At 63.3% G+C, this 55781-nt stretch carries 50 protein-coding genes and 1 pseudogene (1 of these 51 running past the window's edge); 27 read left to right on the top strand and 24 right to left on the bottom strand.

Annotated elements, in window-relative coordinates; all coding sequences use genetic code 11:
• Positions 1-74 precede the first annotated feature (74 nt).
• Positions 75-296 carry a YgdI/YgdR family lipoprotein gene (locus KUO17_RS10150; RefSeq protein WP_217975435.1) on the bottom strand — a complete coding sequence of 74 codons (222 nt, stop codon included), beginning with the start codon at positions 294-296 and terminating at the stop codon, positions 75-77.
• A 201-nt stretch (positions 297-497) separates the two neighbouring features.
• Here KUO17_RS10150 and moaB point away from each other — a divergent pair, with 201 nt between their 5' ends.
• Together moaB and KUO17_RS10160 are read left to right on the top strand one after the other, a co-directional pair.
• On the top strand, positions 498-1037 hold the full coding sequence (moaB, locus tag KUO17_RS10155; RefSeq protein ID WP_217975436.1) for a molybdenum cofactor biosynthesis protein B: 540 nt from the start codon (positions 498-500) through the stop codon (positions 1035-1037).
• Positions 1021-2247 carry a molybdopterin molybdotransferase MoeA gene (locus tag KUO17_RS10160; RefSeq protein WP_341869605.1) on the top strand — a complete coding sequence of 409 codons (1227 nt, stop codon included), beginning with the start codon at positions 1021-1023 and terminating at the stop codon, positions 2245-2247. Before moaB ends, KUO17_RS10160 begins: the two co-directional genes overlap by 17 nt.
• Here KUO17_RS10160 and KUO17_RS10165 read toward each other — a convergent pair.
• On the bottom strand, positions 2236-3480 hold the full coding sequence (locus KUO17_RS10165; protein ID WP_217975438.1) for a glycosyltransferase family 4 protein: 1245 nt from the start codon (positions 3478-3480) through the stop codon (positions 2236-2238). The genes KUO17_RS10160 and KUO17_RS10165 overlap by 12 nt on opposite strands.
• 66 nt (positions 3481-3546) lie before the next feature.
• The gene (locus KUO17_RS10170; protein ID WP_217975439.1) at positions 3547-5001 is read right to left on the bottom strand and encodes a mannose-1-phosphate guanylyltransferase/mannose-6-phosphate isomerase; all 1455 of its coding nucleotides are present in this window, start codon (positions 4999-5001) and stop codon (positions 3547-3549) included.
• A gap of 252 nt (positions 5002-5253) precedes the next feature.
• Between KUO17_RS10170 and yegS the strand changes: the two genes are divergently transcribed.
• Entirely contained in the window at positions 5254-6153 is a 900-nt protein-coding gene (gene yegS, locus KUO17_RS10175; protein ID WP_217975440.1) for a lipid kinase YegS, read from the top strand.
• Here the strand turns inward: yegS and KUO17_RS10180 are convergent.
• The 3 genes from KUO17_RS10180 to KUO17_RS10190 form a co-directional block, all read right to left on the bottom strand.
• Complete coding sequence (locus KUO17_RS10180) at positions 6137-6793, bottom strand: response regulator (protein WP_217975441.1); 657 nt, start codon at positions 6791-6793, stop codon at positions 6137-6139. The genes yegS and KUO17_RS10180 overlap by 17 nt on opposite strands.
• Complete coding sequence (locus KUO17_RS10185) at positions 6783-7679, bottom strand: sensor histidine kinase (protein ID WP_217975540.1); 897 nt, start codon at positions 7677-7679, stop codon at positions 6783-6785. Before KUO17_RS10185 ends, KUO17_RS10180 begins: the two co-directional genes overlap by 11 nt.
• A gap of 453 nt (positions 7680-8132) precedes the next feature.
• On the bottom strand, positions 8133-8588 hold the full coding sequence (locus KUO17_RS10190) for a histidine kinase (RefSeq protein WP_217975442.1): 456 nt from the start codon (positions 8586-8588) through the stop codon (positions 8133-8135).
• Between the two features lie 398 nt (positions 8589-8986).
• Here KUO17_RS10190 and KUO17_RS10195 point away from each other — a divergent pair, with 398 nt between their 5' ends.
• Together KUO17_RS10195 and KUO17_RS10200 are read left to right on the top strand one after the other, a co-directional pair.
• Entirely contained in the window at positions 8987-9922 is a 936-nt protein-coding gene (locus tag KUO17_RS10195; RefSeq protein WP_217975443.1) for a chemotaxis protein CheV, read from the top strand.
• Positions 9923-9998: 76 nt separating this feature from the next.
• Positions 9999-10798: pseudogene (locus tag KUO17_RS10200) on the top strand (MOSC domain-containing protein).
• A gap of 75 nt (positions 10799-10873) precedes the next feature.
• Here KUO17_RS10200 and KUO17_RS10205 read toward each other — a convergent pair.
• Positions 10874-12802 carry a transglycosylase SLT domain-containing protein gene (locus tag KUO17_RS10205; RefSeq protein ID WP_217975444.1) on the bottom strand — a complete coding sequence of 643 codons (1929 nt, stop codon included), beginning with the start codon at positions 12800-12802 and terminating at the stop codon, positions 10874-10876.
• 210 nt (positions 12803-13012) lie between these two features.
• On the opposite strand from KUO17_RS10205, the gene KUO17_RS10210 reads away from it, so the two are divergent.
• The gene (locus KUO17_RS10210; RefSeq protein WP_217975445.1) at positions 13013-14929 is read left to right on the top strand and encodes an ATP-binding cassette domain-containing protein; all 1917 of its coding nucleotides are present in this window, start codon (positions 13013-13015) and stop codon (positions 14927-14929) included.
• 42 nt (positions 14930-14971) lie between these two features.
• Here KUO17_RS10210 and KUO17_RS10215 read toward each other — a convergent pair whose 3' ends face one another.
• Positions 14972-15415 (bottom strand): universal stress protein, encoded by a 444-nt coding sequence (locus KUO17_RS10215; protein WP_217975446.1) that lies wholly within the window; start codon positions 15413-15415, stop codon positions 14972-14974.
• Positions 15416-15523: 108 nt separating this feature from the next.
• Between KUO17_RS10215 and KUO17_RS10220 the strand changes: the two genes are divergently transcribed.
• From KUO17_RS10220 to KUO17_RS10250, 7 genes are all read left to right on the top strand, one after another.
• Positions 15524-15961, top strand: coding sequence for a hypothetical protein (locus tag KUO17_RS10220; RefSeq protein ID WP_217975447.1), 438 nt, complete (start codon positions 15524-15526; stop codon positions 15959-15961).
• 441 nt (positions 15962-16402) lie between these two features.
• Entirely contained in the window at positions 16403-18550 is a 2148-nt protein-coding gene (fadB, locus tag KUO17_RS10225) for a fatty acid oxidation complex subunit alpha FadB (RefSeq protein WP_217975448.1), read from the top strand.
• A gap of 29 nt (positions 18551-18579) precedes the next feature.
• A complete protein-coding gene (gene fadA / locus KUO17_RS10230) occupies positions 18580-19755 on the top strand; it encodes an acetyl-CoA C-acyltransferase FadA (RefSeq protein WP_217975449.1) in 1176 nt (391 codons plus the stop codon).
• A 76-nt stretch (positions 19756-19831) separates the two neighbouring features.
• On the top strand, positions 19832-20083 hold the full coding sequence (locus KUO17_RS10235; RefSeq protein WP_217975450.1) for a DUF1653 domain-containing protein: 252 nt from the start codon (positions 19832-19834) through the stop codon (positions 20081-20083).
• A gap of 100 nt (positions 20084-20183) precedes the next feature.
• The gene (topA, locus tag KUO17_RS10240; RefSeq protein ID WP_217975451.1) at positions 20184-22790 is read left to right on the top strand and encodes a type I DNA topoisomerase; all 2607 of its coding nucleotides are present in this window, start codon (positions 20184-20186) and stop codon (positions 22788-22790) included.
• Positions 22791-22955: 165 nt separating this feature from the next.
• Positions 22956-23477, top strand: coding sequence for a DUF6586 family protein (locus KUO17_RS10245; RefSeq protein ID WP_217975452.1), 522 nt, complete (start codon positions 22956-22958; stop codon positions 23475-23477).
• Between the two features lie 49 nt (positions 23478-23526).
• The gene (locus KUO17_RS10250; protein WP_217975453.1) at positions 23527-23763 is read left to right on the top strand and encodes a hypothetical protein; all 237 of its coding nucleotides are present in this window, start codon (positions 23527-23529) and stop codon (positions 23761-23763) included.
• Between the two features lie 66 nt (positions 23764-23829).
• Here the strand turns inward: KUO17_RS10250 and sulA are convergent, their stop codons facing one another.
• On the bottom strand, positions 23830-24312 hold the full coding sequence (gene sulA / locus KUO17_RS10255; RefSeq protein ID WP_217975454.1) for an SOS-induced cell division inhibitor SulA: 483 nt from the start codon (positions 24310-24312) through the stop codon (positions 23830-23832).
• Between the two features lie 12 nt (positions 24313-24324).
• Entirely contained in the window at positions 24325-24933 is a 609-nt protein-coding gene (gene lexA, locus KUO17_RS10260) for a transcriptional repressor LexA (protein ID WP_217975455.1), read from the bottom strand.
• A gap of 227 nt (positions 24934-25160) precedes the next feature.
• On the opposite strand from lexA, the gene KUO17_RS10265 reads away from it, so the two are divergent.
• The 3 genes from KUO17_RS10265 to nagZ are packed head-to-tail and all read left to right on the top strand — an operon-like array spanning position 25161 to position 27466.
• The gene (locus KUO17_RS10265) at positions 25161-25874 is read left to right on the top strand and encodes a TetR/AcrR family transcriptional regulator (RefSeq protein WP_217975456.1); all 714 of its coding nucleotides are present in this window, start codon (positions 25161-25163) and stop codon (positions 25872-25874) included.
• Between the two features lie 45 nt (positions 25875-25919).
• A complete protein-coding gene (locus KUO17_RS10270) occupies positions 25920-26459 on the top strand; it encodes a L,D-transpeptidase (RefSeq protein ID WP_217975457.1) in 540 nt (179 codons plus the stop codon).
• Positions 26460-26467: 8 nt separating this feature from the next.
• Complete coding sequence (gene nagZ, locus KUO17_RS10275; protein ID WP_217975541.1) at positions 26468-27466, top strand: beta-N-acetylhexosaminidase; 999 nt, start codon at positions 26468-26470, stop codon at positions 27464-27466.
• Between the two features lie 109 nt (positions 27467-27575).
• Here the strand turns inward: nagZ and KUO17_RS10280 are convergent, their stop codons facing one another.
• The 3 genes from KUO17_RS10280 to mfd are packed head-to-tail and all read right to left on the bottom strand — an operon-like array spanning position 27576 to position 34282.
• A complete protein-coding gene (locus tag KUO17_RS10280) occupies positions 27576-30245 on the bottom strand; it encodes a DEAD/DEAH box helicase (RefSeq protein WP_217975458.1) in 2670 nt (889 codons plus the stop codon).
• Positions 30246-30249: 4 nt separating this feature from the next.
• On the bottom strand, positions 30250-30822 hold the full coding sequence (locus KUO17_RS10285; protein WP_217975459.1) for a CsiV family protein: 573 nt from the start codon (positions 30820-30822) through the stop codon (positions 30250-30252).
• A 10-nt stretch (positions 30823-30832) separates the two neighbouring features.
• Positions 30833-34282, bottom strand: coding sequence for a transcription-repair coupling factor (gene mfd / locus KUO17_RS10290; RefSeq protein WP_217975460.1), 3450 nt, complete (start codon positions 34280-34282; stop codon positions 30833-30835).
• Positions 34283-34462: 180 nt separating this feature from the next.
• On the opposite strand from mfd, the gene KUO17_RS10295 reads away from it, so the two are divergent.
• The 3 genes from KUO17_RS10295 to sthA all read left to right on the top strand — a co-directional run bounded on the left by KUO17_RS10295 (position 34463) and on the right by sthA (position 38591).
• Positions 34463-35926: a glyceraldehyde-3-phosphate dehydrogenase gene (locus KUO17_RS10295; protein ID WP_217975461.1), complete on the top strand. Its 1464-nt coding sequence runs from the start codon at positions 34463-34465 to the stop codon at positions 35924-35926.
• An 89-nt stretch (positions 35927-36015) separates the two neighbouring features.
• The gene (locus KUO17_RS10300) at positions 36016-36999 is read left to right on the top strand and encodes an FAD:protein FMN transferase (RefSeq protein ID WP_217975542.1); all 984 of its coding nucleotides are present in this window, start codon (positions 36016-36018) and stop codon (positions 36997-36999) included.
• Between the two features lie 197 nt (positions 37000-37196).
• Positions 37197-38591 carry a Si-specific NAD(P)(+) transhydrogenase gene (gene sthA, locus KUO17_RS10305; RefSeq protein WP_217975462.1) on the top strand — a complete coding sequence of 465 codons (1395 nt, stop codon included), beginning with the start codon at positions 37197-37199 and terminating at the stop codon, positions 38589-38591.
• A 42-nt stretch (positions 38592-38633) separates the two neighbouring features.
• Here the strand turns inward: sthA and KUO17_RS10310 are convergent, their stop codons facing one another.
• On the bottom strand, positions 38634-39356 hold the full coding sequence (locus KUO17_RS10310; RefSeq protein WP_217975463.1) for a glycerophosphodiester phosphodiesterase: 723 nt from the start codon (positions 39354-39356) through the stop codon (positions 38634-38636).
• Between the two features lie 27 nt (positions 39357-39383).
• Positions 39384-39971 carry a PilZ domain-containing protein gene (locus tag KUO17_RS10315; RefSeq protein WP_217975464.1) on the bottom strand — a complete coding sequence of 196 codons (588 nt, stop codon included), beginning with the start codon at positions 39969-39971 and terminating at the stop codon, positions 39384-39386.
• A 94-nt stretch (positions 39972-40065) separates the two neighbouring features.
• Between KUO17_RS10315 and KUO17_RS10320 the strand changes: the two genes are divergently transcribed.
• The 3 genes from KUO17_RS10320 (at position 40066) to KUO17_RS10330 (ending at position 43324) form a co-directional block, all read left to right on the top strand.
• The gene (locus KUO17_RS10320) at positions 40066-41316 is read left to right on the top strand and encodes a lipoprotein-releasing ABC transporter permease subunit (protein ID WP_217975465.1); all 1251 of its coding nucleotides are present in this window, start codon (positions 40066-40068) and stop codon (positions 41314-41316) included.
• Positions 41317-41323: 7 nt separating this feature from the next.
• Positions 41324-42007 (top strand): lipoprotein-releasing ABC transporter ATP-binding protein LolD, encoded by a 684-nt coding sequence (gene lolD / locus KUO17_RS10325; RefSeq protein ID WP_217975466.1) that lies wholly within the window; start codon positions 41324-41326, stop codon positions 42005-42007.
• Between the two features lie 72 nt (positions 42008-42079).
• A complete protein-coding gene (locus KUO17_RS10330; RefSeq protein ID WP_217975467.1) occupies positions 42080-43324 on the top strand; it encodes a lipoprotein-releasing ABC transporter permease subunit in 1245 nt (414 codons plus the stop codon).
• Positions 43325-43418: 94 nt separating this feature from the next.
• Here the strand turns inward: KUO17_RS10330 and KUO17_RS10335 are convergent, their stop codons facing one another.
• Together KUO17_RS10335 and KUO17_RS10340 are read right to left on the bottom strand one after the other, a co-directional pair.
• The gene (locus tag KUO17_RS10335; protein ID WP_217975468.1) at positions 43419-44765 is read right to left on the bottom strand and encodes a heavy metal sensor histidine kinase; all 1347 of its coding nucleotides are present in this window, start codon (positions 44763-44765) and stop codon (positions 43419-43421) included.
• Complete coding sequence (locus tag KUO17_RS10340; RefSeq protein WP_217975469.1) at positions 44762-45442, bottom strand: heavy metal response regulator transcription factor; 681 nt, start codon at positions 45440-45442, stop codon at positions 44762-44764. The genes KUO17_RS10335 and KUO17_RS10340 overlap by 4 nt, the downstream gene beginning before the upstream one ends.
• Positions 45443-45594: 152 nt before the next feature.
• On the opposite strand from KUO17_RS10340, the gene KUO17_RS10345 reads away from it, so the two are divergent.
• Both KUO17_RS10345 and queF read left to right on the top strand, forming a co-directional pair.
• Complete coding sequence (locus KUO17_RS10345; protein ID WP_217975470.1) at positions 45595-46101, top strand: cupredoxin domain-containing protein; 507 nt, start codon at positions 45595-45597, stop codon at positions 46099-46101.
• Positions 46102-46158: 57 nt separating this feature from the next.
• The gene (queF, locus tag KUO17_RS10350; protein WP_217975471.1) at positions 46159-46989 is read left to right on the top strand and encodes an NADPH-dependent 7-cyano-7-deazaguanine reductase QueF; all 831 of its coding nucleotides are present in this window, start codon (positions 46159-46161) and stop codon (positions 46987-46989) included.
• 49 nt (positions 46990-47038) lie between these two features.
• Here queF and KUO17_RS10355 read toward each other — a convergent pair whose 3' ends face one another.
• Entirely contained in the window at positions 47039-47302 is a 264-nt protein-coding gene (locus KUO17_RS10355) for a DUF4404 family protein (protein ID WP_217975472.1), read from the bottom strand.
• 124 nt (positions 47303-47426) lie between these two features.
• Complete coding sequence (gene pcrP, locus KUO17_RS10360) at positions 47427-48017, bottom strand: HAD superfamily inactivated hydrolase PcrP (RefSeq protein ID WP_217975473.1); 591 nt, start codon at positions 48015-48017, stop codon at positions 47427-47429.
• A 208-nt stretch (positions 48018-48225) separates the two neighbouring features.
• On the opposite strand from pcrP, the gene KUO17_RS10365 reads away from it, so the two are divergent.
• Complete coding sequence (locus KUO17_RS10365; protein ID WP_217975474.1) at positions 48226-48930, top strand: MlaA family lipoprotein; 705 nt, start codon at positions 48226-48228, stop codon at positions 48928-48930.
• A gap of 54 nt (positions 48931-48984) precedes the next feature.
• On the opposite strand, the gene KUO17_RS10370 is transcribed toward KUO17_RS10365, so the two are convergent.
• On the bottom strand, positions 48985-49284 hold the full coding sequence (locus KUO17_RS10370) for a PilZ domain-containing protein (RefSeq protein ID WP_217975475.1): 300 nt from the start codon (positions 49282-49284) through the stop codon (positions 48985-48987).
• Between the two features lie 266 nt (positions 49285-49550).
• Here KUO17_RS10370 and rssB point away from each other — a divergent pair, with 266 nt between their 5' ends.
• Both rssB and rssC read left to right on the top strand, forming a co-directional pair.
• Entirely contained in the window at positions 49551-50735 is a 1185-nt protein-coding gene (gene rssB / locus KUO17_RS10375) for a two-component system response regulator RssB (protein WP_217975476.1), read from the top strand.
• Entirely contained in the window at positions 50732-51214 is a 483-nt protein-coding gene (gene rssC / locus KUO17_RS10380; protein WP_043864541.1) for an anti-sigma factor antagonist RssC, read from the top strand. The genes rssB and rssC overlap by 4 nt, the downstream gene beginning before the upstream one ends.
• Positions 51215-51259: 45 nt before the next feature.
• Here the strand turns inward: rssC and KUO17_RS10385 are convergent, their stop codons facing one another.
• The 4 genes from KUO17_RS10385 to KUO17_RS10400 all read right to left on the bottom strand — a co-directional run.
• On the bottom strand, positions 51260-53149 hold the full coding sequence (locus tag KUO17_RS10385; RefSeq protein ID WP_217975477.1) for an alkaline phosphatase D family protein: 1890 nt from the start codon (positions 53147-53149) through the stop codon (positions 51260-51262).
• Between the two features lie 190 nt (positions 53150-53339).
• Entirely contained in the window at positions 53340-54266 is a 927-nt protein-coding gene (gene tal, locus KUO17_RS10390; RefSeq protein ID WP_217975478.1) for a transaldolase, read from the bottom strand.
• 120 nt (positions 54267-54386) lie between these two features.
• Positions 54387-55397 carry a tRNA dihydrouridine(20/20a) synthase DusA gene (gene dusA / locus KUO17_RS10395; protein WP_217975479.1) on the bottom strand — a complete coding sequence of 337 codons (1011 nt, stop codon included), beginning with the start codon at positions 55395-55397 and terminating at the stop codon, positions 54387-54389.
• Between the two features lie 262 nt (positions 55398-55659).
• A protein-coding gene (locus KUO17_RS10400; RefSeq protein WP_217975480.1) for a hypothetical protein crosses the window boundary here: on the bottom strand, positions 55660-55781 show its 3' portion. It continues 64 nt past the right edge of the window; the window shows 122 of its 186 coding nt (coding positions 65-186); its start codon lies off the right edge, out of view; the stop codon is at positions 55660-55662.

Below are 55781 nucleotides of genomic sequence, written 5' to 3' on the forward strand. Positions count from 1 at the left end.
GGCTTTGTGGTTTTTGTCGATCTGGTCGCAGAGACAGGATTGGAACCTGCGGCCTTCTGGTCTCGCAGGGTTGCCTACAGCTCCTTGACCGTGCGGATCTGGTCCTTGTTGATCCGGGTGTGCTTGCCGTCGAGCTGTTCGAATTCATAGAAGCCCGAGTCATCATCGTACTTCGGAGTGTCGACCGCCTGGATCTCACGCCCGTCATTCAGCGTGATCACGGTAGGCGAGGCACACCCGGCGAGGGTGCCCAGGCCCAGGGCGAGCAGGAAAGCGGGGAGGGTCCGTTGAATCATGTTCTTTCTCCGATCAGGGGGAAGTTTGCGGTTAATGTCTGTGAGACGCACCACGTCGCAGCAAGTTCCTTGCAACTTGAGCATAGCGGCAGAACACTGACATTGACCGCAGGCAATACAAGGTGCTGCACGCGGGCGGGGCGGCGAAATCCTGTGATATAACACCGTCCATTCCTTCCCCGTTATGGATTCAAGGCCCCCATGAAAGCCAAGGCTGATGTACCGTTCGTGCCGCTCAACATTGCCGTGCTGACCGTCAGCGATACCCGCACTCTGGAGACCGACACCTCCGGCCAGGTCTTCGTCGATCGCCTGAGCGAGGCCGGCCATGCGCTGGCCGCCCGCGTGCTGCTCAAGGACGACCTCTACAAGATCCGTGCGCAGGTCGCCACCTGGATCGCCGACGAGCAGGTGCAGGTGGTGCTGATCACTGGCGGTACCGGCTTCACCGGCCGCGACAGCACACCTGAGGCGGTCGCCTGCCTGCTGGACAAGCAGGTCGATGGTTTCGGTGAGCTGTTCCGTCATATTTCCCTGGCCGATATCGGCACCTCCACCGTGCAGTCGCGGGCCCTGGCGGGCCTGGCCAACGGCACCCTGGTGTGCTGCCTGCCCGGTTCGACCAACGCGGTGCGCACCGGCTGGGACGGGATTCTTGCCGAGCAACTGGATGCGCGCCATCGTCCCTGCAATTTTGTCGCCCACCTCAAGCAGGCCGCGCCGTGTGAAAGCCGTGGCTGAGCCCGTCGTGACGCAGCCGCTGCTGCCTGTCGAGCAGGCCCTGGAGCGCCTGCTGGCGCTGGCCGACGCTGCCCGCATCGGCGAATCCGAAACGCTGCCGCTGGCCGAGGCCGAGGGCCGCGTGCTGGCCACGGCGCTGGTCGCGAGCCTGGACCTGCCACCCTGGCCCAACAGCGCCATGGACGGTTATGCCTTGCGCCTGTCCGACTGGCAGGGTGAGCCGCTGGTGGTCAGCCAGCGGATCTTTGCCGGGCATGCGCCGGCACCGCTGCAGCCAGGCACCTGTGCGCGCATCTTCACCGGTGCACCATTGCCGGCCGGGGCTGATTGCGTCGAGATGCAAGAGAACGCACAGGTGCTGGAAGACCAGCGCGTGCGCTTCACCGCGCCGCTGCGGCTCGACCAGAACGTGCGCCCGCAAGGCCAGGAAACACGCGCCGGCGAAACGGTGCTGGACGCCGGCACCCGGCTTGGGCCGATCGAGCTGGGCCTGGCAGCCTCGCTTGGCTGCGGCGTGCTGACGGTGGTGCGCAAGGTGCGTGTTGCGGTGTTGTCGACTGGCGACGAACTGGTCGAGCCGGGCCTGGCGCTGGGGCCGGGGCAGATCTACAACAGCAACCGGCGCTTGCTGGTGAGCTGGTTGCAGCGCCTAGGCTGCGAGGTGCTGGACGCCGGCATTCTGCCGGACGACCTGGCGCTGACCCGTGAACGCCTGGGTCAGCTCAAGGATGTCGACCTGATCCTGTCTACGGGCGGGGTGTCGGTGGGCGAAGCCGATTACCTGGGTGTCGCCCTGCGCGAGGAAGGTGAGCTGGCGCTGTGGAAGCTGGCGATCAAGCCGGGCAAGCCACTGACCTTCGGGCATTTTCGCGGCGTGCCGGTGATCGGCCTGCCGGGTAACCCGGCCTCGACCCTGGTGACCTTCGGCCTGCTGACGCGCCCGTATCTGCTGCGTCGCCAGGGCGTGCAGGACGTCGCGCCGCTGCAGTTCAGCGTACCCGCCGGGTTCGACTGGCCCAGGCCCGGCAACCGTCGCGAGTACCTGCGCGGGCGCATGGAACATGGTCAGGCACTGATCTACAAGAACCAGAGTTCAGGTGTGTTGCGCAGCGCCGCCTGGGCTGACGGCCTGGTCGAGGTGCGTGAAGGCACGGCACCGGGCAAGGGTGACAGCGTGCAGTTCATTCCGCTCAGCGAGCTACTCGGCTGAGGGTAGCAGGCCCCGCGCGGCGCGGTTGTCGCCCAGCGGTACCTGTGCCGCCAGGCGTGCATGCACGCTCTCCAGCTGCGCAGCGGCCAGGCTCCAGTCGTGCTGTTCACGCACGAACTGGCGGGCGGCGTCCGACAGTTGCTGCATGCGCAGGGGATGGCTCAACAGGCGCGTGATGATCATGGCCAGTTCGTCGGCATCGTTGCCGGCCAGGTAGTGCTCGCCGTTGCGCACGGCCAGCCCGGACACGCCCTGCGCGGTGGTCACCACCGGCAGGCCGGCGGCCATGGCCTCCAGCAGTTTGATCTTGCAGCCACCGGCGTGGCGCAGCGGTGCAAAGAACAGCGCTGAATGGCGCTGCAGTTCGCGCAGGTCGGGCAGGTAGCCGACCCATTCGATGCGCGGGTCGTTCCAGCGCAGCTTCCAGTGGGCCGGCAGCGCATGCCCGACCACGGCCAGGCGTACGGCTGGATTGTGTGACCAGACGTGCGGAAGAATGTCCTCCAGTGCCCACTCCAGCGCCTCCAGGTTGGCGCCGTACTCGAAATTGCCGACAAACAGCAGGCGCTGGCTGTGGGGGCACGGGGTGATGTGCTGATAGTGTTCGGCGTCTACGCCATTGATCACCACGGTGGCTGTGCGCCCGGTGAGCTGGCCGATTTGCTCGGCATCGCACGGGCTCACGGCAATCACTTCACTGGCCTGGCGCAGTACCCGCGATTCCCAGCGCCGGTAGCGCCAGCGGTCGAAGCTGTTGAAGGGGCGCAGCCACAGTGGCAGGCGGTCCTGGCAGGCTGCACCACCCACCGACTCCACATGATGCTCGCTGACCATGAAGGGCAGGCCGCTGGCCTGCAGGGCTTTTTCGAAGGGCTGGAAGCTGTAGCTGTGCTCGATCTGGATCACGTCCCAGTGCTCGCTCAGCAGGCCCTCGAAGCAGTGGCGCAGCTGCGGCGCCAGGCCGTTGATGCTGGCCCGCATCGGGTAGCCCACGTACAGCGCGGCCAGCAGGTTGAGCGGGCTGTGCAAGGGCCGTCGCGGCAGCACGATGAGGCGCTCGACCCACGGCTCCAGCGCCTCTCGGGCGGCGTCGCCGAGAGGGATCTTCGATTGCGTCAGCAGCGTGATCCGATGCCCTCGCTGGGCCAGGCCGCGCAACAGGTGATAGTGCCGGGTCTTGCTGCCGCTGGTGGTGGGCCAGGGCAGGTAAGGCAGTGTCCAGAGTACGCGCATGACCCTATTCCTCTCTTGCCGCTGGGGCATCGACAGGCTGAGACGAAAAACGCGCCCTGACAGGCCTCAGCTGATCGCTGGGGCCGGGGCGCGTCCATAGTTATCAGTAAAGCGCACGATATCGTCCTCGCCCAGGTATTCGCCGCTTTGCACTTCGATCATCACCAGGTCGATCACCCCCGGGTTGCTCAGGCGGTGCTCGCGACCGGGCTTGATGAAGGTCGACTCGTTGGTATGCAGCAGGAATTCTTCATCGCCGTTGGTCACGCAGGCCGTTCCGCTGACCACGATCCAGTGCTCGCTGCGGTGATGGTGCATCTGCAGTGACAAGCTCGCGTGGGGTCGCACCTCGATGCGCTTGATCTTGAAGCGCGGGCCTTCCTCCAGCACGGTGTAGGTGCCCCAGGGGCGTGTCACGCTGTGGTGCAGGCGATACGCGCGGTGGCCCTGGCGTTTGAGCTGCTGGGCGATCAGCTTGACCTCCTGGCTGCGGCTGGCGTCGGCGATCAGCAGGGCGTCGGGGGTGTCGATGACGATCAGGTTGTCCAGGCCGATGCCGCCGACAAGGCGCCGTGGCGAGTCGATGTAGCAGTTGCTGACGTCGAGCAGTACGGTTTCGCCGGTGCACTGGTTGCTCTGGGCATCGCCCGGTACCAGGCTGCGCACCGCGCGCCAGCAGCCGATGTCGCTCCAGCCCAGCTGGCTGGGCAGTACCGCGACCTGGCGGGAGGGCTCCATCACGGCGTAGTCGATGGAAATGTCGCGCACCGCTTCGAAGGTGTGCGGGTCCAGTTCGAGCTGCAGGCTGCCGCCGCCGCGTTTGCTCGGGCTGTGCTGCAGGCAGTGGTTGACCGCCTCCATCACGTCCGGGGCGTGGGCGTGCAGTTCACGCAGGATGGCATCGACGCGCAGGCAGAACATGCCCGCATTCCACAGGTGCCGGCCGCCGTCGACATAGCGCTGGGCCGTGTCGGCGTCCGGTTTCTCGACGAAGCGTGCAACCCGAAAGCCGTGCTCGTTCAGGGGTGTACCTTTCTCGATGTAGCCGAAGCCGGTTTCCGGTTGGGTCGGCAGCAGGCCGAAGGTGGTCAGCCAGCCCTGTTCGGCCAGCACCCGGGCGCGCGCCACGGCCTGCTCGAATGCCGCAAGGTCGGTGATCAGGTGGTCGGCCGGCAGCACCAGCAGGTGCGCATTTTCGCCGTATTCACGGGCACAGTGCAGTGCGGCGGCAGCGATCGCCGGCGCAGTGTTGCGGCCGAATGGCTCCAGAATGAAGTCCAGTGGCATGCCGGTGTGGTTCAGCGGGCGGTACTCGTCCTGGGTGCGGAAGAACACCTCCCGGTTGGTGACGGTAATGACGCGGGCGACATCCTTGAGTGCGCAGGCCCTGGCAAAGGTCTTTTGCAGCAGGCTCATGCCGTCGGGCATGCGCATGAAGGGCTTGGGCATGGCTTCGCGCGATACGGGCCACAATCGAGTGCCGGCACCGCCGGCAATGATGCAGGGGATCAGTGTGCTCATGTCACACGGCCTCGTGTGTAGGGTATTGCTCTCGGATGGTCAATAAAATGACTTTCTCTTATGAGATTTTTGTAATGGCCAATTACTTGTCGAATGATGCGCGTCGCTTCAAGGTCTTTCAATGTTATTTCCATGAATGGGTGGTTTTCCCGTACCCGGCATGCAGCATAACCGTGTTGTCATCGGTCGATATGGACGTGCGCCATCGGGCGCGGGCTGCCGCAGGCAGTGGGCGATAGGAGGGGAGGTGGTATGAGCGAGCGCAAGGCGTTGTTGATTCTGCATGGCAAGCAAGCCATGAACGAGGCGGTGCGTGAGGCCGTGAAGGGCCTGCGTGAGCGCGGCTGGCAGCTCGACGTGCGCCTCACCTGGGAGGGCGGTGATGCCCGGCGCCTGGTGCACGAAGCGCTGGCGGCCGGCTATGTGCACCTGGTGGCCGGCGGCGGCGACGGTACGTTGCGCGATGTGGCCGAGGCCATGGCGCAGGCTGCTACCCAGGCGAGCCTGGCGCTGATGCCGCTGGGCACCGCCAACGATTTTGCCAAGGCCGCGGGTGTGCCGCTGGAGCCCGACCAGGCGCTGGCATTGCTGGAGGTGCCGGCGCGGGCGATCGATTTGGGCGAGGTCGGCGAACAGATCTTCCTCAACATGGCCACAGGCGGGTTTGGCAGCCAGGTCACCGCCAACACCTCCGAAGACCTGAAGAAGGTGCTGGGGGCTGCGGCTTACCTGTTTACCGGGTTGTCGCGCTTCAGCGAGCTGCGCGCTGCCTCGGTCGAGTTGCAAGGGCCGGACTTTCACTGGCAGGGCGAGCTGCTGGCTCTGGGGATAGGCAACGGTCGACAGGCCGGTGGTGGGCATCTGCTGTGCCCGCAGGCACAGGTGGATGACGGCTTGCTCGACATCAGCATCCTGCCGGCCCCGCAGGAAGTGGTCGGTACCCTGCGTGATCTGCTCAGCGACGGGCTGGGGCTGGACAACCTGTTCGTGCGGGCGCGCCTGCCGTGGGTCGAGATCAAGAGCGCCGAAGGCCTGGACATCAACCTCGATGGCGAGCCGCTGCAGGGCGACGACCTGCGCTTCAAGGCGCTGCCGGGTGCGCTGTGGGTGCATTTGCCACCTGGTTCGGCCTTGCTCAGTCGTCCAGACTGATGATCTGCTCGCGCACGGCAAACAGCACCAGGCCGGCCACGTCGTAGATCTGCAGGCGTTTCATGATCTGTGAGCGGTGGGTTTCGACCGTCTTGATGCTCAGGCCCAGGCCGTGGGCGATTTCGCGGGTGGACTTGCCGCGTACGATCAGGCGCAGGATTTCCAGCTGGCGCGCGGTGAGGTTGTGGTTCTCGGCGGCATCAGGCTTGTTGCCGGCGCGCAGCAGTGCCTGGTTGATCACGGTATGCGCGATGGCCGGGCTGAGGTAGCGCTCATCGCTGCGCAAGGCTGCCAGTGCCTGTTCCAGCTCGGCGGCGGTGGTGTCCTTGAGCAGATAGCCATGCGCACCCATTTCCAGGGCCCGCATGATCAGTTCGGGGTCGGTGTGCATCGACAGGATCAGCACCTTGCTGCGACAGGCCGCAGCCTGCAGTCGGCCCAGAGCCTCCAGGCCACCGGTCGAACGCATGGAGATGTCCAGCAGCACGATGTCGGGATCCAGTTGCAGCACCAGTTCCAGCAGCTGGCTGCCGTCGTTGGCCTCGCCGATCACGGCGTAGCCGGGAATATCGGCCACCAGGGCACGCACGCCGGCACGGATCAGGGAGTGGTCATCCACCAGCAACAGATTACAGGTCATGGGGTTTACTTGTAGTGGCGCGCTCAAGGGTGCGCGGTGCCCAGGGGAACAGCACATCGATTTGGGTGCCCTGGCCGGGCTGGCTGGTGACCGTCAAGCGGCCATTGAGCAGGCTGACCCGCTCGCTCATGCCGGCCATGCCCCGTTGGCCTTCGTCGCCGGGGGCCGCTGCCGGGGTGAAGCCTTGCCCATCGTCGTTGATTGAAAGGGCCAACCCTTCAGGGGTGCGCTGGATGCACACCTTGAGGTTATGGGCGCGGGCATGGCGCAACATGTTGGTGATCGCTTCCTGGGTGATGCGAAAGGCCGCAATGGCCATGTCTTCGGGTATGCCGCCCAGGCGCTGCTTGCACTCCAGGCTCCAGTGCACCTCGGTGTTCTCCAGCGTGCGCAACAGATGTGCACGCAGGCTGGCTTCAAGGCCCAGGCTGGCGAGCTGACGCGGGTTGAGAATTGCCGACACGTCGCGCACGTTGGCCAGGGTGTCGTCCAGGGTGTTGCGCAGGGTGGTGCAGTGTTCTTGCAGGTCATCCGGCAGGCGCCGTTGCAGCCAGTCGGCCTGCAGCTTGGCGGCGGTCAGTAGTTGACCGATATCGTCATGCAGTTCGCGGCTCAGGCGCTGGCGTTCGCTTTCCTGAACTTCGAGCAGGCGGTGCGCCAGTTCTTGCGGGCGCATGGCAATCGAGCGGGCGGCCTGGCGCAGTTGCCAGCCGATGCCCAGAAGTGCGGCCAGTTGCAGGGCCAGCAGGCTGCCCGGCATCGGCGCTGCGCGCAGATACAGGTACAGGTTCGCTGCAGCCGACACCAGGCACAGCAGTGCGCTCAGCCAATGCAGCAGAGTCGCCCCGGGTGGGCAGCGCTTGAGTGTCTTGAGGCTTGAGAGCATAGGGAATGAAGCCAATGAAGTATCGCTGTTGAAAGCCGGTCAAAGGTCGAACTAGAGACGTTTTCAGTAACGCCTTCAATAACTTTTTACAGTCGCGCCAGGCACCGGGAACACACACTTGCGCGTGTGCCGAAAGCGCCGAACTTCAGCACTGGAAACTATCGGTGAGCAGCTCGTGTCGGGCATAGTATCACTTCATTTGAAAATGGTCGCGGGGCATGCAATAGGTGCTGACGATCAGATTTTACGGGGTGGTACGCCCGTTCCGGATGGCGCGAATTCTAGCACTTTGCCATCATTTGTGGCGATGGCAAACTCTGGGCACAAGGCCTTATGTACTTTTCTCTGCGCCCTGCTGACAGAACTATCCGAGCATTCTGTAAGTTAATTCTTAGTGTTGAGAGGCGTCGTGCGAAATAATCTGCTGCGAACGTTCTTTCTCAAACGCTTAGTTCAACAAGTTCGTGCGCCGAGTGCGGGGGGAGCGGTGGGGGAAGTGTCGGGAGTGGGCAGTTGCTTGAAGGTGGTTTCCAGCTCGTTCAACAGGCTCAACTGTTCGTGGTTGTCCAGAAACAGTTGCCCGGTGTGCGGATCGATCAGCTCCAGTTGCCAGGCCAGCAGGCTCATGCACGCCTGAAGCGTCGGCACGGCATGGTGCAAACGATTGCGTGACTGTTCTGGTTCAAGCCGGTCGCGCAATTGCAGGCAGAACTCGGCGATCTGTGGCTGCGCGTGCCGCTGTGCGCGTTTGGCCAGCCTGCTCAGGGTGGTCACCAGGCAATCGCCGGCATCGGCATCCTGGCCGATCAAGTCCAGGTGCGACAGGCATTCCTCGGCGCGGGTGAGCAATACGTGGGCATCGACCAGGAAGTCGGGTAGGGCGCTGATGTCCACCGTAGTGTCGGGCATCAGTCGTTTCCCGCCGGTGGCAGGCCTTCAACGGCGGCGAGAATGCTCTGGAACCCGCGGTTTTGCGGGGCGCACGGATTGGACGGCCACAACAAGGCATTAGCGAACAAAAGCCTGACTCCATTCATGCAATGAGAATGGCGTCACATTAATGGCTAAAGGATATTGCGAACATCAGGTCTCGCCTGATTGTCGCTAGGGGTTTCCCTGATAGCGTGATCGGGTTGCGACACTTTTGGGCGGGGTGCGACAGAACAAGGCGTGAGCGCAGTAAAGCATGATGCTAAAGTGACATCAATGCCCCCGGCAGGATTTTATTTTGGGGGTCAAGCCAAGACGAGTACGGCCGATACAAGGTCGATCTATTCAATTTCCGCAACAAGCCTGGGGGTTTTTTAATGGCTGGCATTCTCGACACGGTAGACCAGAGAACGCAGTTGGTAGGCGAGAACCGTCTGGAAATCCTCATGTTTCGCCTGGCCGGTCGCCAGTTGTTCGCGATCAACGTGTTCAAGGTGCAGGAAGTGCTGCAGTTGCCCAAGCTGACGCTGATGCCGCAGCGGCACGCGTACGTGTGTGGTGTGGTCAACCTGCGCGGCCAGACGCTGCCGGTGATCGACCTGTCGCAGGCGATCGGCATGCGCCCGCTGGTGCCGGGCCCGGACAGCACCATCATCGTCACCGAGTACAACCGTTCGGTGCAGGCCTTCCTGGTGGGCGGCGTGGACCGCATCGTCAACATGAACTGGGAGGCGATCATGCCGCCGCCGGCCAGCGCCGGTCGTCAGCACTACCTCACGGCCATCAGTAAGGTCGACGATCAGTTGGTCGAGATCATCGACGTGGAGAAGGTGCTGGCCGAAATCGTGCCTTACAACGCCAAGGTTTCCCGCGACAAGCTGGAAGATCCGGTGCTGGCGCGTGCCCGTGGGCGCGAGGTACTGCTGGTGGACGACTCCACCGTGGCGCTTTCGCAGTTGCGTGAAACCCTGGGGCAGTTGGGGGTCAAGATGCATGTCGCCAGCGACGGCCTCAAGGCGCTGAAGATGCTCAAGGGCTGGGCCGATGCGGGCGAAGACATGTGCGAAAAGTTGCTCATGATCTTTACCGATGCCGAAATGCCGGAGATGGATGGCTATCGCCTGACCACCGAGATCCGCAACGATCCGCGCCTGCGTGGCCTCTACGTGGTGCTGCACACCTCGTTGTCGGGCAGCTTCAACGAGTCGATGGTGAAAAAGGTCGGGTGCGACAATTTCCTTTCCAAGTTCCAGCCTGACAAGCTGGTGGATGTGGTGCGCCAGCGCCTGATGATGGACGAAGCGACCGTGTGATCCTGTGACGATTGCCGGGCAGCCGTTGCCCGGTGCTCGGTGTAAGCTGGCGCCTTTACCATCAGGGAGCAGGCCCATGCGTCTGAGCGCGTTGTATCGTTACCCCATCAAGTCGGCCCAGGGCAATCGTTGAGCCAGTCACCGTCAGGCCCGCTGGGCTTGCTCGGTGATCGACGCTGGATGCTCGTCGAACAGGATAACGGGCGCTTCCTGACCCAGCGCGCCTACCCCCGGCTGAGCCAGCTGTCGGCGCTGTATGCGGCTGACGGCGGGCTGCTTCTCAGTGCCCCGGGCCTTGACCCGTTGCAGGTTGCGGTGCCGGCACCGGACCACGACTTGCGCGGCGTGACCCTCTGGCGTGACACCTTGCGCGTACCCGATGCAGGCGACGCGGCGGCCGACTGGCTGAGCCACTTCATCGGTAAACCGGTGCGTCTGGTGCACGTGCCCGAACCGCGTACCCGCTATCTGCCGGCAGGTTATGGCGAGAACAGTGACCGGGTGGCGTTCGCCGATGGGTTCCCGCTGTTGCTGATTGGCCAGGCGTCGCTCGATGACCTGGTGCAGCGGGTCGGGCGGCCGCTGCAGATGCTGCGTTTTCGCCCCAACCTGGTGGTGGAGGGCAGTGCGGCGTTCGCCGAGGATGGCTGGGCGCGTATTCGCATTGGCGATCTGACCTTTCGGGTGCTCAAGCCTTGCACCCGATGCATCCTGACGACCATTGACCCGCAGACTGGCCAGCGCAGCGAAGACCGCGAGCCGTTGACTACACTCAAGACTTACCGGCAGAAAGAAGGCGATGTGCTGTTCGGGCAGAACCTGGTGGCCGACGGCGAAGGCGTGCTCGAGGTGGGGATGCCGGTCGAGGTGCTGTAGGTAACGGCCTTCCGGCCAAGGGGCCTGCGGTGTGCATCAGCGCCACCACAGGCTCCTGCAAGGCTGGCGATGCGGTCACTGACCGTCGAAGTACCGCTCATGCCAATCCACCAGCGGCTGCGGCGAATTGAGTTTCTGCCCGTAGATCACCGAGTACGACAGCACGTTCTGCACATACTGGCGGGTTTCATCGAACGGAATCGACTCCACCCACACGTCAAAGCTCAAATGGTCGGCGCCGCGCAGCCACTGGCGTACGCGCCCCGGGCCTGCGTTGTACGCCGCCGACGCCAGTACCCGGTTGCCATTGAACTGCCCGTGCACCTGGCTCAGGTACGCCGCACCCAGCTGGATATTCTTGTCCGGGTTCAGCACCTGCGCCGGCGAGGCCAGCGGGATGTTGAACTTGCGGGCGGTCTCCTTGGCCGTGGCCGGCATCAGTTGCATCAGGCCACTGGCGCCCACGTGGGAGCGGGCGTCGTCCATGAAGGCGCTTTCCTGGCGAGTGATCGCGAACACCCAGCTCGAATGCAGCCCGCGTAGCTTGGCTTCACGCACCAGGGTGTCGCGGTAGGCCATCGGGAAACGGATGTCCAGGTCATCCCAGTACTGCGCCTGGCTGATGGTGCGGATCGCCGGGAAGTACCAGCGCATCTCGTAGGCCAGCCGGGCCTGGGCGACCATTTCGTCGCGGCTGAAGTGACGGCTGACGTGGTACCACTCACGGCGCCCATCGACGATCTGGCCGCGCGCATGGAACTCCAGTGCCCGCCGCACGCCCGGTGTATTGCGTACCTTGTTGATCAACTGCTGGCTCAGGACCAGTGGCCGGTTGTTGAGCTGGTATGGGGTCTGCGCCCGGTCGGCGGCGAGGAAACCGTAGAAGTCGCGCTCGCGCGCGACGGTCTTGTACAGCAGCGGGATCTGCGGGTTCTTCGGCTGCGCCAGCTCCAGGCTGCGGGCCTGCCAGTAGCGCCAGCGGTTGGTACTGGCCAGGTCTTGCGGCAGGCGCTTGGTCAGCTCGTAGGCGTCTTCCCAGCGCGCCAGGCGCAGCAGCAGGCGCAGGCGCCACTCGGTGACCGTGTTGTCACGCAGCTCCGGGTCATACTTGGTCATCAGGTCCAGCGCCCGCGGGTCATAGCGACGCGCCAGGGTCAGGCCGATTTCACGCGCGATCGCGACCTTCTCGTCACGCGAGAAGTGCATGCGGTTTGCATAGTCGTCGAGCAGGGCCATGGCCCGCTCGGGGTCTTGCCGTGCCAGGCGGCGCAGGCCCAGGCTGACCACGTCGGACATGGCCTCGTCGGCGGGCGTGAAGCGCGACGGGGTGTTGAGCAGTTCGGGCTTTTGCGCCACGTCGAGCAGCAGGCGGCCCTGGGTGCCCAAGGTGGTCAGGCTCTTGACCAGCGTATTGGCCAGCGCATAGTTGCGCGCCTGTGCTGCCAGCTTGGCGCGTTCCCAGCGTTTTTGCTCGGTCAGTTGGCCTTCGGCGGCCCAGCGCTCGAACAATGCATCGCACGCGGCAGGCTGCGACTTGCCGACCAGCCAGAGTTTTTCGGCGCTGGCATAGCCTTCTGCGCGCAGGTTGTGGCTGAGCTGGTACTGGCCGTTGAGGCAGTCGAGCTCGGTGAAATTCAGTTTCGGGTCGTAATACTTGGCGAAGGGCTGCCAGTCGCCGCGCTCTGCCAGCCAGCGCAACCAGCGCAGCTTCATCCAGTTGGCCTGGGGCAGGTCACCGTGCTCGGCAAGAAACGTTTCGATCTCGGCGTTACTCGCGCTCTTGAGGCGCGCGGTGAGTTCGTCGTACGCCAGGTAAGGCTCCAGCGGGTAATCGCGCAGGGCTTGTTCATAACGTCGGTAAGGGCCGCTGTCGCCTTTGGCCAGGGCGCGTTTGGCTTCATCATAGAACTGGCGTTGCTGCACCAGGTCGGCGGCATGAACGGTGCCCGCCGCCGAGGCGGAAAAAAGCAGGCAGGATACGAGGCTGAGCAGGCTGCGGCGCATGATACTTCCGGACAGTTTGAGCAAAAACGAGTGTCGGCGGCGCCAGCACTGGTGGAGTCACGGGCTTAAGCTTAGCCGTTTGCCGGGGGCGGAAGAAAGCATTGTGCTTGTATCGGCGTGTAAAGAGGACCTCAGTGGGCGGCACGACCATGCTTAATGTGAAGCAGGGCCAACTCAGGTAGAATGCGCCCCCGGTTTTTGGAGAAGATCATGACCCTGCTCAAATTAAGCGATGTGTCCCTTGCGTTCGGCGCCATGCCGTTGCTGGACAAGGTGTCCTGGCAGATCGCCCGTGGTGAGCGGGTCTGCATCATCGGCCGCAACGGCACAGGCAAGTCGAGCATGCTGCGCCTGGTCAAGGGCGACCAGAAGCCTGATGAGGGCGACGTATGGCGTGCCCCGGGGCTGAAGATCGGCGAGTTGCCGCAGGAGCTGCCGGTGGCCGACGGTCGGACCGTGTTCGACGTGGTGGCCGAAGGCCTGGACGGGGTTGGCGCCTTGCTCGCCGAGTACCACCACCTGAGCCAGAACATCCACACCGATGCCGACCTGGAAAAGCTCATGCACGTGCAGAGCGACCTGGAAGCGCGTGATGGCTGGCGCCTGCAGCAACTGGTGGACAGCACCCTGAGCCGCCTGCAACTGCCGGCCGACAAGACCCTGGCCGAGCTGTCCGGTGGCTGGCGCCGGCGCGTGCTGCTGGCCCAGGCGCTGGTGTCCGAGCCTGACCTGCTGCTGCTCGACGAGCCGACCAACCACCTGGACATTGGCGCCATCGCCTGGCTGGAAGATGCCCTGAGCGGTTTTGGCGGCGCCGTGCTGTTCATTACCCACGACCGGTCCTTCCTGCAGAACCTGGCCACGCGCATTCTGGAGCTGGACCGTGGCGGCCTGATCGACTGGAACGGCGACTACGCCAGCTTCCTTGTGCACAAGGAAGCCGCGCTGGCCGCCGAAGAGACCGCCAACGCACTGTTCGACAAGAAACTGGCCCAGGAAGAAGTGTGGATTCGCCAGGGCATCAAGGCTCGGCGTACCCGCAACGAAGGCCGCGTACGTGCACTCAAGGCCCTGCGCGTCGAGCGCAGCGAGCGCCGCGAGCGTCAGGGCAAGGCCAACATCCTGCTCGATGTGGCAGAGAAGTCCGGCAAGCAGGTGATGGTGCTGGAGAACGTGAGTTTCGCCCATCCGGGTGGCCCGTTCCTGGTCAAGGACTTTTCCATGGTGCTGCAGCGCGAAGACCGCATCGGCCTGCTGGGCGCCAACGGTACCGGCAAGACCACGTTGCTCAAGCTGATGCTGGGCGACCTGGAGCCGAGCGAAGGCAAGGTGGAGGCGGGTACACGAATCGAAGTCGCATACTTCGACCAGTTGCGCCATCAGCTGGACCTGGAAAAGACCGTTATCGAGAACATGGCCGAAGGGCGTGACTTCATCGAGATCGATGGCCAGAACCGCCATGTGCTGAGCTATCTGGGTGACTTCCTGTTCAGCCCGCAGCGTGCGCGTACGCCGGTCAAGGCGTTGTCCGGGGGCGAGCGTGCGCGCCTGCTGTTGGCCAAGCTGTTCAGCAAGCCGGCCAACCTGCTGGTACTGGACGAACCGACCAACGACCTGGATGTCGAGACCCTGGAACTGCTCGAAGAAGTGCTTGCCGGCTTCAAGGGCACCGTGCTGATGGTCAGCCACGACCGGGCCTTCCTCGACAACGTGGTGACCAGCACCCTGGTGTTCGAGGGCGAGGGCAAGGTGCGCGAGTACGTGGGCGGTTATCAGGACTGGATCCGTCAGGGCGGTTCGCCGAAGTTGCTTGGCGTCTCCGAGAGCAAATCGGGCAAGTCCGAGCTCAATACCGCGGTGGTCGAAGCCGCGCCTGAGCCGGTGGCGGTACCTGTGGCGAGCGAGAGCAAGAAGAAGCTCAGCTACAAGCTGCAGCGCGAGCTGGAGGCATTGCCAGGGCAGATCGATGCGCTGGAGCAGAAGATGGCGGCCGTGCAGGCGCAGATTGCCGATGCAGGCTTCTATCAGCGCCCGATCGACCAGACCTCCGCCGTGCTGGCGAACCTCGAGCAGTTGCAAGGTGAGCTGGACGCGCTGGTGGAGCGCTGGGCCGAGCTGGACAGCTGATGAGCGCAAGGCCCGCTGTGCAGAACAGCGGGCCTTGTGGTTTTACTCGGCTTTTTTCTGCAGGCGTACCGCCAGCACATCGCACGGTGCGCCATGCAGCACGTCATTGGCGGTGGAGCCCAGCAGCAGCGCCAGGCCGTGACGGCCATGACTGCCGACCACGATCAGGTCGCACTTCTGGTCCTTGGCCAACTGGTGGATTTCCTGGCGTGGCTGGCCGTAGGTCAGGTGGGAATCGCCGCGATTGATCTCCGGATACTTGTTGAACAGCCGGTCCATGCGTTCCTTGGCTTGATCGAATTGCTGCTGCTGCAGTTGCGACAGGTCCATCGGCACGTCGCCGCCAAAGGCCATGGCCATCGGTTCCACGATGTGCACCAGCGAGACCTTGGTGCTGCCAGCGCTGGCAATTTCCTTGGCGCGCTTGATCACCGGGTCGCATTCTTCGGTCAGGTCGACGGCGACCAGAATATGTTCGTAGGGCATGAGGGGCTCTCCTGACAATCGCGATAGTTAAAGTATGGTCGGTTTCAGGCTGATCGCATCCAGGTGGCTAACCAGCTCATTTGCAAAGTGTTTATAGGAATAACAGATATGACGGTCTGGGTAGTAGTGTCAATCCTTGCGCTGATTCTCAGCCCCATGGTCTGGCTGTTGCCGTCGCGCCGAACCAGCGGGCGCATGGCGCTGCGTCTGGAGGCCAGGCGCATGGGGTTGGCGATGCAGCTCAAGGCCCAGGCCTGGCCGCACTGGCTGCCCGAAGAGCCGCCCCACACCTGCGCTCAGTTCCATTGCGCGCGGCGTCGCGGGCGCAGCGACAGCTGGAGCTACTTTCAGGTGGCGCCCGGTGTGTGGCACAACCAGTGGCAGGAAGCCTGCGTGGATGAACGCGTGTTGCAGCACCTGGCGCGCCTGCCCGAGAGTGTCTACAAGGTCGAGGCCGATACCCAGATGGTCGCGGTTTGCTGGGGTGAGAAGGGGGATACGGCTGTGTTGCAGAATATTGCGCAACTGCTGAAGGAGCTGGCGTGAGATGAGCGTCGAACCCCTCGCCGGCCTTTCCGGCCAAGGGGCTCGAGCAGATGCAGCAGAATAAAAAGGCCAGGCAGGCCGGAAATCTTTCAACACGCCCTCAGTGTAGCCATTCCCGTTTATCCCGCCTCCCGCTCCCCGCAGTTTCGACGCCAATCACCTACATGAATGTTCATCGATCACTGTCATCGTGGTTTGGCCTCGGCGCGCGCAAAATGACCGGAAAGTCGCGTTTTGCCGGTACTTAAGGGTATTTGACAACGGCAGTCTTTTCGGTGAATGTGTGCGTACCCAAATCAAACGGGCGTATGAATTGAGCGTTTGTATGTCAGAAGACGCTTACAGAATCCCGACTATCGCGCTGACGGGTGTGCCTGGTGCAAGCGTTCGCACCAGCGTTTGGCGTGTACAGTTCAGCTTCCATATCGTGGAGATCAGTTGATGATTTACGAAGGTAAAGCCATCACGGTTAAGGCTCTTGAAAGCGGCATCGTCGAACTGACGTTCGACCTCAAGGGTGAGTCCGTCAACAAGTTCAACCGTCTTACCCTGAACGAATTGCGTCAGGCCGTAGACACCATCAAGGCAGATGCGTCGATCAAGGGTGTGATCGTCAGCAGCGGCAAGGACGTGTTCATTGTCGGCGCCGACATCACCGAATTCGTCGACAACTTCAAGCTGCCTGATGCAGAGCTGGTTGCAGGCAACCTCGAAGCCAACAGGATCTTCAGCGATTTCGAAGACCTCGACGTCCCGACGGTCGCCGCGATCAACGGCATTGCCTTGGGCGGCGGCCTGGAAATGTGCCTGGCGGCGGACTTCCGTGTCATGTCCAGCAAGGCCAAGATCGGCCTGCCTGAAGTCAAGCTGGGCATCTATCCGGGCTTCGGCGGCACCGTGCGCCTGCCGCGCCTGATCGGCGCCGACAATGCCATCGAGTGGATTGCCGCCGGCAAGGAAAACCGCCCTGAAGACGCACTGAAAGTCGGTGCGGTCGATGCGGTGGTCGAACCCGAAAAGCTGCAGGAAGCAGCGCTGGAGCTGGTCAAGCGGGCCATCAGTGGCGAACTGGACCACAAGGCCAAGCGCCAGCCCAAGCTGGAGAAGCTCAAGCTCAACGCCATCGAGCAGATGATGGCGTTCGAAACCGCCAAGGGCTTCGTCGCCGGTCAGGCCGGCCCGAACTACCCGGCCCCGGTCGAGGCGATCAAGACCATCCAGAAGGCCGCGAACTTCGGTCGCGACAAGGCGCTGGAAGTCGAGGCCGCCGGCTTCGTCAAGCTGGCCAAGACCTCTGCCGCACAGAGCCTGATCGGCCTGTTCCTGAATGACCAGGAATTGAAGAAAAAGGCCAAGGCCTATGACGAGATCGCCCAGGACGTGAAGCAGGCCGCCGTGCTCGGTGCCGGCATCATGGGCGGCGGCATCGCCTACCAGTCGGCGTCCAAGGGCACGCCGATCCTGATGAAGGACATCAACGAACACGGTATCGAACAGGGCCTGGCCGAAGCCGCCAAGCTGCTGGTCAGCCGCGTCGACAAAGGTCGGATGACGGCTGCGAAAATGGCCGAAGTCCTCAACGGCATTCGCCCGACCCTGTCCTATGGCGACTTCGGTCACGTCGACCTGGTGGTCGAAGCGGTCGTCGAGAACCCCAAGGTCAAGCAGGCCGTGCTGGCTGAAGTCGAAGATCAGGTCAAGGCGGACACCATTCTTGCCTCGAACACCTCGACCATTTCCATCAGCCTGTTGGCCAAGGCGCTCAAGCGCCCGGAAAACTTCGTCGGCATGCACTTCTTCAACCCGGTACACATGATGCCGCTGGTGGAAGTGATCCGTGGCGAGAAATCCAGCGAGCTGGCAGTCGCCACCACCGTGGCCTACGCCAAGAAGATGGGCAAGAACCCGATCGTGGTCAACGACTGCCCGGGCTTTCTGGTCAACCGCGTGCTGTTTCCGTACTTCGGCGGTTTCGCCAAGCTGGTGAGCGCGGGCGTGGACTTCGTGCGCATCGACAAGGTCATGGAGAAGTTCGGTTGGCCGATGGGCCCGGCGTACCTGATGGATGTGGTCGGCATCGACACCGGCCACCATGGTCGTGACGTGATGGCTGAGGGTTTCCCGGACCGCATGAAGGACGACCGTCGCTCGGCCGTGGACGTGCTCTACGAAGCCAAGCGCCTGGGCCAGAAGAACGGCAAGGGCTTCTATGCCTACGAGACCGACAAGCGCGGCAAGCAGAAGAAGGTTGCCGACCCGTCGGTGCTCGAAGTGCTCAAGCCGATCGTGTTCGAGCAGCGCGAGGTCACGGACGAAGACATCATCAACTGGATGATGATCCCGCTGTGCCTGGAAACCGTGCGTTGCCTGGAAGACGGCATCGTCGAAACGGCAGCCGAGGCCGACATGGGCCTAGTCTACGGTATCGGTTTCCCTCCGTTCCGTGGCGGTGCGCTGCGTTACATCGACTCGATCGGTGTGGCCGAGTTCGTTGCCCTGGCTGACCAGTACGCCGATCTGGGCGCGCTGTACCACCCCACCGAGAAGCTGCGCGAGATGGCCAAGAACGGCCAGCGCTTCTTCGGTTAAGCGCCCAACGACTAGAGCGAGAATATTGTATGAGCTTGAATCCAAGAGATGTCGTGATTGTCGACTTCGGTCGTACTCCGATGGGCCGCTCCAAGGGTGGCATGCACCGTAACACCCGCGCCGAAGACATGTCGGCGCACCTGATCAACAAGCTGCTGGAGCGCAACGCCAAGGTCGATCCGAGTGAAGTCGAAGACGTGATCTGGGGTTGCGTCAACCAGACCATGGAGCAGGGCTGGAACATCGCCCGCATGGCTTCACTGATGACCAGGATCCCGCACACCGCAGCCGGCCAGACCGTCAGCCGCCTGTGCGGCTCGTCGATGAGTGCGCTGCACACCGCTGCCCAGGCCATCATGACCGGCAACGGTGATGTGTTCGTGATCGGCGGGGTGGAACACATGGGCCACGTCAGCATGATGCACGGTGTCGATCCGAACCCGCACATGTCGCTGCACGCCGCCAAGGCCTCGGGCATGATGGGCCTGACCGCCGAAATGCTTGGCAAGATGCACGGCATCAGCCGTGAGCAGCAGGACGCCTTTGGCCTGCGTTCGCACCAGCTCGCTCACAAGGCGACGGTCGAAGGCAAGTTCAAGGATGAGATCATCCCGATGCAGGGCTATGACGAGAACGGTTTCCTCAAGGTCTTCGATTACGACGAGACCATTCGTGCGGACACCACTCTGGAAAGCCTGGCGGCCCTCAAGCCTGCGTTCAACCCCAAGGGTGGGACCGTGACGGCGGGTACGTCGTCGCAAATCACCGATGGCGCTTCGTGCATGATCGTGATGTCGGCCCAGCGCGCCCAGGACCTGGGCATCCAGCCGCTGGCAGTGATCCGCTCGATGGCCGTGGCCGGTGTCGACCCTGCGATCATGGGCTACGGTCCTGTGCCAGCGACCCAGAAAGCCCTCAAGCGTGCGGGCCTGAGCATTGCCGATATCGACTTCTTCGAGCTCAACGAAGCCTTCGCTGCACAGGCCCTGCCGGTGCTCAAGGATCTGAAAGTGCTCGACAAGATGAATGAGAAGGTTAACCTGCACGGCGGCGCAATCGCCCTGGGTCATCCTTTTGGTTGCTCCGGTGCACGGATTTCCGGCACGCTGCTCAATGTCATGAAGCAGAATGGCGGGACCTTGGGCGTGTCGACCATGTGCGTCGGCTTGGGCCAGGGGATCACCACCGTCTTCGAACGCGTGTAAGCGTTTCGTTGTCGCAAGCCGGGGCCCTGTGCCCCGGTTTTTGTTTTTTGCAGATTTTTTTCAAGAGGGTGGGAGCATGCAGATACAACCAGGCGTATACCGGCATTACAAAGGGCCTGAGTATCGTGTGTTCGGTGCCGCGCGCCATTCCGAGACCGAGGAGTGGGTGGTGTTCTACCAGGCCCTGTACGGTGATTTCGGGCTGTGGGTGCGCCCCTTCTCGATGTTCACCAGCACGGTCGAGGTTGACGGCGAACAGGTGCCGCGCTTTGCTTTGGTCAAGGCCGAAAGCGAGCTGTTTTCGCGCCCCGATGCACACGGCGGCTGAACTTCGGCGCTTGACCTCACTCTGTTGCCACTATATATAGCGGTGCCACGTCAGGTACCTGCCGTGTTTTTATTTTCGTTATTCAGGAATTTTCCGATCCATGGGCAAATCGCTGGTCATTGTGGAATCCCCGGCTAAGGCCAAGACCATCAACAAGTACCTGGGCAACCAGTACGTGGTGAAGTCGAGTATCGGCCATATCCGAGACCTGCCCACCAGCGGTTCCGCGAGCAAGGAGCCTGCTGCCAAGCGCGGCAAGGCTGCTGCCGGCGAGGCACCCGCGCTGTCGCCTAAGGAAAAGGCACGCAAGCAGCTGGTGGCGCGCATGGGCGTCGACCCCGATCACGGCTGGAAGGCCAAGTACGAGATCCTTCCGGGCAAGGAAAAGGTCATCGAGGAGTTGCGCCGCCTGGCCAAGGATGCCGACACCATCTATCTCGCAACCGACTTGGATCGCGAGGGGGAAGCCATTGCCTGGCACCTGCGCGAAGCCATTGGTGGGGATGACAGCCGCTACAAGCGCGTGGTGTTCAACGAAATCACCAAGAAGGCCATCCAGGAGGCCTTCTCCCAGCCGGGCGAGCTGGATATCGACCGTGTCAATGCACAGCAGGCGCGTCGCTTCCTCGACCGCGTGGTGGGCTACATGGTCTCGCCACTGCTGTGGCAGAAGATCGCCCGTGGCCTGTCCGCTGGCCGGGTACAGTCGGTGGCGGTGAAGCTGGTGGTGGAGCGCGAGCGTGAAATCCGTGCCTTCATCCCTGAAGAATACTGGGAAGTGCACGCCGACCTGGGCACTGCCAAGGACGCCAAGGTGCGCTTCGAAGTGGCCCGTCACAACGGCGAAGCGTTCAAGCCGCTGAACGAAGCCCAGGCCATGGCCGCGCTGGAGAAGCTCAAGGCTTCCAGCTACACCATCGCCAAGCGTGAAGACCGTCCCACCAGCAGCAAGCCGTCTGCGCCGTTCATCACCTCGACCCTGCAGCAGGCGGCGAGCAACCGCCTGGGCTTCGGCGTGAAGAAGACCATGATGATGGCCCAGCGTCTGTACGAGGCTGGCTACATCACCTACATGCGTACCGACTCGACCAACCTCTCGGTCGATGCGGTGGAAATGGCCCGTAGCTACATCGAAAGCGAATTCGGCAAGAAGTACCTGCCCGAAGCGCCGATCGTGTACGGCAGCAAGGAAGGCGCCCAGGAGGCGCACGAAGCGATTCGCCCCTCGGACGTCGCTACCCATCCGACCAAGCTCAGCGGCATGGAGCGTGATGCAGAGCGTCTGTACGAACTGATCTGGCGCCAGTTCCTGGCCTGCCAGATGCCACCGGCGCAGTACCTGTCGACCACCGTCAGCGTAACCGCTGGCGAGTACGAGTTGCGTGCCAAGGGCCGTATCCTCAAGTTCGACGGCTACACCCGTGTACTGGCGCAGCAGAGCAAGCCTGGCGACGACGACGTATTGCCGGAAATGAACCAGGGTGAAGTGCTCAAGCTGATCAAGCTCGACCCTAGCCAGCACTTCACCAAACCGCCGGCCCGCTTCTCTGAAGCCAGCCTGGTCAAGGAGATGGAAAAACGCGGTATCGGTCGCCCGTCGACCTATGCAGCGATCATCTCGACCATCCAGGACCGTGGCTATGTGACCCTGCACAACCGCCGCTTCTACTCCGAGAAGATGGGCGATATCGTCACCGAGCGTCTGTCCGAAAGCTTCTCCAACCTGATGGACTACGGCTTCACTGCCGGCATGGAAGAGAACCTCGACGACGTGGCTCAGGGTGAGCGTGACTGGAAAAACGTGCTGGACGAGTTCTATGGCGATTTCAGCAGCAAGCTGAAGCTGGCCGAGGACGCCGAGAAGGGCATGCGCGCCAACCAGCCGACCCCGACCAACATCGCCTGCAAGGAATGCGGTCGTCACATGATGATTCGTACCGCCTCCACCGGTGTGTTCCTCGGTTGCTCGGGTTACAGCCTGCCGCCCAAAGAACGTTGCAAGGCCACCGTGAACCTGGTGCCGGGCGACGAGATCGCGGCTGACGACGAGGGTGAATCCGAGTCGCGCGTACTGCTGGGCAAGCACCGCTGCCCGATCTGCTCCACGGCGATGGACGCTTACCTGCTGGACGAGAAGCACAAGCTGCACATCTGCGGTAACAACCCGGATTGCACCGGCTACGAAATCGAAGAAGGCAGCTACCGCATCAAGGGCTATGAAGGCCCGAGCCTTGAGTGTGACAAGTGTGGTAGCGAGATGCAGCTCAAGACCGGCCGTTTCGGCAAGTTCTTCGGCTGTACCAATGCCGAGTGCAAGAACACCCGCAAGCTGCTCAAAAGCGGCGAAGCGGCGCCGCCGAAGATGGATGCGGTGAAGATGCCGGAGCTCAAGTGCGAGAAGGTCAACGACACCTACGTGCTGCGTGATGGTGCCTCGGGCTTGTTCCTGGCTGCCAGCCAGTTCCCGAAAAACCGCGAGACCCGCGCACCGCTGGTGATGGAGATCGTGCCGCACAAGGATGAGATCGATCCGAAGTACCACTTCCTGTGTGAAGCGCCGAAGAAGGACCCGGACGGCCGCCCGACCGTGATCCGCTACAGCCGCAAGACCAAGGAGCAGTACGTGCAGACCGAGGTCGAAGGCAAGCCTACCGGCTGGCGTGCGTTCTACGACGGCAAGGCGTGGAAGGTGGAAGACAAGCGCTAGGCGATAGCTGATGGGCACAAGGCCGCGTGTGCAATCCGAAAGGTTTGCAGGCGCGGCCTTTTTTGCAGGTGTCAGGCGGGGCGCTCGCGGTATTTCTGCTTGCGCCCCCGCAATCCATCGCAGAAACTGATCTACCCGCCGTGCAGTCTTTCGGAGCGCGCCTCGATGGCCCAGGAACTCTATACCCGCACCAATCAGAAACTCTATTTCGCGGGCCTGGCCCTGGAAGCGCTGGGCAAGGCGCAGGACAGCCGCGCAATGAACGCCCAGGCGCTGATCCAGGCCGAACGAGAGTCTGCGCTGTTCCACTTGTACGGTGCCCTGCTCGGGCTGTGCCATGAAATCGCCGGTTACTATCGCCTGCCGCAGGCCGGTGCTGCGCGTGCCGAGCAATTGCTGACGCGCGAAGTACTGGCCACCATCGCCATTCCAGAAATGGCCGAGTTGGTAGAGCTGGCCGAACAGTCAGAAACCTGGCTGGCGCAACTGCTCAGGGCTTATGCCGATTTGTTCCGACCGCCGGTCGCGCTAAAAGCGCCCAAAGGCGACGTGACGCAGCCCTTGATTCAGGCGGTAAGCCTGGATGAAGCCGAGGTGGCAGCGCTGTCGCGCGAAGAGCTGGAAAGCTGGCGGCAGAACCTCAAGCGGCTGACGGTACGTTTTCGCGAGGGCCTGAGTGAGTGCTGATCGTGCCAGTGGCTGGTACAATGCCGCCTTTCCTGGAGAACAGTCTTATATGCCCACGTCCTTTCTAGAAATTGTCGAGTTGCCTGATGGTCGCATCGAGCTGCGCCGCGCTGAGGACGAGGGTTCGTTGGTAACCCTGGATTTTTCGGAGGACGCCAAGGCGTTCCTGCAGGGTCAACACGTTGAAGTGGCCAAGGCCATGCTCAGTGTCGGCGTGCAAATGGCTGGCAAGCTGGTGGAAGGCGAGGTCGAGCACGAGCATGAGGGCCCGCGGGTCCTGCACTGATCGTCAGTACCAGGCTTCCTCGTCCTGAGGAAGCCCGCTGCATACCCTTTGATGGTGACGCGAATATCAGCCCAGGCGGATGTTCAGGCTCTGCGCATCCCCTGCACGCGCGGCGTTGGTCAATTGCAGGCGAGCGCCGCTGCCCACTGGGTTGAACCAGGTTACCACCGTATGGCTGCGGCCCAGGCGCAGGGCGTCGCAGGCCAGTTGCAGTGCGCTCTGGTTGCCGCGTGGCTGCAGCAGCAGGATACGTTCGCGGTTGAGCCCGGCATCGCGCAACCAGGCCTGGGTGAGGCTGGCGGGTGGGGCGATCAGGGTCAGCCAGCGGACGTCCTGCTCCTCGCTCAGTTCGCTCAGGTCACGCAGTACCGGGGCCAGCAGGCTTTGGCAGTGCTCCAGTGCGCCACGCAGGGACAATTCGCTGAACGCTTGCGGCTTGCTGCTCTGCCGGGCGGGTGCCTTGGCCTTGACGCGTGGCAGTACCGGCTGCGCCAGGAATGCTTCGAACAAAGGCAACTGTGCTTGCTGTGGTGCATGGGGAAACTGCATGACGCCTCCTTATTAGCGGCGGATAACGCCGACGCTCAAGCCCTCGATCACCAGGTCCTGTTCTTTCAGGTTGACTTCGATGGGGGCGAATTCGGGGTTCTCGGCGATCAGCCAGACTTTATTGCCTTCACGTTTGAAGCGCTTGACCGTGACTTCGTCACCCAGGCGGGCTACGACTATTTGACCATTGCGCGCTTCGCGGCAGGTGTGTACGGCCAGCAGGTCGCCGTCGACGATGCCGACGTCGCGCATGCTCATGCCATGCACACGCAGCAGGTAGTCGGCACGCGGGTGGAAGAACGCCGGGTTGATGTTGCACGACTCCTCGATGTGCTGCTGCGCCAGAATCGGTGCGCCAGCGGCCACGCGGCCGATGATCGGCAGGGCGTTGTCATCGGATTTGCTTTCAAGGCCCGGGATGCGGATGCCGCGCGAGGCGCCAGGGGTCATCTCGATCGCGCCCTTGCGGGCCAGGGCCTTGAGGTGCTCTTCTGCGGCATTGGGGGACTTGAACCCCAGCTCCTGGGCGATTTCCGCGCGGGTCGGCGGGAAGCCGTTGTCTTCAAGGCAGCGCTTGATGAAAGCCAGAATCTCAGCTTGGCGTGGCGTCAGTTTTAGCATGTCGATCGCTCTGTCTTTTTATACAGTGACTGGGATTATATACAGTGATAGCGGCAAGCTACAAGCCACATGCTGCCCGCGCGTCTGCCCAGCGTGTTGCGTGCAGCTTGTAGCTTGCCGCTGCCTTCAATACCATGACCTGCCGGGCATAAAGCGGCTGTACGTACTTGACAGAACAGTGCCTTGAAACGTATGTTTCAAACAAGTGTTTGTCAGGCGGAAAAGTCATGGCCCAGTCGGAAACCGTTGAACGCATTCTCGATGCTGCCGAGCAGTTGTTCGCGGAAAAAGGGTTTGCCGAAACCTCGTTGCGGCTGATCACCAGCAAGGCCGGGGTCAACCTGGCAGCAGTAAACTATCATTTCGGTTCGAAGAAGGCGCTGATTCAGGCGGTCTTCTCGCGTTTCCTCGGGCCCTTCTGCCAGAGCCTTGAGCGCGAGCTCGAGCGGCGCCAGGCGCGCCCCGAGCACAAACCCACGCTTGAAGAACTGCTGGAAATGCTGGTCGAGCAGGCGCTGGTGGTGCAGCCGCGCAGCGGTAACGACCTGTCTATCTTCATGCGCCTGCTGGGCCTGGCCTTCAGCCAGAGCCAGGGCCACCTGCGCCGTTACCTTGAAGACATGTACGGCAAGGTGTTCCGCCGCTACATGCTGCTGGTCAACGAGGCGGCGCCGCAGATCCCGCCTATCGAGCTGTTCTGGCGCGTGCACTTCATGCTCGGTGCGGCGGCGTTCAGTATGTCGGGCATCAAGGCGCTGCGCGCCATCGCCGAGACCGATTTCGGCGTCAATACCTCGATCGAGCAGGTGATGCGCCTGATGGTGCCGTTCCTGGCTGCCGGCATGCGTGCCGACAGCGGGGTCACGGATGAGGCGATGGCGGCTGCGCAGTTGCGCCCGCGCAGCAAGTCCACCCCGGTTGCGCCACTGGCCAAGGCTTAACTTCCCGACTGGGCGTCAACGGTAGCTTCGGCTAAGCTAGCGCCCATGCCTACTCTCGATTTGCTGCACATTTCTCTCGCCGATCAATGCCTCTATGGGTTCGCCCAGGGGCGTCTGGTCGTTCGTGTCGCGGTGTCCACCGCACTCAATGGTCCTGGTGAGCACAATGGCTCCGGCTGCACCCCGCGCGGGCGGCATCAGGTGCGTGCAAGAATCGGTGCCGGTCTGCCCCAGGGCGCCGTGTTGCGCGGCCGTCGCTGGACCGGCGAGACCTGGACACCCGCCTTGCACGAGCAGTTTCCCGGCCGCGACTGGATCCTTTCGCGCATCCTCTGGCTAAGTGGCTGCGAGCGCGGACGCAATCGCCTCGGGCCCGTGGATACGTTCCGTCGCTACATTTACCTGCACGGCACACCCGACAACGAACCGATGGGGGTGGCGCTGTCACACGGCTGCATACGTCTGCGCAATGCCGATCTGGTAGCCCTGTTCGATCAGGTGCCTGCACATTGCGCTGTGCAGATCGAAGAAGCCGCCTGCCCCGAGTGGGCAAGCGCGCCCCTCCCGCTGAAGGATCAATTATGAGTGTCAGCCTGCAAGGCTCCCTGATGGTGGATGTCGCCGGTACCTGGTTGACCCCCGAAGATCGCCACCTGTTGCGCCAGCCCGAAGTGGCCGGCCTGATCATCTTTGCCCGCAACATCGAATGCCCGCGCCAGGTGCGTGAGCTGAGTGCGTCTATTCGCGCCGTGCGCCCCGACCTGATCCTGGCGGTGGACCAGGAGGGCGGTCGCGTGCAGCGCCTGCGCCAGGGCTTCGTGCGGCTGCCGGCCATGCGCGCAATTGCCGATAACGCCAATGCCGAGTACCTGGCCGAGCAGTGTGGCTGGGTGATGGCGACAGAGGTGTTGGCAGTGGGCCTCGACCTGAGTTTCGCCCCCGTGCTGGACCTGGATCACCAGCGCAGTGCCGTGGTCGGCAGCCGTGCCTTCGAGGGCGACCCGCAACGTGCCGCGCTGCTGGCCGGCGCGTTCATCCGCGGCATGAACGCCGCCGGCATGGCAGCGTGCGGCAAGCACTTCCCTGGGCATGGCTGGGCCGAGGCGGACTCGCATGTGGCCATCCCTACCGATGAGCGCAGCCTGGAGCAGATCCGCGCGGCGGACCTCGTGCCGTTCACGCGCTTGAGCAGGCAGCTTGCGGCGGTCATGCCGGCGCATGTGATCTACCCGCAGGTCGACAACCAGCCGGCCGGGTTCTCGCGGCGCTGGCTGCAGGACATCCTGCGTGGCGAGCTGGGCTTTGACGGGGTGATCTTCAGCGATGATCTGTCGATGGCCGGTGCGCATGTGGTGGGTGATGCGGCGAGCCGTATCGAGGCGGCCTTGAGTGCCGGTTGCGACATGGGGCTGGTGTGCAATGACCGCGCGGCAGCCGAGCTTGCGTTGTCGGCGGCGCAGCGATTGAAGGTCAAGCCGTCGCCGCGTATCGCGCAGATGCGCGGGCAGGCTTTTGCGCGTACGGATTACCGCGAGCAGCCGCGCTGGCTGGAGGCGCTCGGGGCGCTCAAAGAGGCGCAGTTGATCGATTAAGTGGGCTTTGGCTGGCCTTGCCCTTTCGCTGGCAAGCCAGCTCCCACAGGTACACCGCTGATTTCAAAGGGGTGGGCAACCTGTGGGAGCTGGCTTGCCAGCGAAGGGATCAACTTGACTTTGTGGCCTGACGCCTTCCCGGCAGCGGGGCAAACAGCGCGTCGATATCCTCGTCCGCCAGCTTCCAGTCCCCGGCATGGCGCCCGTCCAGCAGCCCGGCAGCCAGCGCCGCCTTCTCCTGTTGCAGCTTCTGGATCTTCTCTTCCACCGTTCCGCGTGTGATCAGCTTGTAGACGAACACCGGCTTGTCCTGGCCAATGCGGTACGCACGGTCGGTTGCCTGGTTCTCGGTGGCCGGGTTCCACCACGGGTCATAGTGGATCACCGTATCGGCCGCTGTCAGGTTAAGCCCGGTGCCCCCCGCTTTCAGGCTGATCAGAAACAGCGGGGTCTGCCGGGACTGAAATTGCTGCACGGGCGTGCGCCGGTCACGGGTTTCACCGGTCAGCAGGCTATAGCTCACGCCACGCTTGTGCAGTTCCTGCTCGATCAGCTCGAGCATCGAGGTGAACTGCGAGAACAGCAGGATGCGCCGGCCCTCGCTGAGTAGCTCGTCGAGCATCTGCATCAGGCTGGCCAGCTTGCCCTTTTCCGAATGCGTGGTGCGCGGCGTCATGCTTTTTACCAGGCGCAGGTCGCAGCACACCTGGCGCAGCTTGAGCAGCGCGTCGAGAATCACGATCTGGCTACGCGCCGCGCCGTTGCGGGTGATCTCCTCGCGCACCTTTTTATCCATCGCCACCCGCACCGTTTCGTAGGTGTCGCGCTGCGCATCGCTCAACTCGACCCAGTGCACGATTTCGGTCTTGGCCGGCAGCTCGCGTGCAACCTGTTCCTTGGTGCGGCGCAGCAGGAAAGGTCGCACCCGGGCCGCCAGGTGGGCCATGCGCTCGGCATCGCCGTGGCGTTCGATGGGGGTGCGGTAGTCGCGACTGAAACGCTTGCTGTCACCCAGCCAGCCGGGCAGCAGGAAGTGGAAGATCGACCACAGCTCGCCCAGGTTGTTCTCCATCGGCGTGCCGGTCAGGCAAAGGCGCTGGCCGGCCTGGATCTCGCGCGCGGCTTCGGCCGCCTTGCTGGTGGCGTTCTTGATGTTCTGCGCTTCGTCGAGAATCAGCAGGTGCCAGGGCCGCGCCGTGAAGTGCGCCAGGTCACGCGGCAGCAGGGCGTAGGTGGTGAGCACCAGGTCGTACTGGTCGATGTCGCCAAAATGCTTGCTGCGCCCGGCGCCGTGCAGCGCCAGCACCCGCAGTTGCGGGGTGAAATGCTGCGCCTCGTCGAGCCAGTTGGGAATCAGGCTGGTGGGCATCACCGCCAGTGCGGGGCGTTGCAGGCGGCCGGCATTTTTTTCGGTGAGCAGGTGTGCCAGGGTCTGCAGGGTCTTGCCCAGGCCCATGTCGTCGCCCAGGATGCCGCCCACTTCCAGTTCGCGCAGGGTCTGCAGCCAGTTCAGGCCTTCGAGCTGGTAGGGGCGCAAGGTGGCGTTCAGGCCTTCGGGTGCCGCCACATCCACCCGGTTGGATTCGCGCAGGCGTCGGGCAAAATCGCGCACCCGGTCGCCGCCGCGCCAGGTCATGGCCATGTCGTCGATGCTGCTCAGGCGCGCTGCATCCGGCGCAGCCAGGCGCAATGACGGGCCGCTGTCGTTGCCCAGGTACAGCTCGCCCAGCGTTGCCATCAGCGGCTTGATGCGCGCATACGGCAACGCCACGCGCAGTGCCGGGCTGTCGTGGCGTGCGCGATTGAGGTCGATCAGCAGGTGTTCGTCGTCGCCGCGCCGGGCCAGCTCGCTGGCGCGCAGCAGTTCCGGGTTGCTGCGCAGCAGGTGCAGCACGATGGGCAGCAGGCTGTGGCGCTGGCCGTTGACCACGATGCCCAGCTCCAGGTCGAACCATTCGCGCCCCGGTGCTTCCTCGACATCGGCATACCAGTGGTCGATGTCGTGCAGGTTGAAGGCGAAGTCGGGCTTGATCTCCACCTCCCAGCCGGCGTCACGCAATGCACCGATGCCCTGGCGAGCAAACTCGAGCCAGGTCTGGTCGTCGGCCATCTGCAGCATTTCGCCGGCCGTGTCGGGCAATGCCTTGCTCTGGCGGGTGGCGACGCTGAAGCCCATTTTCTTCAGGGTCTGGCGCAGCGTTGCTTCGGCATCGGGCTGGCGCTGGATGCGCTGGCGGATGCGGCCGTCGATGCGGATGATCTCGCTGTTGCTTCTGGCGCTGGTGCGCAGGCCGTCATAGGTGAATGCCAGTGCTGCGCGGTGTTGCAGTTGGCGTTGCATCTTGCCGGTCTTGGGCATGTAGGCGCTGAATTCGTAGCTGCCCAGGGTCAGGTGGGGGCGGGCAGGCACGTTCTCGATGATCTGGTCTTCGTAGGGTGGTGAAACGGTGTGCGACTCAGGCATCTGCGGCAGTGACGGGTTGTCCGTGAACCAGGCCATGAGGTGGTACAAGGCCGCTGCACAATGCTTGCAATCTGTTTTTACCGGGCAACTGCACTTGGCGATCAGGCGCGGGTAGGCGTCGTCCGTCACGCGCAAGGTCTGCCGGTAGACATTGCCGCCCGAGCCGCGGCAAATGGTGGTTGCACCTTCAGCGTCGACCGAAACGAGGGTGATGCGCTTTTCGTCCTCGTAACTGGAGCCTCTGGCGAGGACCCTGGGCCCGAACTGGTCGAGCCAGAAGTCATTCCCGAGGGCACGCTGCAGTGTGGTCAACATATCGCTACTGCTCCATCATCTCCGCTTCGGCGGGAGAGGTGGTGCGGGTGCCTGCAGCAATGACCTTGAACAGCACGGCCAGGTGCCCGCCATCGAGGAACGTCAGCTGGTTGTTCTTCACCGTGCTGTTGATCTGCTTGAGCTGTTCGCTCTGGATCACGCTGCCGTTGCCGTCGAGCTGGTTGACCCAGAAGTTGGCCTCGACCTCGATGAAGCGCCCTTGCTTGAGGCTGAAGTTGCCCTCGATCGGGAAGTGGCCGAACTGCTCCTGGCCTTCGCTGATGGCCACCCGCGCCGGTTCGCTGCCGACCTGCTGTTGCCAGGCCTTGTGCAGCAGCACGGTGTAGTTGCTGTCGGCTGCCAGTTTCTCGGCCTGGTCGGTCAGTACCGTTTTGCGCACGTCGTAGTCGCTGGGCGCCCTGGCACCCTGGCGCCAGTCTTCCGGGGCGAACTGGCTGGTGATTGCCGGCACGGCGTTCTGGCGCACCAGGAACATCTCGACCTGGTACTGGGTGTCGGCGAAGGCGGCCGGCGCGATCAGCGCCAGCAGCAGGGTCAAGCTACGAATTGCACGCATGGATCTTCCTTCAAGCGGTTTTCGGGGCGAGTCGTTCGAACAGCGCCTCCACAGTAGTAAAGCGTTCATCGGCGCGCTCCATGGGCACCATGAACTTGAACAGCGTCGCACCTTCGAACTTGTAGCGCTTGGGCTGGCCCTGGATCAGCTTGATCAGCACCAGCGGGTCGACCGGGGTTTCGGCTTCGAACTCGACGCGCCCGCCCTGCGGGCCGGCGTCGACCTTCTTGATGCCGAGTTTTTCTGCCTGCAGCTTGAGCAGGGTCAGGCGCACCAGGTTCTTGGTCGGCTCGGGCAGCAGGCCGAAGCGGTCGATCATTTCGACCTGCAGGTCCTTGAGGCCGTCTTCGTCGACCGCCGAAGCGATGCGCTTGTACAGGATCAGGCGGGCATGCACATCGGGAAGGTAGTCTTCGGGGATCAGCGCCGGCAGGCGCAGGTTGATCTCCGGGCCACCGCCCAGCGGCTGGTCGAGGTTGGGCTGGGTGCCTTTGCGAATGGCCTTGACCGCGCGCTCGAGCATTTCCATGTAAAGGGTGAAGCCCACCGCCTGGATCTGCCCGCTCTGGCCTTCGCCGAGCAGCTCGCCAGCGCCGCGGATCTCCAGGTCGTTGGTAGCCAGCACGAAGCCGGCGCCCAGGTCCTGGGTGTTGGCGATGGCTTCCAGGCGCTTCTCGGCGTCCGGGGTGATCTGCTGGCGTGGCGGGGTCAGCAGGTAGGCGTAGGCCTGGTGGTGGCTGCGGCCCACGCGCCCACGCAGTTGGTGCAACTGCGCCAGGCCGAACTTGTCGGCACGCTCGATGATGATGGTGTTGGCGCTCGGCACGTCGATGCCGGTCTCGATGATGGTCGAGGCGATCAGCACGTTGAAGCGCTTGTGGTAGAAGTCGCTCATGACCTGTTCGAGTTCACGTTCGCGCATCTGCCCGTGGCCGATGCCGATACGTGCCTCAGGCACCAGTTCGGCGAGGTCGGCGGCGCACTTCTCGATGCTCTTCACATCGTTGTGCAGGTAGTACACCTGGCCGCCACGCAACAGTTCGCGCAGCAGCGCTTCCTTGATGGTGCTCTTGTTCTGCTCCATCACGAAGGTGCGCACCGACAGCCGGCGCGCCGGCGGGGTGGCGATGATCGACAGGTCGCGCATGCCGGCCACAGCCATGTTCAGGGTGCGCGGGATCGGCGTGGCAGTGAGGGTGAGAATGTCGACTTCGCTGCGCAGGGCCTTGAGCTGTTCTTTCTGGCGCACGCCGAAACGGTGCTCTTCATCGATGATGACCAGGCCCAGGTCCTTGATCTTGACGTCGTCCTGCAACAGCTTGTGGGTGCCGATGACGATGTCGATCTTGCCTTCGGCAAGGTCGGCCACCGCGGCGCTGACTTCCTTGGCCGACTTGAAGCGGCTCATCACCTCCACGGTCACCGGCCAGTCGGCGAAGCGGTCGCGAAAGCTGTTGTAGTGCTGCTGGGCGAGCAGGGTGGTGGGCACCAGGATCGCCACCTGGCGACCACCGTGCACGGCAATGAAGGCCGCGCGCATGGCCACTTCGGTCTTGCCGAAACCGACGTCGCCGCACACCAGGCGGTCCATCGGCTTGGCGGCCAGCATGTCTTCGCGCACCGCCTCGATGGCCGATTGCTGGTCGGGGGTTTCCTCGAACGGGAAGCCGGCGCTGAAGGTGGCGTAATCCACTGACGGGTCGGCGAACGCGTAGCCTTTGCGTGCCGCACGGCGAGCATAGATGTCGAGCAGTTCGGCGGCCACGTCGCGCACCTGTTCGGCGGCCTTGCGCTTGGCTTTCTGCCAGGTCTCGGAGCCGAGCCGGTGCAGCGGGGCCAGGGCGTCGTCGCTGCCGGTGTAGCGAGCGATGAGGTGCAGGTTGGCCACCGGCACATACAGCTTGGCGTTCTCGGCGTATTCGAGGGTGAGGAACTCGGCGGCCTGGCCATCGATCTCCAGGGTCGCCAGTCCCAGGTAGCGGCCCACGCCGTGGTCGATGTGTACCACCGGGGCGCCTTCGCGCAGCTCGGTGAGGTTCTTGATCACGGCGTCGTTGTTGACGTCGCTGCGTTTTTCACGGCGCCGGCGCTGCATCACGCGCTGGCCGAACAGCGGGCTTTCGGCGATCAGTGCCAGTGCCGGGTCGTCCAGCAGCAGGCCGTCGTCCAGCGGGGCGATGGTGATCGCCAGTCGCTGCTTGCTCTTGACGAAGTCGTGCCAGCTGTCGACGGTGTGCGGGCGCAGCTTGAGGCGTTCGAGCAGCTCCAGCAGCACCTCGCGCCGCCCGGCGGACTCTGCGGTGAACAGTACGCGGCCGGGGAACTGCTCGAGAAAGCCCGACAGCGCCGCCAGCGGCTGGTTGGCCTTGGCCTGGATGGCCAGGTCGGGCAGCGTTTGCGCGGCGAAGCGCTCGCGCCCCGGGCCGCTGTCGATGTCGTCCTGGCTGACCACCACGCGCGGCCAGCCCTTGAGCCGGGCGAAGCAATCCTCCACCGGCATGAACAGCTCGGCAGGCGGTAGCAGCGGTCGGTTGGGGTCGATGCGACGCTCTTCATAGCGGTTGCGCACATCGCTCCAGAAGTGCTCGGCGGCCTGTTCCACGCCGGGCAGCGAAAACACCTGGGTGTTTTCGGGCAGGTAGTCGAACAGCGTCGAGGTGTCTTCGAAGAACAGCGGCAGGTAGTACTCGATGCCGGCGGGGATGATCCCGCTGGTGAGGTCCTGGAAGATCGTGCTGCGCCGGAAGTCCACGTCGAAGCGTTCGCGAAAGCGTGCCTTGAAGCGGGTCACTTCGTCTTTTTGCAGCGGGAACTCGCGTGCCGGCAGCAGGCGCACCGAGTCGACCTTGTCGATCGAGCGCTGGGTTTCCGGGTCGAAGGTGCGCAGGGTCTCGATCTCGTCATCGAACAGGTCGATGCGGTAGGGCAGCTTGCTGCCCATCGGGAACAGGTCGATCAGCGCCCCGCGCACGGCGAACTCGCCATGTTCGTACACGGTGTCGACGCAGCGGTAGCCGCTGGCCTCCAGGCGCGTGCGCATCTGCTCCACGTCGAGCTTCTGGCCGATGTCCAGCACCAGGCTGCTGCCCAGCAGGAAGCACGTGGGCGCCAGGCGGTGCAGCGCGGTGGTGATCGGCACCACCAGGATCCCGTGGTCCAGCTCCGGCAGCCGGTACAGGCTGGCGATACGCTGCGAGATGATGTCCTGGTGCGGCGAGAACAGGTCGTAGGGCAGGGTTTCCCAGTCGGGGAATGGCAGCACGGCCAGGTTCGGGGCGAAGAAGCGCAGCTCCTGCTCCAGCCGGTCGGCGCTCTGGCTGTCGGCGGTCAGCAGCAGGGTGAAGCGCTTCGCGGCGCTGGCAGCCTCGGCGATGGCCAGGCTCAGAGCGGCCCCGGGCAGGTTGCCCCAGGTGTGTTTGCCGGCAGTGGCCGGAAGGTGCGGTAGACGCAGAACAGGCACGGGAGGTCGAGCTCCAAGCGTTGCGACAAAACGCCGATTGTACCGGGCGCGGGGTGTTGCTGTCAGGTTTCAGCCAGCGGAATATCAAGTGCAAATCATGTAGTGCGCCAGTGGCGACAGGCGCTCATTGCTCGAAGCGACGCGGGGCGTCATAATGTAGCCCCTTTTTTCTGTCCCTACATGTGGAAGGTTCCCGTGACTCAGAAGCCCGACCAGTGTCTTGGTGAGTGGATCGATCGTGAAGCGCTTGCAGAAGCGATGATCCCGCTTATCGGTCAGCTCTACCGCAATAACAATGTGGTGAGCTCGATCTATGGCCGTAGCCTGATCAACCGTTCGGTGATCGCGATCCTCAAAGCCCACCGCTTTGCCCGTCATCGCCAGACCGACGAAACCGAACTGTCTGTCCACGAGACATTCCCCCTGCTCAAGGCCATGAGCGAACTCAAGCTGGGCGCCGCTTCTGTCGACCTGGGCAAGCTGGCCAACAAGTTCAAGCAAGAAGGCAGCGGCCGCAGCGCCGAGCAGTTCGTGCGTGAAGAAATGGCCGACGTGGTTGGCCAGCAGAACGCCTCTGCACGCAAGGGCACCGACGTGGTGCTGTACGGCTTCGGTCGTATCGGCCGCCTGCTGGCGCGCATCCTGATCGAGAAGACCGGTGGTGGCGACGGCCTGCGCCTGCGTGCGATCGTGGTGCGCAAGGGCGCCGAGAACGACCTGGTCAAGCGTGCCAGCCTGCTGCGCCGCGACTCGGTGCACGGCCCGTTCGATGGCACCATCACCATCGACGAAGAAAACAGCACCATCACCGCCAACGGCAACCTGATCCAGGTTATCTACGCCAAGAACCCGAGCGAAGTCGACTATACCCAGTACGGTATCGAGAACGCCCTGGTCGTGGACAACACCGGTGTATGGCGTGATGCCGACGGCCTGGGCCAGCACCTGGCCTGCCCGGGTGCCTCGCGCGTGATCCTTACCGCGCCGGGCAAGGGCGCGCTGAAGAACATCGTGCACGGCATCAACCACGGCGAAATCAGCCCGGACGACAAGATCATCTCGGCCGCTTCGTGCACCACCAATGCCATCGTGCCGGTGCTCAAGGCCGTGAACGACAAGTTCGGTATCGTCAACGGTCACGTTGAAACCGTTCACTCGTACACCAACGACCAGAACCTGATCGACAACTTCCACAAGGGCAGCCGCCGTGGTCGTTCCGCTGCGCTGAACATGGTCATCACCGAGACCGGTGCCGCCACTGCCGCCGCCAAGGCGCTGCCAGTGCTCAAGGGCAAGCTGACCGGTAACGCGATCCGTGTTCCGACGCCGAACGTGTCGATGGCGATCCTGAACCTGAACCTGGAAAAGGCCACCAGCCGCGAAGAGATCAACGAGTACCTGCGCCAGATGGCCATGCACTCGGACCTGCACAAGCAGATCGACTTCGTCAGCTCGCAGGAAGTGGTGTCCAGCGACTTCGTGGGTTCGCGCCACGCCGGTGTGGTCGACGCCGAAGCCACCATCTGCAACGACAACCGCGTTGTACTGTACGTCTGGTACGACAACGAATTCGGTTACAGCTGCCAGGTGGTACGTGTGATGGAAGACATGGCTGGGGTCAACCCGCCAGCCTTCCCACGCTAAGCTTTACGCTGCGTTGAAAAGACGGGAACCTTCGGGTTCCCGTTTTTTTTGCTTTGTAGGAGGTGCCGTTGAGGGGTGCATGGCGTGCAATGCTGGTGTCGGTGCTGGTGCTGGCCGGGTGCGAGCAGGAGGACTCGATCGAACGCATCAGCGGCCCGACCATGGGCAGCAGCTATACGGTGCAGTACGTGCGTAAGCGCGATGGTGCTGCACCTGAACAGGTGCGCAGTGAGGTCGAGGCCATTCTGCAAGGTATCGACCAGCGCTTTTCCACCTACCGCAGCGATTCGCTGGTTGGGCAGTTCAATCAGATGCCGGCCAACCGTTGCCAGCCGATGCCGGCCGATGTGCTGCAGCTGGTGCGTGTGGGCGAGCAATTGGCGCGCCAGAGCGAGGGTGCATTCGACCTCACCGTGGAGCCGTTGCTCGACCTGTGGGGCTTCGGCCCGCAGGCGCGTGCCGAGCAGGTGCCGGATGCACAGGCGTTGGCCGGGGTGCGTGAGCGCGTGGGCTACAGGCATCTGCGTATCGACGGCCAGCAGTTGTGCAAGGACGCTGCTGTGGAGGTGGATTTCAACAGCATTGCTGCCGGCCATGCGGTCGACCTGATCGTCGAGCGCCTGGGGGGCATGGGGCTCGACAGTTTTCTGGTGGAGGCCACCGGCGAGCTCAAGGCAGTGGGGCGCAAGCCCGATGGCAGCGCCTGGCGCATCGCGCTGGAGTTACCCCGTGACGACCTGCAGATTGCCCGGCAGGTCGTGCCTGTGGACGGTTACGGAGTGTCCACGTCGGGTGACTATCGCCACTATTTCAAGGACAATGGCCGGCGTTATTCGCATACCTTCGATGCGCGCCTGGGGCGGCCGGTGAGCCACGCACTGGCGTCGGTGACGGTGCTGGAGCCGGCGGCGCTGATGGCCGACGGGTATTCGACGCTACTGCTGATACTGGGGCCCGAGCGGGGCTGGTCGTATGCCCTCGAGCACGGTATTGCGGCGGTATTCGTCAGCCGGGTGGAGGATGGGTTCGTGGCCCGGGCCACGCCGGCATTCAACAAGATTGTGCAGCAATGAAACGCTTCGCCAGCGTTGCTGGCGAAGAGCACGTACATGTAGTGCAGAGAAAAATAGCCTACGACGCGACCAAGGGTTAATGTGCGCGGCGTTCAAGCTTGATTAGACTGCACCCGAATTTTTGCATGGCGCCCATGGCGACATGATGTAGCCCCGGAGGTCAATGTGATGTCCGGGCCTGTTCTGAAGGAGTACGCATGGCTGTCTACAACTACGACGTAGTGGTGCTGGGTTCCGGCCCGGCAGGAGAAGGGGCGGCAATGAATGCCGCCAAAGCAGGACGCAAGGTAGCGATGGTCGATAGCCGTCGTCAGGTCGGCGGTAACTGCACCCATCTGGGCACCATCCCGTCCAAGGCCCTGCGTCACTCGGTGCGCCAGATCATGCAGTTCAACACCAACCCGATGTTCCGGGCCATTGGTGAGCCGCGCTGGTTCTCCTTCCCCGACGTGCTCAAGAGCGCCGAGAAAGTCATCTCCAAGCAGGTCGCCTCGCGCACTGGCTACTACGCCCGCAACCGCGTCGACGTGTTCTTCGGTACCGGCAGCTTCGCCGACGAGCAGACCATCGAAGTGGTCTGCGCCAACGGCGTGGTCGAAAAACTAGTGGCCAAGCACATCATCATCGCCACCGGCTCGCGCCCTTATCGCCCGGCCGATATCGACTTCCACCACCCGCGTATCTACGATAGCGACACCATCCTGAGCCTGGGCCACACCCCGCGCAAACTGATCGTGTACGGCGCCGGGGTGATCGGTTGCGAATACGCCTCGATCTTCAGTGGCCTGGGCGTGCTGGTCGAGCTGGTGGACAACCGCGGGCAGTTGCTGAGCTTCCTCGACTCCGAGATTTCCCAGGCGTTGAGCTACCACTTCAGCAACAACAACATCACTGTGCGCCACAACGAAGATTACGAGCGTGTCGAAGGTCTGGACAACGGGGTGATCCTGCACCTGAAGTCGGGCAAGAAGATCAAGGCCGACGCCTTGCTGTGGTGCAACGGGCGTACCGGCAACACCGACCGCCTGGGCCTGGAAAACATCGGCGTGAAGGTCAACAGCCGTGGCCAGATCGAAGTGGACGAGGCCTACCGCACCTGCGTGCCGAACATCTACGGCGCCGGCGACGTGATCGGCTGGCCGAGCCTGGCCAGTGCCGCCCACGACCAGGGCCGTTCGGCTGCTGGCAGCATCGTCGACAATGGCAGCTGGCGCTTCGTCAATGACGTGCCGACCGGCATCTACACCATCCCGGAGATCAGTTCGATCGGCAAGAACGAGCAGGAACTGACCCAGGCCAAGGTGCCGTACGAAGTGGGCAAGGCGTTCTTCAAGGGCATGGCGCGTGCGCAGATCGCCGGCGAGCCGCAAGGCATGCTCAAGATCCTGTTCCACCGCGAGACCCTGCAGATCCTCGGTGTGCACTGCTTCGGCTACCAGGCTTCGGAAATCGTGCACATCGGCCAGGCCATCATGGACCAGCCGGGTGAGCAGAACACACTGAAGTACTTCGTCAACACCACCTTCAACTACCCGACCATGGCCGAAGCCTATCGGGTTGCCGCCTACGACGGCCTCAACCGGCTTTTTTGAGCGGCTCCGGCCGGTGGCCTGAGCCGGCCGGGGAGACCGATTTCAGCGATTCTCGAGGGTGGCGCTGGCCAAACCGGGAAAGTCTGTAATCAGGCTGTCTACGCCGAAGTCGGCGAGTCGGAGCATCAGCGCCGGCTCGTTGACCGTCCACACCGACACATGCAACCCCTGACGCTGGGCCTTGGCCAGGCGCTCGGGGGTGCAGTGCGTCCAGTTCAACGCCAGCAGCGTGCAGCCATAGTTCTGTGCGACCTTCAGCGGGTCAAGCCAGGTGTACTCGGCAACCAGCCCGCGGGAGATGTCCGGGGTCAGCTCCAGGGCGGCGCCCAGCACTTCCCGTGAGCTGGAGGTGATGGTGACCTTGTCCAGCAGGCCGAAGCGCTGGGCCATTTCGCGAATCGCCAGCACCGTGGTGGCGGCGCGGGTGCGCGAGGCGCTCTTGACCTCCAGTTGCCAGTGCTCGAAATCACATTGTTCGAACAGTTCCTCCAGGCGCGGGATCGGGCAGGGCTTGACCCAGCCAGGGCCGCCCTTGCGTGCATCATAGGTGACCAGGTCGGCGGCAGCATGCTCGACCACCTTGCCGCCACGGCCGGTAGTGCGCTTGAGGCTGGGGTCATGGATGACCATCAGCTCGTTGTCGGACGACAGGTGCAGGTCCAGCTCGCAACGGCGAACGCCGTGGCTCAGGCATTGCTGGAAACTGCTCAGGGTGTTCTCGGGGGCTTCGCCCTTGGCGCCGCGGTGGCCGTAAATCTGGGTCACGTTTGTTCCTTCAAGAAAGAGTGAAACTCAGGAGGCGCTCGGGTCGTTCTGCTCCAAGGCCTGGCGACGTTGCTGCGCCTGCTTCTGGAGAATGTAGCGCGCCAGCAGTTGACGCTGGGCATCGGTCATCTCGACGAATTCGGCACCAATCTCGAACAGCCCGTCGGCCTTGCTGTCGCAATGGGTCACCTTGGCCCGCAGCAACAGCCCGAGGGCCTGGGGCATCAGCACCATTTTCACCGAGACGCGGCTGCCGGCGGTAATGGCCTGGGCCTGGCGCACTTCGACGCCGCCCTCCGAGAGCACCACCGTGCGCGCTTCGCCGATCTGCCCCAGCAGGGTCTGTGCAACCACTGCACTGAGCAGGTCGATGCGTTTGTTCTGCGCCTTGAGAAAGGCGGCCAGGGTGCGGTCCTTGTCACTGAGCTGACGTAGCAGGTGCTGAGACTCGAACTCGCTCAGGTGCAGTTCGCTGAGCAGGTTGAACAACGGTGAAGCATCCTGCAACAACTCGCCGCCCAAGGCCTCGGCGGCGCTCAGCGGGGTAATTTCCAGTGCGATCCGGTCCTCGATACGGTAGTATTCGCGGCGATCTTCTTCATCTAATGTCGACATGGCGAACCCATGGTAGCGGCGGTGGTCTGAGTGTAAAGCTGCTATTCAAGCCCCGCCACAAGGACGTTCCTCTTTCCTCCGAACAAGCCCCGACATGTTCAGACCTCTTTTCGTATTTATCGGTACGCGTTACACCCGTGCCAAGCGCCGCAACCACTTCGTCTCGTTCATTTCGCTGACCTCGATGATCGGCCTCGCCCTGGGCGTGGTAGTGATGATCGTGGTGCTGTCGGTGATGAATGGCTTCGATCATGAGATGCGTACCCGCGTGCTGGGCATGGTGCCCCATGCCACCCTCGAGACCGGGCAGCCGATCAGCGACTGGCCGGCCCTTGCCGATACAGTTAAGCAGAACCCGGCGGTACTGGCGGTGGCGCCGTTCACCCAGATGCAGGGCCTGCTGACCCATGAGGGCAAGGTACAGAAGGTGCTGCTCAACGGCATTGACCCTGCGCAAGAGCGCAAGGTGTCGATCATCGACGACTTCGTGCGCGAGGGTAAGCTCGATGCACTGGCGCCCGGCAGCTTCGGCATCATGATCGGCGACAAGGCTGCGGCCAAGCTGGGCGTGGGCATCGGCGACAAGCTGACTTTCGTCGCCCCCGAGGTCACCGTGACCCCGGCCGGCATGTTCCCGCGCATGAAGCGCTTCACCGTGGTCGGTATCTTCCATGTGGGCGCCGGCGAGATCGACGGTTACCTGGGCCTGACCAACCTGTCCGACCTGTCGCGCCTGCACCGCTGGAAGGCCGATCAGGTACAGGGCCTGCGGCTGAAGTTCGACGACCTGTTCCAGGCGCCACGCGAGGCCTGGAACATCGCCCAGACGCTGGGCGAGCAGGCGTTCTATGCGCGTGACTGGACCCGCAGCCACGGCAACCTGTACCAGGCCATCCGCATGGAAAAGGCCATGATCGGCCTGCTGTTGCTGCTGATCGTGGCGGTGGCGGCGTTCAACATCATTTCCACCCTGGTGATGGTGGTCAACGACAAGCGGGGCGACATCGCCATCCTGCGCACGCTGGGCTCCACGCCCGGGCAGATCATGGCGATCTTCATGGTGCAGGGTACCGTGATCGGCGTGGTCGGTACCCTGATCGGCGCGGTGGTCGGCATTGGCGCAGCGCTCAACGTGAGCGCGGCGATTGCGGGCCTGGAGCGGCTGATCGGGCACAAGTTCCTGAATGCCGACGTGTACTTCATCGATTACCTGCCGTCGCAGGTCATGGCCGAAGATGTGTGGATGGTCTGCGGCGCGGCGCTGGTCCTGAGTTTTCTCGCCACCCTGTATCCGGCCTGGCGTGCGGCACGCACCCAGCCTGCGGAGGCGCTACGTTATGAGTGAGTTGGGCATGAGTGATAAAGCAGTGCTGAGTTGCCGCAACCTGGGCAAATCCTACGAGGAAGGCCCGGAGTCGGTGCAGGTGTTGTCGGGCCTGCAGCTGGAGTTGCACCCCGGTGAGCGCGTAGCGATCGTGGGCAGTTCGGGTTCGGGCAAGAGTACCTTGCTCAACCTGCTGGGCGGTCTCGACACGCCCACCCAGGGCAGTGTGTGGCTGGCGGGTGAAGAGCTGTCGGCACTCGGTGAGCGTGCACGCGGCCTGTTGCGCAACCGCGCATTGGGCTTCGTCTATCAGTTCCACCACTTGCTGGCGGAGTTCACCGCGCTGGAGAACGTGTGCATGCCCCTGTTGATCGGCCGCACACCGATCCCCGAAGCGCGTGAACGCGCCGAGGCCTTGCTCACGCGCGTCGGCCTGGGTCATCGCCTGAGCCACAAGCCGTCCGAGCTGTCCGGTGGCGAGCGTCAGCGCGTGGCGATCGCCCGTGCACTGGTCAACCGTCCAGGCCTGGTGATGCTCGACGAGCCCACCGGCAACCTCGACCATCACACCGCCCAGGGCATCCAGGACCTGATGCAGGAGCTGAGCAGCGCTTCGCAGACCGCGTTCCTGGTGGTCACGCATGACCTCAACCTGGCGCGCCAGATGGACCGTGTGCTGCGCCTGGAAGACGGGCGACTGGTTTCGATCTGACCTGGCCGTACCGGTGGCCCGCCGATACTGGCGGGCCGCGTGTTCCTTTTCTTTACCTGGGTGCTTCAGTTCATGTTCAGACCCTTGTCAATTTTCATCGGTGCGCGTTACACCCGCGCCAAGCGCCGCAATCACTTCATCTCGTTCATTTCGATGACCTCGATGATCGGCCTGTCGCTGGGCGTGCTGGCGATGATCGTGGTGTTGTCGGTGATGAACGGCTTTCAGCGTGAAATGAGCGCACGAATCCTCGGCATGGTGCCGCATGCGGCCGTGCTCGGTGCCACGCCGCTGGACAACTGGCAGGCGGTGGCCGATGCCGCGTCGAAGAACCCCGAGGTGGTGGCCGCCGCGCCGCTGACCGAAATGGAAGGCATGCTGTCGTACAAGGGCTCGATGCAGCCGATCCAGATCAGCGGCATCGACCCTGCGCAGGAAGGCAAGGTGTCGATCGTTGCCGACCATATCGTCCAGGGCCGTCTCGACGACCTCAAGCCGGGCGAGTTCGGCGTGGTGGTGGGGGAGATGACGGCGCGCCGCTTTCGCCTGAACGTCGGTGACAAGCTGACTCTGATCGTGCCAGAGGTGAGTTCGGCGCCAGGTGGCATCACCCCGCGCATGCAGCGGCTTAACGTGGTGGGCGTGTTCAAGGTCGGCGCCGAGCTGGATGGTTCCATGGGCCTGATCCACATGGCCGATGCGGCGACCATGCAGCGCTGGGAGCCTGGCCAGGTGCAGGGCGTGCGGCTCAAGGTCAAGGACCTGTACAGCGCGCCGCAGGTATCGGCGGCAATCGTCGCGCAGTTGGGCGGCCAGTACCGTGCCGATGACTGGACGCACACACAGGGCAGCCTGTTCAGTGCCATGAAGATGGAAAAGACCATGATCGGCCTGCTGCTGATGATGATCATCGCGGTAGCGGCGTTCAACATCATTGCCACCCTGATCATGGTGGTGAACGACAAGGGCGCGGATATCGCCATCCTGCGCACCATCGGCGCGACGCCTGCACAGATCATGGGCACGTTCATGGTGCAGGGCAGCCTGATCGGGGTGGTCGGTACCTTGATCGGCGGCGTGCTGGGGGTGATCGCGGCGCTCAATGTGAGCCAGATCGTCGGCTGGCTGGAGCGGGTCAGCGGGCAGCATATCTTTACCTCCGACGTGTACTTCATCAGCACCTTGCCGTCGCAGCTGCAGTGGGGCGATGTGGCGTTGATCTGCAGTGCGGGGCTGGTAATGAGCTTTTTGGCCACGTTGTACCCGGCGTGGCGCGCTTCGCAGGTCGAGCCGGCGTACGCCTTGCGTTACGAGTGATGCGCTGAGGCCGCTGCGCGGCCATTCGCTGGCAAGCCAGCTCCCACAGGTCCAGCACTGAACCCTGTGGGAGCTGACTTGCCAGCGAATGGTGTCATGAGGTGGGCAAGTCGATCACGAAGCGTGTCCACCCCTGCGCCGATTCGGCACTGATCACCCCGCCGTGCGCCTGCACGATCGAGCGCGTGATCGCCAGTCCCAACCCCGCATGCTCGCTGCTGCCTTCGCGGCGTGCCGGATCGGCCCGGTAGAACCGGTCGAACAGCCGTGGCAGCAGCGTCGTGTCGAGCGCGGCCCCGCGATTGGCCACTTCCAGATGAACCCCCGCGCCATCCTGCGCAATCACAATGCGAATCTCGCCCTGTGCCGGCGTGAAGCGCAGCGCATTGTCCAGCAGGTTGGACAGCGCCCGACGCAGCATGTGGCGGTCCCCGGTGAGGGCCGCCTCGCCCTCGCGGCTCAGCGTGATCTGCGCCTCCTCGGCCAGCGCCGCGTAATACTCGAGCAACGCATCCGCCTCCTGTTCCAGTGCCAACGGCTCGCGGTTGGGCATCAGCAGGCCATGGTCGGCCTTGGCCAGGTACAGCATGTCGTTGACCAGTTGCGCCATCCACTGCAGTTCCTCCAGGTTGCCATGCAATGCCTCGCGGTACTCTTCCAGGCTGCGCGGGCGGGTGAGAGTGACCTGGGTGTGGGTCAGCAGGTTGGACAGGGGCGTGCGCAGCTCGTGGGCGATGTCTGCAGAAAACCCCGACAGGCGCTGGAAGGCGTCGTCCAGGCGCTCGAGCATGGCGTTCATCGTGCCCGCCAGTTCCGCCAGCTCCAGTGGCATCTGCTCCTGCGGCAGGCGTGTGGTCAGCGAACGCGCCGACACGCTGGCTGCCACTTCGCCCATCTGGCGCAACGGGCGCAAGCCGCTGCGTGCGGCCCAGGCGCCGAGCAGTGCGGTGGCCAGGGCCGACAGGCCGACCGTCAGCCAGATCAGGCGCTGCATGCGCTGAAGAAAGTGCTGGTGATGCGTGATGTCCAGCAGCAGCGTGAGCTGGGTGCCGCCTTCAAGCGATACGCCCAGGCTGCGAAAATCCACGCCCTCGGTATGGAGCGTGCTTACGCCCGGTGCGTGGGGGGTATCGGGCAGCCCTGGCCGGCTGTCGAACCAGACGTGCCCATCGCTGCCGCGAATACGCAGCGCGAGGTCGGCCTGGTGGTCCAGCTCGCCTTGCAATGCCGGCAGGCGTGTGGCGAGGGCAGTGCGTTCGTGCACGCCGTCGAGTGCCTGGCGCAGTACCGACAGACGACTCTCGAGCATCTGTTGATCAAGCTCGATGAAGTGCGCCTCGCTGGCGCGGCTGAACAGCACCCCGGCCACCAGCGACACGGCGGCGGTGCAGGCGGCGAACAGCAGGGCCAGGCGCCCGCCCAGGGAAAGCCGACGCATCATGCCGCGCGCTCTTCGAGCACATAGCCCATGCCGCGCACGGTGTGGATCAGCTTGTTGTCGTGGGCGTCGTCGACCTTCAGGCGCAGGCGGCGTATGGCGACTTCGATCACGTTGGTGTCGCTGTCGAAGTTCATGTCCCACACCTGCGAGGCAATCAGCGACTTTGGCAGCACTTCGCCCTGGCGGCGCAGCAGCAGTTCGAGCAGGGCGAACTCCTTGGCGGTGAGGTCGATGCGTGTGCCAGCGCGCTCGACGCGTCGGCGAATCAGGTCCAGGCGCAGGTCGGCCAGGCTCAGCGTGGTTTCCTGTGCCGGGTTGGTGCCGCGGCGCAACAGGGTGCGCACCCGCGCCAGCAGCTCGGAAAACGCAAAAGGCTTGATCAGGTAGTCATCGGCGCCCAGCTCCAGCCCATGCACGCGGTCTTCCACGGCATCACGGGCGGTGAGGAACAGCACCGGCAGTTCCAGCCCGGCCGCACGCACGGCCTGCAGGATCTGCCAGCCGTCGCGTCCCGGCAGCATCACATCGAGAATCAGCAGGTCGTAGTCGCCGTTCAGCGCCAAGTACTGGCCGGTGTCGCCATCGGTGGCAAGCTCGGTGCTGAAGCCGGCCTCGTTCAGGCCCTGGCGCAGGTAGAGGCCGGTCTTGGGCTGGTCTTCGACGATCAACAGTTTCATGGGGCTCTCGGGGCGGTGGGTGTCGGGGTTATACCGTGCGCGAGCGGGGGCAGGGTGAAGCTGACAAAGTTGTAATCTTTTTGTCAGCTCGTTGCCAGTGCGGGCTGTCTACAGTGGGTGGCATGCGGATGCAACATCATAGAGGATGCACGATGAAACGCTGGATGATCGCGGGTGCGCTGGCGCTGTGGAGCCTGCCGCTGCTGGCTGCACCTGGACACGACTATGCCTTTGGCAAGCCGGCTGCGGCGGCGCAAGCCACACGCACGGTCGAGGTGGTGATGGGCGACATGTATTTCGAACCGCGGGCGCTCACGGTCAAGGCCGGCGAAACGGTGCGTTTCGTGCTGGTCAACAAGGGGCAGGTGGCGCATGAATTCAACCTGGGGGATGCTGCCATGCACGCACGTCACCAGCAACAGATGGTAGCCATGCAAGGCCAGATGGACCCTTCTGGCAGGGCGCACGGCAGCATGGGACACGGCGCAACGGGGCACGCCGGCATGCAGCACGACGACCCGAACATGGTCATGGTCGCGCCCGGCCAGCGCGCCGAACTGACCTGGGCCTTCAGCCAGTCGACACCGATCCAGTTCGCCTGCAACGTGCCTGGGCACTACCAGGCCGGCATGCTGGGTACACTGACCATCGCCGAATGACCAACGCAGGGCTCAAACCCGATAAACTAGGGCAATTTCGTCCTTCAGGTTTGAGCCATGCATCCCGCCGCCGAACACTCCCCGCTGGGCAAGTCCAGCGAATACGTTTCCACCTACACCCCGTCGCTGCTGTTCCCGATTCCGCGTGCCGCCAAATGGGCCGAGCTTGGGGTCAGTGCACAGACGCTGCCGTGGCAGGGCGTGGATTTCTGGAACTGCTTCGAGCTGTCCTGGCTGCTGCCCTCGGGCAAGCCGGTGGTGGCGATCGGCGAATTCGCCATCCCCGCCGACTCGCCGGCGATCATCGAGTCCAAGTCGTTCAAGCTGTACCTGAACTCGCTGAACCAGACGGTTTTCGAGTCACCGCAGGCGCTTGAAGCGTGCCTGGTCAAGGACCTCTCGGCCGCCGCCGGCAAGCCGGTGGGCGTGCGTATCCGCAGCCTGGGCGAGGTCGAAGGCGAGGGCGTGGTGGCCCTGCCTGGCGTGTGCATCGACGACCTGGACGTGAGCATCAGCAACTACGAACAGCCACAGCCCGAATTGCTGCGCTGCGACAGCGGGCGGGTGGTGGAAGAAACCTTGCACAGCCACCTGCTCAAGTCCAACTGCCCGGTCACCGGCCAGCCGGACTGGGGCAGCGTCACGGTGCACTACCGCGGCGCGGCGCTGGACCCTGCGAGCCTGCTGGCCTACCTGATCAGCTTCCGTCAGCATGCCGACTTCCACGAGCAGTGCGTGGAACGCATCTACCTCGACCTCAAGCACCTGCTCAAACCTGAAACGCTGACGGTGTATGCGCGTTACGTACGCCGTGGCGGGTTGGACATCAATCCCTACCGCAGCACCGAGGCGGTGACCCTGAGCAACGGCCGCCTGGTGCGCCAGTAACGAAAAAGCCCCGTGCAGTGCGACGGGGCTTTTTTCATGCAGGCGGTGTTCAGATGCCCATGCTTTGCAGGCTCTGAACGATATTGCGCAAGGTGGCGGTCAGGCCCGGGTGCTCCACTTCGAAGCGCTCCACGGCCAGGTTGACGCCGTCGACCAGGTTGTTGTCCGGGGTTACTGCCTCCAGTTCGATTTTTGCTTGGATCTGCGCCATTAATTCGTGCAGTTCAACGCGCTCTGCTTCCGAGAGCGGCGGATTTTGCTCCAGTTGCTCGCGCAGGGCGTTGAGTTGCGCTTGCAGTTCGCGGGCAGGCATGGGTGATCTCCCTCTATGAATAGGCACAGTCATGGACCCCGCCGGCTGGCGAAAGGTCCATGCCTTGTGGTTCAGATTAATCCACTGCGCGCCGCTTTGCATGACCCTGATCAATGGGGCTGTATCAGGGTTTTTCACCTTTGAGACGGCGCTGGGTGATATCGGCCAGGCAATCGGTCAATTGCTCCAACTGATCGATCACCGAATGCACCCCCAGGCTGAACAGTTGCAGGGTGGCCTTGCCGCGTTTGTGTTCGCGCTCGCGCTCATCCAGTGCCTGCCAGTGTGCGGCAGACACGCCGCACAACGAGCCGCACGAGGCCAGCCCCACCGTCCATAGCCCCGCATTCAGGCCGGCCTGCAGCAGGCGCGGTTCGCCGCTGACCAGCACGCAACCGTCCAGTTGCGCGGTCTTCAGGTGCATCAAGGCCTGCCAGCAGGCATCTGGCGCGGGCCACGGGGCATGGCTGCTGGCGGCAGTGGGCGCTGCGAGCCCGGCCGGCAGTGCCTGGCTCAGGTGGGTGGCAAGGGCGGCTGGTGCATCGTCGAGCCAGGCGCAGGGCACGCCGTGCTGCTGCAGCCAGTGCAGGGCGTGCAGGGCGCCAGGGGTTGGCTCGACGGGTTCGCTGCCGGGGGCCTGGCAGCGTGCGCCAAAATCGACGAGGCAGCCGCGCAGGCCGAACAGCACGGCGGTGAAGGCGGGGGAATGGGGCATGGCAACGTCCCTGAAATAACCAGCAAGGCTAGCGCCTGAACATGACCGCGCAGTGACGGTTTGATGACCGCATCGTCTTCAATCACAAATTACCGACGCAGGGTGTGCGAAGCTGCCTAATCTGGGTGGGAGGCTTTATACTTGTTTCCTTTTTGGCTGCTGCAGGCCCTCGTGTCAGGCAGCACAGTGATTGTCTAGGAGATACTTTATGCGTGGGATCGGTGCTGGCGTGATCGATCGTGTGACCCGGGCCTGTGTCTGCGCGAGCCTGCTGCTGGCGCCGGTGATGGCTCAGGCGGCGACCGAAGAAGACCCGTGGGAGAGCATCAACCGTCCGATCTTCCGTTTCAACGATACCGTCGACACCTACGCGCTCAAGCCACTGGCGCAGGGCTACCAGTGGGTGACCCCGCAGTTTCTGGAAGATGGCATCCACAACATGTTCCGCAACATCGGTGAGGTGACCAACCTGGCCAACAACGTGTTGCAGCTCAAGCCGCACGCGGCGGGTGTCGACACGGCGCGGCTGATCGTCAACACCACCTTCGGCCTCGCCGGCTTCTTCGATGTCGGCACCCGCATGGGGTTGCAGCGCAGCGATGAAGACTTCGGCCAGACCCTCGGTTACTGGGGTGTGCAGAGCGGCCCTTACGTGATGCTGCCGCTGCTGGGCCCAAGCACGGTGCGCGATGCACTGGCCAAGTACCCTGACAGCTACACCGAACCCTACCGCTACATCAATCACGTGCCGACGCGCAACACCGCGCTTGCGGTCGATGTGGTCGACACCCGCGCCAGCCTGTTGCCGGCCGAGAAGATGATCCGCGGCGACAAGTACAGCTTCATCCGCAATGCCTACCTGCAGAACCGCGAATTCAAGGTCAAGGATGGCGAAGTGAAAGACGATTTCTGATCGTTGCTCAGCCGAAGAGGCGGCCATGTGGCCGCCTTTTTTGTGTCTGATTGTTCAACTCATCGACAGTATCTTGAGCCCGAGTTTTTGCTCGTTCTGCGGTTGGTCGGCGATCCATACCACCTGAGCTTCGGCCTCCAGCCCGGCGAGGGCGGGATGATCGGAGTCTATGCGTACCTGCAGGTTGTCGCCGACTTGAAAGCGCTGCGGCGCCCGTACCTGCATGCCACTGCTGGACAGGTCCAGGCACGTCGCGGCAATGACCTTGTCGGGGGTGATCAGCGCGACCTCGGCGTCCACTCGCATCCGTAGGAAATCACGCTTCTCACTGTAGTCTGCGTGGTTGTGGCTCATGCCTGCATCCTTCCATTGGGTTGCGATAGATGGGGTTTTTATAACTCCCGGTGATTTGCGCTGTAAAGAGCGAAGGCGACCATCGGCGCATGCTTGAAACCCCTGGCGGATGGGAGTACCGTCTGCGCCTTACAGGGCACCTCTGAACAGTTGCCGGGCAGACCTTTTTGCCCTGCACCTCAAGAGTGGCTAGAAGTGAATCCAGTAAGCGGGCCTCGTGTTACCTGGCCGCCTACGCCAACCTATTTCTGGCGCCGTTTGCCCACATGCAGAAAACCAGTGCAACGCTGCTGATAATCGATGATGACGACGTAGTGCGTGCGAGTCTTGCCGCCTACCTGGAAGACAGCGGCTTCAGTGTCCTGCAGGCAAGCAACGGTCAGCAGGGCCTTCACGTCTTCGAGCAGGACCAGCCTGATCTTGTGATCTGCGATCTGCGCATGCCGCAAATGGGTGGCCTGGAGCTGATTCGCCAGGTCACCGAGCGTGCGCCTGATCTGCCGGTGATCGTGGTGTCGGGCGCGGGTGTGATGAACGATGCCGTCGAGGCCTTGCGCCTGGGCGCCGCCGATTACCTGATAAAGCCCCTTGAAGACCTGGCTGTGCTGGAGCATTCGGTACGCCGTGCGCTGGACCGTGCGCATCTGGTGCTCGAGAACCAGCGCTACCGCGAAAAGCTCGAAACCGCCAACCGCGAACTGGAGGCCAGCCTGCACCTGTTGCAGGAGGACCAGACCGCGGGGCGCCAGGTGCAGATGAACATGCTGCCCGAGAGCCCATGGGCCGTTTCGGACCTGCGTTTCGAGCACCAGATCATTCCTTCGCTGTACCTGTCCGGTGATTTCACCGACTACTTCCGGGTGGATGAGCGACGTGTGGCGTTTTACCTGGCAGACGTTTCCGGGCACGGTGCTTCATCGGCGTTCGTGACCGTGCTGCTGAAGTTCATGACCACGCGCCTGCTGTTCGAATTCAAGCGCAGTGGCACCTTGCGTGACTTCAAGCCGTCCGAAGTGCTGGGCCACATCAATCGCGGCCTGATCAACTGCAAGCTGGGCAAGCATGTGACCATGGTTGGCGGGGTGATCGATGAAGACACCGGGCTGATGACCTACAGCATCGGCGGCCATCTGCCGTTGCCTGTACTGTATACGCCAGAGCACTGTGGGTACCTTGAAGGCCGCGGATTGCCGGTGGGCCTGTTCGACGAGGCGACCTACCAGGACCACGTGATGGAACTGCCTCCCGAGTTCAGCCTGACCTTGCTGTCTGATGGCATTCTGGATCTTTTGCCCGGCGATACACTCAAAGATAAGGAAGCGGCCTTGCCTGAAATAGTCAAGGCTGCGGGTGGCAGCCTGGATGGGCTGCGCCGACGATTCGAATTGGCTACGCTTGGGGAGATGCCGGATGATATCGCCCTAATGGTGTTGAGCAGGAACCTTCAATGAGTACTGGAAGAATCCAGTTCGCCGAGCAGAACGGTACCTTCGTTCTGAAGTTTGTCGGTGAAGTGCGTCTGACCCTGTGTTCGGCGCTGGACGCAACGATCGAGAAGATTTTCACGGCGCTGAATTTCTCGGCGATCGTCATCGATCTTACGGAAACCAACAGCATCGACAGCACCACGCTCGGTTTGCTGGCCAAATTGTCGATCCTGTCGCGGCAGAAGGTTGGGCTGTTGCCTACCGTGGTCACCACCCATGCCGACATCACGCGCCTGCTGCAATCGATGGGTTTCGATCAGGTGTTCAACATCGTCGATCGCCCGATCCCGTGCCCGGAGTGCCTGACCGATCTGCCGTCCCAGGACCAGAACGAAGAGGTGGTGCGTGCCAAGGTGCTGGAAGCGCACAAGATCCTCATGGGCCTGAACGACTCCAACCGTGAAGCCTTCCACGATCTGGTCAACGCCCTGGAACGTACCTGATCGTTCCCTTCGGCGCTCCCTGGCGAGCGCCTGGCTACCCCGCCCTTACTGCATCGGCCCGCGAGGAAACTCGGTGGGGGCTGTGCCATTGGCATTGAGTTGGAGAATGCGCTCCGGCTGGCCCTGCTCATTGAAAAATACCTGACCCAGACCCGCACTGTTCCATAGCCGTTCACCGGCCTTGCTGTGGGCGGGTGTGCGCGGCACTACCTGCATCTGGCGACGTTTTGTGAACCAGTTGAGCGGTGAGCGTGGTGCGTACAGCCAGCGGTTGAGGCGATCGAACACGTCGAGCAGGCGTCGGGGAAACTCGTTCTTGATGCCGCTGCTGGTGATCTGCCACAGGTGCGGTGCACTGCGTTTGTGGCGGATCAGGACTTCGTAGACGAACGAGTAGTGCACGTCGCCGGAGAGGATCACGTAGTGCCCCGGCGTGCGCGAGTGGCGAAAGATGTTGAGGATGACCTGCGCTGCACCGCGATGGGCCATCCAGTTCTCTGCATCCACCAGCAGCGGGTAGCCGCACCAGCTGAAGACGCGCTGGATGGACTCGATCAGCTTGACGCCGAAGATCGGTGCAGGCGAGACGATGATTGCCGAAGGATGGTCCAGCAGTGCCTGCTGCAGTTCACACAGCGCTTCCCAGTCGAGCAGGCCGGACGGTTTTTGCAGGCTGCTTTCGCTGCGCCAGCGGCGAGTGCGGGTATCGAGCACCAGCAGGGCAGGCTGGGTCGGCAACGCAAATTGCCACTCCTGAAAGCGCAGCAACGCCTTGATCAGTGCGTCCTGTGCGGTGTGTTCGAGGTAGCCGTCGTCGTCGGCGCTGTGGCTGAGGGTGTGGCAGGCCGGCAGCAGGTCGCCAAATGCGTCCGGGTTGTTGCCCCAGCCCTGGCACAGCAGATAGCCGATCAGCGCGTTGCCGATGATGCGCCGGGAGAACGGGTGGCCGTAGGCGGTTTCTTCCCACTGGGCCGAGAGGTTCCAGTCATCGGTGATGTCGTGGTCGTCGAAGATCATCAGGCTAGGCAGGTGCGCCAGCACCCGAGCCACGCCGTCCAGGCCTTCGACGAAGCTCTGCAGCAGTTGCTGTTCGTGCTGGTAGCGTGCCTGGCGCTCCACTGTCAGCCCCGCTGGCATGTGGGTGTCGAGGAGGGCCCACGGCACGGGCGACCACACCAGCAGGTACATGGCCATGACTTCGGCCAGGGTCACCAGGTGATTGTCGGCGTTGCTGCTGGTGAAGATCGGCTTGCTGGTGCCGCCGAAGAAGCGTTCGCGCAGGGTCTCGTTGCTCTTGAGCGCCGGCAGCAGGTCGGCACGGTGGTAGTAACTGGCCGGGTGGCGATAGAGTGCGGCGCTGTTTTCCACCACGGCGCCTTCCAGGTGCTCGTCGAACAGCCCCAGGCGCTCGATCAGCCCATGGATGGCCCGCAGCATGGGGCCGGCGACGTCGTCGGCATACACCTGGTCGCCGCTCATCATCAGCAGCGCAGGGCGTTCGGCAGGTGCGTGGGGCGCGGCCAGCAGGCGGTCGGCACACAGCAGGCCATCGGCGGCAGGGTGGTGCGGTTTGCGGCAGGAGCCGTGCAGCAGGTGGTCCAGGCGCGCACGTACCACGAAGTTGGGCTGCTGGTTGTCGCCATAGAGCAGGTGCGATGCCCAGTCGCGCATGCCTTGGCCGTGCAGCAACAGGTCGTAGTCGACCTGTACGTCGGTGGGCAAGGGTGCGGCCAGTTGAACGTCGATCAGGTGCACGAAGGCGTGCCTGCCGATGGCGATGACCTGGCAGTTCAGGTGGTGCTCGACGGGGAGGTTCAGGTGCAGCGTGGGCTGTAGCGGCTCGGAGCCGACCAGCCAGAAGACCAGGCGCGTAGCTTCCAGTCGGCGCAGCAGCGGGCCGGCCAGTACCAACGGCAGTGGGGTGGTGTCGGGCATCGATTACTCAGGAGTCAGCATGGACGGTTCAGGCCCCTCCGCTGACACGCCAGCTTCCACAGGATTGTGTGGGGCGCGCAGACCGCGTGGGGCTGGCTTGCCAGCGAAGGGCTGCAAAGCAGCCCCGATGCAGGAATGCAAGGCGCAGGATGCTCCGCCTTCCTGCTGCCTCAGGCAAACCGGATTTGTATCAGGCCTTTGCAGCCATCAGCGCTTCCAGCTTCTCCTGATCACGTGCGAACTGGCGGATGCCTTCGGCGAGCTTTTCGGTGGCCATGGCGTCCTCGTTGGACAGCCAGCGGAATTGCCCTTCATCCAGCGTCAGGCGTGGTTCGCCGGCCTTGCCAGGCACCAGCTTGCGTTCCAGGCTGCCCTGGTCGTCGCTCAGCTGTTGCAGCAGTTCGGGGCTGATGGTCAGGCGGTCGCAACCTGCCAGTTGCTCGATCTGGCCGATGTTGCGAAAGCTCGCGCCCATGACCACGGTGTCGTAGCCATTGGCCTTGTAGTAGTCGTAGATGCGAGTGACCGACTGCACGCCCGGGTCTTCGGCGCCGGCGTACTCCTTGCCGGTGGATTTCTTGTACCAGTCGTAGATACGGCCCACGAACGGCGAGATCAGGAACACCCCGGCGTCGGCACAGGCGGCGGCCTGGGCGAAGGAGAACAGCAGGGTCAGGTTGGTCTGGATGCCTTCCTTTTCCAGCACCTCGGCGGCGCGGATGCCTTCCCAGGTGGAGGCCAGCTTGATCAGCACGCGATCGCGGCCGATGCCGGCCTTGTCGTACAGTTCGATCAACTGGCGGGCCTTGGCCAGCAGGGCTGGCTGGTCGAACGACAGGCGTGCGTCCACTTCGGTGGAAATGCGGCCAGGAATCACCTTGAGAATACCGCTGCCCACCGACACCGCGAATGCGTCACAGGCCAGCCCCAGGTTGCCCTTGCTGTGCTTGACTGCTTCGCTGAGCAGCTCGGCATAGCCGGGCATGGCGGCAGCCTTGAGCAGCAGGGAGGGGTTGGTGGTGGCATCGACCGGCTTGAGGCGGCTGATCGCATCGATGTCGCCGGTATCGGCAACGACCGTAGTGAACTGCTTGAGTTGTTCCAGCTTGGAAGTCATGAGCGTGCTCTGTCCTGTGCGGTTGGACGACATTACCCGAGCGCTGCCGGCCGCTCAAGGGCTGTGCGGCAGGCATCGGGTAGGGGATGACGATTGGAGTGTCGAACCGCGCGCAGGTTCCTAGCGCCCTTGCAACAGCAGCCCTGCCTGGTCGAGCAGGCCAAGCGGGTCCTGGCGCTTGTGGATGTCTACCGACAGCAGTTGGCGGAACTTGCGTGCCCCCGGGAAACCCTGGCCCAGGCCGAGGATATGGCGGGTGATGTGGTGCATGGCGCCGCCGCTTTCCAGATGCCTGGCGATATACGGGCGCAGCCTGGCCAGGGCTTCGCTGCGGCTGATCACGGGCGCGTCGCTGGCGAACAGCTGCTGGTCGACTTCGGCCAGCACGTACGGGTTGTGATAGGCCTCGCGGCCGAGCATCACGCCGTCGAAGGTCTGCAGGTGCTGCTGGCATTCGGCGAGGGTCTTGATGCCCCCGTTGAGGATCAGTTCCAGGTCCGGGAAATCGGTTTTCAGTTGCGCGGCGATGTCGTAGCGCAGCGGCGGGATTTCGCGGTTTTCCTTGGGCGAGAGGCCTTCGAGGATGGCGATGCGCGCGTGCACGGTGAAGCTGCGGCAACCGGCGTCGCGTACCTGGCCGACGAAATCGCAGAGTTCGGCGTAGCTGTCGCGGCCATTGATACCGATGCGGTGCTTGACCGTGACCGGGATCTGCACGGCGTCGAGCATGGCCTTGACGCAATCGCCCACCAGCGCCGGGTGGCCCATCAGGCAGGCGCCGATCATGTTGTTCTGCACGCGGTCGCTGGGGCAGCCGACATTCAGGTTCACTTCGTTGTAGCCCGCGTTTTGCGCCAGCACGGCGCAGGCGGCCAGATCGGCCGGTACGCTGCCGCCCAATTGCAGGGCCAGCGGGTACTCGGCTTCATCGTGGCGCAGGAAACGCTCGGCATCGCCATTGAGCAGCGCGCCGGTGGTGACCATCTCGGTGTAGAGCAGGGCGTTGCGCGAGAGCAGGCGCAGGAAGTAGCGGCAATGGCGGTCAGTCCAATCCATCATGGGGGCGACGCTGAACCGTCGGGACACTGTAGCGCCTGTATTTACGGGAGATGCCGCTGAATTCTGTACCATTTTGCTCTACGTGTTGAGTGTCTGTTTGCAGGGGGAGCGCACACGGTGTGATGGCGCCCAAACGCACTGATTGCAGCATCGGCTGCCCAGCACAGCTACGTTTGCCTCATGATGGCCTGCAAGTTTACCAACACAGCCGGGCCTGCGCGTGAAAACAGACCGCTTACCCTCGCAACGCCACGCTGCAAGCCGGCTCAACCCCATGGGAAATCTGCGGGGGCGGTCAAGCCACCAGCCCCCGGTTACGTTACCGAGGCTGCCCTCAATGCTTGGTTTCGCCTGCCGCCATCCGTCCCGGCTGATCCAGCGCAACCTGCATCGTCTCAAGCGATCGGCTGATCACCGCCGCCTCATCGTGCTTGCCGGCCGCAATCAGTCGATCAC

This window comes from Pseudomonas aegrilactucae (assembly GCF_019168305.1).
Classification (GTDB): Bacteria; Pseudomonadota; Gammaproteobacteria; order Pseudomonadales; family Pseudomonadaceae; genus Aquipseudomonas; species Aquipseudomonas aegrilactucae.

Bases quoted from the DNA above. Each gene is read 5' to 3' on its own strand.
- KUO17_RS10250 (WP_217975453.1), top strand. From the start codon at position 23,527: ATGCCCACGTCCTTTCTAGAAATTGTCGAGTTGCCTGATGGTCGCATC.
- KUO17_RS10265 (WP_217975456.1), top strand. From the start codon at position 25,161: ATGGCCCAGTCGGAAACCGTTGAACGCATTCTCGATGCTGCCGAGCAG.
- rssC (WP_043864541.1), top strand. From the start codon at position 50,732: ATGAGTACTGGAAGAATCCAGTTCGCCGAGCAGAACGGTACCTTCGTT.
- KUO17_RS10330 (WP_217975467.1), top strand. From the start codon at position 42,080: ATGTTCAGACCCTTGTCAATTTTCATCGGTGCGCGTTACACCCGCGCC.
- dusA (WP_217975479.1), bottom strand. From the start codon at position 55,397: ATGGTACAGAATTCAGCGGCATCTCCCGTAAATACAGGCGCTACAGTG.
- lexA (WP_217975455.1), bottom strand. From the start codon at position 24,933: ATGCTAAAACTGACGCCACGCCAAGCTGAGATTCTGGCTTTCATCAAG.
- sulA (WP_217975454.1), bottom strand. From the start codon at position 24,312: ATGCAGTTTCCCCATGCACCACAGCAAGCACAGTTGCCTTTGTTCGAA.
- KUO17_RS10335 (WP_217975468.1), bottom strand. From the start codon at position 44,765: ATGATGCGTCGGCTTTCCCTGGGCGGGCGCCTGGCCCTGCTGTTCGCC.
- KUO17_RS10280 (WP_217975458.1), bottom strand. From the start codon at position 30,245: ATGTTGACCACACTGCAGCGTGCCCTCGGGAATGACTTCTGGCTCGAC.
- KUO17_RS10170 (WP_217975439.1), bottom strand. From the start codon at position 5,001: ATGAGCACACTGATCCCCTGCATCATTGCCGGCGGTGCCGGCACTCGA.
- sthA (WP_217975462.1), top strand. From the start codon at position 37,197: ATGGCTGTCTACAACTACGACGTAGTGGTGCTGGGTTCCGGCCCGGCA.
- KUO17_RS10150 (WP_217975435.1), bottom strand. From the start codon at position 296: ATGATTCAACGGACCCTCCCCGCTTTCCTGCTCGCCCTGGGCCTGGGC.
- KUO17_RS10315 (WP_217975464.1), bottom strand. From the start codon at position 39,971: ATGTCGACATTAGATGAAGAAGATCGCCGCGAATACTACCGTATCGAG.
- KUO17_RS10235 (WP_217975450.1), top strand. From the start codon at position 19,832: ATGCAGATACAACCAGGCGTATACCGGCATTACAAAGGGCCTGAGTAT.
- lolD (WP_217975466.1), top strand. From the start codon at position 41,324: ATGAGTGATAAAGCAGTGCTGAGTTGCCGCAACCTGGGCAAATCCTAC.
- KUO17_RS10385 (WP_217975477.1), bottom strand. From the start codon at position 53,149: ATGCCCGACACCACCCCACTGCCGTTGGTACTGGCCGGCCCGCTGCTG.
- KUO17_RS10180 (WP_217975441.1), bottom strand. From the start codon at position 6,793: ATGACCTGTAATCTGTTGCTGGTGGATGACCACTCCCTGATCCGTGCC.
- KUO17_RS10285 (WP_217975459.1), bottom strand. From the start codon at position 30,822: ATGCGTGCAATTCGTAGCTTGACCCTGCTGCTGGCGCTGATCGCGCCG.
- fadA (WP_217975449.1), top strand. From the start codon at position 18,580: ATGAGCTTGAATCCAAGAGATGTCGTGATTGTCGACTTCGGTCGTACT.
- KUO17_RS10185 (WP_217975540.1), bottom strand. From the start codon at position 7,679: ATGCTCTCAAGCCTCAAGACACTCAAGCGCTGCCCACCCGGGGCGACT.
- KUO17_RS10205 (WP_217975444.1), bottom strand. From the start codon at position 12,802: ATGCGCCGCAGCCTGCTCAGCCTCGTATCCTGCCTGCTTTTTTCCGCC.
- KUO17_RS10245 (WP_217975452.1), top strand. From the start codon at position 22,956: ATGGCCCAGGAACTCTATACCCGCACCAATCAGAAACTCTATTTCGCG.
- rssB (WP_217975476.1), top strand. From the start codon at position 49,551: ATGCAGAAAACCAGTGCAACGCTGCTGATAATCGATGATGACGACGTA.
- topA (WP_217975451.1), top strand. From the start codon at position 20,184: ATGGGCAAATCGCTGGTCATTGTGGAATCCCCGGCTAAGGCCAAGACC.
- queF (WP_217975471.1), top strand. From the start codon at position 46,159: ATGCATCCCGCCGCCGAACACTCCCCGCTGGGCAAGTCCAGCGAATAC.
- KUO17_RS10300 (WP_217975542.1), top strand. From the start codon at position 36,016: ATGCTGGTGTCGGTGCTGGTGCTGGCCGGGTGCGAGCAGGAGGACTCG.
- KUO17_RS10165 (WP_217975438.1), bottom strand. From the start codon at position 3,480: ATGCGCGTACTCTGGACACTGCCTTACCTGCCCTGGCCCACCACCAGC.
- KUO17_RS10355 (WP_217975472.1), bottom strand. From the start codon at position 47,302: ATGCCTGCCCGCGAACTGCAAGCGCAACTCAACGCCCTGCGCGAGCAA.
- KUO17_RS10190 (WP_217975442.1), bottom strand. From the start codon at position 8,588: ATGCCCGACACTACGGTGGACATCAGCGCCCTACCCGACTTCCTGGTC.
- fadB (WP_217975448.1), top strand. From the start codon at position 16,403: ATGATTTACGAAGGTAAAGCCATCACGGTTAAGGCTCTTGAAAGCGGC.
- KUO17_RS10220 (WP_217975447.1), top strand. From the start codon at position 15,524: ATGACGGTCTGGGTAGTAGTGTCAATCCTTGCGCTGATTCTCAGCCCC.
- KUO17_RS10270 (WP_217975457.1), top strand. From the start codon at position 25,920: ATGCCTACTCTCGATTTGCTGCACATTTCTCTCGCCGATCAATGCCTC.
- moaB (WP_217975436.1), top strand. From the start codon at position 498: ATGAAAGCCAAGGCTGATGTACCGTTCGTGCCGCTCAACATTGCCGTG.
- KUO17_RS10195 (WP_217975443.1), top strand. From the start codon at position 8,987: ATGGCTGGCATTCTCGACACGGTAGACCAGAGAACGCAGTTGGTAGGC.
- KUO17_RS10340 (WP_217975469.1), bottom strand. From the start codon at position 45,442: ATGAAACTGTTGATCGTCGAAGACCAGCCCAAGACCGGCCTCTACCTG.
- KUO17_RS10295 (WP_217975461.1), top strand. From the start codon at position 34,463: ATGTGGAAGGTTCCCGTGACTCAGAAGCCCGACCAGTGTCTTGGTGAG.
- KUO17_RS10215 (WP_217975446.1), bottom strand. From the start codon at position 15,415: ATGCCCTACGAACATATTCTGGTCGCCGTCGACCTGACCGAAGAATGC.
- KUO17_RS10365 (WP_217975474.1), top strand. From the start codon at position 48,226: ATGCGTGGGATCGGTGCTGGCGTGATCGATCGTGTGACCCGGGCCTGT.
- KUO17_RS10320 (WP_217975465.1), top strand. From the start codon at position 40,066: ATGTTCAGACCTCTTTTCGTATTTATCGGTACGCGTTACACCCGTGCC.
- KUO17_RS10345 (WP_217975470.1), top strand. From the start codon at position 45,595: ATGAAACGCTGGATGATCGCGGGTGCGCTGGCGCTGTGGAGCCTGCCG.
- pcrP (WP_217975473.1), bottom strand. From the start codon at position 48,017: ATGCCCCATTCCCCCGCCTTCACCGCCGTGCTGTTCGGCCTGCGCGGC.
- KUO17_RS10210 (WP_217975445.1), top strand. From the start codon at position 13,013: ATGACCCTGCTCAAATTAAGCGATGTGTCCCTTGCGTTCGGCGCCATG.
- KUO17_RS10370 (WP_217975475.1), bottom strand. From the start codon at position 49,284: ATGAGCCACAACCACGCAGACTACAGTGAGAAGCGTGATTTCCTACGG.
- yegS (WP_217975440.1), top strand. From the start codon at position 5,254: ATGAGCGAGCGCAAGGCGTTGTTGATTCTGCATGGCAAGCAAGCCATG.
- tal (WP_217975478.1), bottom strand. From the start codon at position 54,266: ATGACTTCCAAGCTGGAACAACTCAAGCAGTTCACTACGGTCGTTGCC.